The organism is Pedobacter fastidiosus, from assembly GCF_014306625.1.
In the GTDB taxonomy this organism is placed as follows: domain Bacteria; phylum Bacteroidota; class Bacteroidia; order Sphingobacteriales; family Sphingobacteriaceae; genus Pedobacter; species Pedobacter fastidiosus.
In genome coordinates this window covers 19,183-68,995 of sequence record NZ_JACRYL010000013.1, presented here as the reverse complement: position 1 = coordinate 68,995, position 49,813 = coordinate 19,183, and the positions used below count along the sequence as shown (strand labels likewise).

Below are 49,813 nucleotides of genomic sequence, written 5' to 3'. Positions count from 1 at the left end.
TCCATGATCTGCGGGAGAATAATAATTTGCTAGAAAAATATCTCCCGCTGATTTCGCAGATCGACGCAGATTTTACAACGCATAATTACAGGCCGTTAACTTTTCGATGAATCGAATCCTTGATATCAACGGTGTTAAAGTTAACGAGCAATCCTAATCTTAAACCCGAAAGCTTTAAATAAGTTAATACCTGTTTATGATGTACAGGTGCCAAAGTTTCAACAGATTTTATTTCAAGAATAACCAACTTATTTATCAATAAGTCTATCCTATAACCTGCATCGAGTTCAATATCATTAAAAATTATCGGCAGCAGGACTTGCCGTTCAACATTCAAACCACTATCTGTTAGCACATGTGCTAATACTGCTTCATAAGCAGACTCTAATAGTCCTGGGCCTAGTGCATTGTAAGTTGTAAAGATTGCACCCCTAATTTGATAAGAAAGATCGTTTTCATCCATTTGTTAAAATTATTAAAGTCTTATGAGGATGATTATTCCAATATAGGTAAAATGAATGGTAAGCGATTTACAGATTTACACATTCTATAATCTGCGAAAATCTCCATGATCTGCGGGAGAATAAAATGCTACTAACCGACATGAAGTTCCCGCTGATTTTCGCTGATCACGCAGATAAAAGGAGATACTACAAAACTCTAATGATTTTAGAAAAAAAATCTGCAAAAATCTCCTTGATCTCCAAGAAGTAACAAAAACAATCTGATTTTTACTATTTTTGATTAACCTAAACCAAACCTAATGAAGAAAATCCTTCTTTTCGCCACTTGCATTTCTGTATTGATGGCTTGTAAACAAAAAAGCAAATCCGAAAATAATGTAGAAAACAAAGCCTTCTCTGCACTTTGCGAAAAGTATTATCAAGACGGATTAAAGCTAAATCCACTTTCGGCGACGTACATTGGCGATGAACGTTATAACGACCAATTGGCGAATGATGGATCACAGGCGTTTATTAAAGAATATAGAAATTTCAATCAGCAGTATTTAGATAGCTTAGGTAATTACGATAGAGAAAGTCTTGATGCAAACGACAAACTATCATTTGATTACTTAAAGGATCAATTAAGTATGAACATTGAGGGTTTGAAATACCATTCAGAATACTTGCCATTTAACCAAATGTTTGCATTGCCTTTAACGATTGGTCAGCTAGGTTCGGGAACGGGAGCACAGCCTTTTAAAACGGTTAAAAACTACGAAGATTGGTTAAAGAGGGTTTCGGCATTTTCGATTTGGGCAGATACCGCGATTGCCAATTTTAAAAAAGGAGCAAGTTCGGGTATTGTTCTTCCAAAGGCATTGGTGGTTAAAATGATTCCACAAATGCAAAGTATGGTTGTGGCGTCGCCAGAAGAAAGTTTGTTTTATGGGCCAATAAAATTATTGCCAGCAAGTTTTTCTTCAGTAGATAAACAAAAGCTGACTGAAGAATATCGCAATGTGATTACAACGGTAATTATTCCAACGTATAAAAAATTGGGAGATTATTTGCAGAACGAATATCTGCCAAAAGCGAGAACCACGTCGGGTTATTCTGCAATGCCAGGAGGCTTGGAATGGTACACTTATTTAGTAAAACAGCAAACTACTACCAATAAAACACCAGAAGAAGTTTATCAAACAGGTTTAAAAGAAGTAGCTAGAATTAAAGGCGAGATGGATAGCATTAAAAATCTGGTTGGTTTTAAAGGAGACTTAAAAGCTTTCTTTGAGTACATGAAAACAGATAAAAAATTTATGCCTTACAAAAATCCGAAAGAAATTTTAGATGCTTTTGAAAATATTCATCAGCGGATGAAACCGAATTTGAAAAAGATGTTTGATCATGAACCCAAAACGCCATTTGAAATTCGCCAGACGGAAGCTTTTAGAGCAGCATCTGCAAGTGCAGAATACAATCAAGGTTCTGCAGATGGGAAACGTCCAGGAATATTTTATGTTCCAATTCTGGATGCCACTAAGTTTAACACCACTTCGGGTATGGAATCTCTTTTCTTGCACGAAGCAATTCCTGGTCACCATTACCAAATTTCCTTAACTCAAGAAAATACACGGCTTCCAAATTTTCGCCGTTTTGGTGGACATAACGCTTATGTAGAAGGTTGGGCTTTATATTGTGAATCTTTAGGTAAAGAACTTGGCTTATATCAAGATCCTTATCAGCACATGGGCGCACTGGGTGATGAAATGCACAGGGCCATTCGTTTAGTTGTTGATGTAGCCATCCATACCAAGAACATGAGTAGAGAAGAAGCTATAAAATATATGATGGACAATGAAGCCATAAGCACGGAAGGTGCGACGGCAGAAATTGAACGCTATATGGGCATTCCGGCACAGGCATTAGGCTATAAAACTGGTGCAATGAAAATAAGGGAGCTCAGAACCAAATATGAAAAAGAACTTGGAGCCAAGTTTAAATTAGCGGCTTTCCATACAGAAGTTTTAAAAGATGGGTCGTTGCCGTTATCTGTTTTTGAGGCAAAAATGGATGTTTGGGCAGAAAAGCAGAAATAATTTAAAAGAAAACACTTCACCAAAGTTTAATTAAAATTGGTGAAGTGTTTTGATAATTTTTATCGATTATAAATCAGTTTTGATTTTTAATTCTTTGAGTTGTTTATCATCAATTGTACTTGGACTATCAATCATTACATCTCTTCCCGAATTATTTTTAGGGAATGCAATTACATCACGGATTGAATCTAAACCTGCAAAAATTGAGGTTAAGCGGTCAAATCCAAATGCGATTCCACCATGTGGAGGTGCGCCAAATTCGAAGGCATCCATTAAGAAACCAAATTGTTTTTGAGCTTCTTCGGTGCTGAAACCTAAATGTTTAAACATTAAAGCCTGTAATGCTCTATCGTGAATCCGAATAGAACCGCCACCAATTTCAGTTCCGTTAACTACCATATCGTAGGCATTAGCACGAACGTTTTTAGGATCGGTATCTAGCATTGCAATATCTTCTGGTTTTGGAGAAGTAAATGGGTGGTGCATTGCATGGTAACGTTCCGTTTCTTCATCCCATTCTAAAAGTGGGAAATCCAATACCCAAAGGGCAGAAAATTTATTTTTATCGCGTAAGCCCAAACGGTTACCCATTTCTAAACGAAGTTCGTTTAATTGCTTACGAACCTTATCGGTTGAACCAGCCATGATTAAAAGCAAATCGCCTTTTTCGGTTTCAAAAGCCTCGCTCCATTGTTTTAAATCATCTTCGTTAAAGAATTTATCTACTGATGATTTGATTGTGCCATCATCATTATGGCGGGCATATATCAATCCTGTTGCACCAATTTGTGGTCGCTTTATGAAATCTGTTAACTCATCTAATTGTTTACGTGTATAACCTGCAGCACCTTTTGCATTGATGCCGATTACCAATTCTGCGTTATCAAAAACAGGGAAACCTTTGCCTTTTACTAAATCGTTAAGTTCTACAAATTGCATTTCAAAACGGGTATCTGGTTTATCAGAACCATATAAGCGCATTGCATCAGCATACTGCATTCTTGGTACTTCAGGTAAATCGTAATTGCGAACTTCTTTAAATAACGTACGAATTAAGCCTTCGAATGTATTTAAGATATCTTCTTGTTCGATGAATGACATTTCGCAATCTATCTGAGTAAATTCAGGTTGACGATCTGCTCTTAAATCTTCATCTCTAAAACATTTTACAATTTGAAAATATCTATCAAACCCAGAAACCATAAGCAATTGCTTAAAAGTTTGTGGCGATTGTGGTAAAGCATAAAACTCACCAGCGTTCATCCTGCTTGGCACTACGAAATCTCGAGCACCTTCTGGTGTAGATTTTATTAAAACAGGAGTTTCTACTTCTATAAAATCCAAAGCATCTAAATAACGGCGAACAGATTGTGCCATTTTATGACGAAGAACCAAGTTATTGCGAACGGGGTTCCGGCGTAAATCCAGGTAACGATATTTCATTCGCAACTCATCACCACCATCGGTTTCATCTTCAATCATGAATGGAGGTAGTTTTGCTACATTTAAAATTTCTAATGCAGAAACTTTAATTTCTACATCACCAGTAGACATTTTTGGGTTTTTGTTACTGCGTTCTACAACTGTACCTGTTGTTTTAATTACAAACTCGCGACCTAATATACGTGCTGCTTCGCAAAGTTGACGATTATCATCCATGTTAAAAACAAGCTGTGTAATACCATAACGATCGCGGATATCAATAAAAGTCATACCGCCCAAATCTCTTGATTTTTGTACCCAACCACACAGAGTTACACTTTCGCCTAAGTTACTGAGGGTAAGTGCACCACAAGTTACTGTTCTTAACATATTATATTGTAAACTAAATTAAGCGGCAAAAATACCGATTTTGTTTTAAAGTTAATGAAATACGCAAAGCTTTTTAAAGCGTTGCTATAAAACATTAAATGTTTGCATTTTGAAAACTTTTGTTATATTTGATTGATGAAAATTTTGGTAAAGAAAACCATATTGTACTATGTAAAAACATATCCATTGGCAGAAATACCACTATCGGTCTGGTTTAATGAATTTAGCAAAATACAGATTCATAACTTTAATCAGCTAAAAAGCTTTTATGGAAATGCCAGTATTGTAGCAAACAACAGAGTGGTTTTCAACATCAAAGGGAATGATTTTAGGTTAGTTGTTTCCATCAATTTTACACAACAAGCCTGTTATGTTATTTGGTTTGGAACACATCATGAATATGATAAAATAGATGTTGAAACAGTTGCATTCGACACTAAAATTTTAACAAGTAAAGAAGTATAATATGAACTGGAAAATATTAAAAACCGAATCAGATTATAATAAAGCATCAATGAGGTTAATGGAAATTTTTCATGCTGAACCCAATACGCCTGAGAATGATGAATTAGAATTGTTGATCGTTTTGATTAAGGATTTTGATGAAAAAAATTATCAATTGCCTGAGTTAGATGCTTTAGAAGTGATCAAATTTAAGATGAACGAAATGGGCGTTAAGGCAAAGGATTTAGAGTCCATTATTGGCAGTAAGGGCCATGTGTCAGCAGTTTTATCAGGCAAAAGAGATATCACTTTAAAAATGGCGCAGAAGCTAAAGAACTATTTTAGCATCCCTGCCGATGTGTTTCTTCACTCTGCTTAGCATTAATACTTTTCCTCTAAAACCACCTCAACCGCTATTACTTTCCATTCGCCTTTGATGTTTTTCCAATCGTAAATTTCTTCGGTTTGGATGGTTTGCTTTTTAGACAAAATCAATAAATTAGGCTTGATGATAATCGATTTACGAGCAATTTTTTCGGTAAAAATCTCCTCCTCAAAAGCTGATTTAATTCTATACTGACTTGTCTCGTAGCGCTTAACCGATTTGAAAAATTTGTTCAGATCGTAAATAAAATCTCTTTTGTTCAGCGTTTTTCCTTCTGCTGAGGTAAACTGCAAACCATCATCAAAGAACAAAGCATAAGTTGTAGCATCTTTATTTTCTAAGGCTTGGTTTGCTTTTGTATGTAGCTCGTTTATTACTGAAGTGATTAAATCGATTTCCATGGCATGAAGTTAATTGTTTGTTTCCTGTTTTCAAATTTATGATGAAGTGAGCGTAGGTTTTCCATAAGAACGGTTTTGCGATGGAAAGGTTTAGGTTTATAGCGATTGACCTCAGTTTAATAAACCCGATTGGTGTGGAAATACTTTTGATGTACATCCCTTAACAAAACCGATAACACTCACAAAAGATTGCAACGAAAGCGGGACTGAAATAGCCTTAATGCTTCTAAAGCTGCTTTTCTAACCCCCTAAATCCCCTAAAGGGGACTTTTAAAATCAACAGCCAATTATTCCGCAAGACATAAACGATAGAAAGGCAAAGTCCCCTTCAGGGGATTTAGGGGTTAATTTAAACTTTTTTTCTACCTTGATGCAACGTTTTAAAATCCCTGATGTCTTATAATCAGAATATTCGAAATTTTGGAAGCTGTTTACATCGATAAAAACCTAGAATTAGTAAAAGAGTGCATGCAGGGAAGCCGGGCTGCGCAGTTTGAATTGTACAAGCTGTATGCTAAGGCGATGTACAATGTTGCCTTGCGCATTCTAAATTACGAAGAAGAAGCTGAAGATGTTTTGCAAGAATCGTTTTTAGATGCCTTTACCAGAATTGTAGATTTTAGACAGGAAACCACTTTTGGATTATGGCTGAAGCAGATTGTTATTAATAAATCCATCAACTATCTGCGCAAACGTAAGTTCGAATTTGTGGGTACAGATGAGATTTCGGAAATACCTGATGAGGTTAGTGCAGATGATTATGAAGTAAAATTGCAGGCTGATGAAATTAGAAATGCAATTACGGAGTTACCCGATGGTTATAGAGTTGTGCTGAGTTTATATTTATTGGAAGGTTACGACCATGAAGAAATAGCGCACATTTTAAAAATAAGTGAAAACACAAGTCGCACGCAATATATGCGAGCCAAAAAGAAGTTAAAAAGTATTTTAGAACAGAAAGGGATGAGAGATGAATAATAGATTAGAAACCTTTGTTAAAGAAAACCGCAGATCTTTTGATGCTTTTGAGCCATCTGCAGGGCTTTGGGCAAAGATTGAACTTGAATTAGATAACAAAAAGAAAAAAAAGCCAATAAAGCTGTACTTATGGATGAGTGCAGCGGCAGCTATAGTTGTTGTTTTCGGTTTAGTTTGGCTGTACGCAGGAAGAATGCAAAACAGAGATTTAGAAATCGCTGATGTAAATTCAGCTTATGCTAAAAAGGAAGGCCATTACGCTGGTTTAATTACCGAAAAGAGAGATAGCTTAGCAATTTTTGCATCTGCAAATCCAGATTTGTATAAAAAGTTTACCTCTGATTTAAGAAAACTGGATGAAGATTACGAGCGCTTAAAAGCAGAGCTGCCAAATACGCCAAACCAACTTTATGTGGTAAAAGCAATGGTGAAAAATCGCGAAATCCAACTCCAATTATTGAAACAACAATTAATGATTATTAACCAAGTTGACGATTATAAAAGAGTTAATCAAATATAATTAAGCAGAAAGACTAAAGGGAAAAGACCAAAGCGCTTGAATCAAGCTATGCTGTCTTGATACCTTCTACTAGATCCAAAATTACGCTCACCACATTTAATCGCTAAAGCCGGTCGGCAGGTTTTTAGCAAAAAATGTTAACAATTAGCAAACATGAAAACAATAAAAATATTCTTGGCCATTATGGCTTTCATCGCCGTAAAAACCTCTGCCCAGCAGGTGGTAGTGATAAATAATCCATCAGAAAGTTACGCAGTAAATACTGTAGTATCTTCCTCTGTAAATGCATCCGTTAGTGTAACCTCAACGGTACAGACTGGTAGTGATGCCGAACGATCTAAATCTTTCAGTAAAAGTTTTAGTGTAGATAATAATGATAAGGTTAATTTGAACAATCAATACGGAGCCATTGTAATTAAAACTTGGGATAAGAAAGAGGTTCGCGTCGATATCGATATCAAAGCTTACAGTAATTCGGAAAACGATGCTCAAAAGTTAATTGATGATGTATCGATTGACGCCAATAAAACCGGCGATGTAGTTTCTATTAAAACAAATATGGGCGAAAAGAATGGCCGTTATGGTCGTGGGGTTAAAAATGGCGTAACTACTTGGAGAAGAGAAGTTAAGGTTATTTATACGTTATACATGCCTGCGATTAACCCATTAACCGTACAACAGCAATATGGAAATGTTGATATGGGCGATTTCTCTGGGCCGACATCTTTAAAAGTTCAATACGGAAACCTTACTGCGGGCAATCTAAGTAACGCCAATAATTATATTAATGTTCAATATGGTAAAACTACCGTTCAAGATTTAAATGCTGCAATTGTGAAGCACGAATATGGTGGCGGTGTAAATATTGGCTCGGTAGGTACAATAGAAATCTCTGCAGAATATGTTCCGGTAAACATTAATACCATTAGAAAATCGGCAGATATTAAAGTTGAATATGGATCGGGTTTAACTGTTGGCAATATTGGTGGCAACTTGTTGCTGCATACAGAATACGCAAAAATCAACATCAATAGTGTAAAAGGGAATACGGTAATTCAGCAGGGATATGGCAGTTTAACTATGGCAAATGTGGGCAAGCTGGCGCTGAAAACCGAATATACAAATGTGAGTTTAGGCAATTTAAATGGCGATGCAAATATAGATATGGATTACAATAGATTATCTGTTGCGGAGATTACGCCAGCCTGTAAAAACTTCACCTTTAATGGCGAATATGTTAGTGTTGGTTTAGGTTTTGCAAATAATTATAATGCTAATTTTAACCTTTCAACGTCTTATGCAGGGTTCAAATATGGCTCAAATGTTTCGTCTTCGCAAGTAAGTAAAGATGATGAAACGAAGAAATATTCTGGTAAAATTGGAAACGGAGGTTCTGCAAATGTTTCCATTAAAACAGAATACGGTTCAGTTACTTTTAAATAAAAATTTCCAAGCTAAATAACTAATGAAGTCTTGCCAGCATTTGGCAGGACTTTTTTTATCTTTAGCCTTCTCCATGAAAACTTATATAGTCACTTTCCTTCTATTAGCGACCTCATTTTTTGCCAAAGCACAGGATGCTCCAGTAAGATGGGCAACACAAGAAACATTTTTTGAAGACTTGGTTGGGAAAGATTTACCAGACTTTAAAGGACTAACTGTAAATAAAATCTCTTTTAAAAGAGAGGCATTAAAAAACGAGATTGTCCTTATTAATTTCTGGTTTGAAAAGTGCCCACCTTGTATAGCAGAAATGCCTGAGCTGAACAAACTTGTAGATAAATACGCTAAACAAAAAGTAAAATTTATTGCAATTACTTACAATTTGCCATCATCGGCCAAGCGTTTTCAAAATCGTAATGGTTACAAATATGAAGTTGTAAGTTTAACAAAAGAAGAGCTTCGAAAACTGAATATTAATCATGGTTTTCCATCAAATATTTTAGTTGGCAGGGATGGTAAAATCTTATATGCAACGGCAAATATCTCTTTTTCTGATCCTGATTTTAAAGCAAAATCTATTTTGCTGGAAGAAAAATTAAAAGCAGAGATCGAAAAATCGGGTCATTAGAATCATTTCTCAATTTGAACCTTTGAGATATTTGGTTCTAGCCTAAATGTAAACCTCCAAACTAATTAGAGCAAAAACTGTTCAATAAATCAGTTGCCTTTTATATCTTCGCCTTATCAGATAAAATAATTATGGATTTTTTAAGTACGCCAGAAGCCTGGATTTCTTTGCTAACGCTTACCGTTTTAGAAATTGTATTGGGCATAGACAATATTGTTTTCATCTCAATTCTTTCAGGAAAACTTCCAGAAAACCAGCAGAAAAAAGCCCGTCAGTTGGGTTTAGGTTTGGCAATGATTACCAGAGTGCTTCTATTATTATCTTTAAGCTGGGTAATGACCTTAACCTCTCCCTTATTTAACTTAGGCAGTTGGGTGGGAATAACGAGTGGCGACTGGTTCGAGAAATTGGCAATATCTGGTCGTGATTTAATTTTGATTGTTGGCGGATTGTTCTTAATCTATAAAAGCACTCACGAAATTCACAATAAATTGGAGGGTGAAGAAGATTCGGAAGGGAATAGGAAAGCGCATTCGTTTTGGCCAACCATTGTACAGATTTTAATTTTGGATGTTGTATTCTCTCTCGACTCGGTAATTACGGCCGTAGGGATGGCAGAGCACATCGAAATTATGATTGCAGCTGTGGTAATTGCTGTAATTATTATGATGATTTCTGCAGGCTCAATTAGCGGTTTTGTAAATAAACACCCAACTGTGAAAATGCTTGCACTTTCATTTTTGCTCCTAATTGGTGTTTCGCTTTTAGCAGAGGGCTTGGATCAACATATCCCTAAAGGTTACGTTTATTTCGCTATGGCTTTCTCTGTATTGGTAGAGATGTTAAACCTAAAAATGAAAAAGAATACCAAAAAACCAATTAAATTAAGAAATACACCTAATAGTTAGTTTACGCTATTAGCGTTTAATTTAATTTTGTTATATATATGCTTATCTTAGTTTTAGGTAAGCATATTTTTTTGTGCTTAAAGTTTCAATCATCCTCAATATCAATTTATGAATTCTTTAACCGGCAGAAAGGTATTTATTATGCTTGCAGCGCTAATTGCATGGTTCGCCATCAGCCTTCAGTTTAATGTAAGCCTAAAACTATTTAATGGTGATTACTCTGCAACGCTTAAATTATTCTTGTCTTACTTTACCGTAACCACCAATATAATTGTCGCACTGTGCTTTACAACTTTATGGCTTTTTGAGGAAAGTTCACTGGGTAAGTTCTTTGCAAAATCGACAACCCTAACTGCAATAACCGTTTATATTACAGTGGTTAGTTTAGTTTACAATGCGATTTTGCGTGGTTTAGTTTCTCCTGTAGGCTGGGCAAGAGTAGCTGATGAAATGTTGCATGTAGTTGATCCATTAATATTTATTGCCTTCTGGATTTTCTATGTAGACAAGACTAAACTGGAATACAAAGAGGCAAAAATTTGGATGATTTACCCTTTGCTTTATGTTGTTTTTGTGGTAATCCGAGGCGCTATAGTTGGACAATATCCTTACCCATTTATAAATGTAACTGATCTGGGCTATCCGAAGGCCACCATAAACGCAATCGTAGTTTTAATCATTTTCTATCTGCTATCTCTGTTTCTCATTTTTATTGGGAAGAAAGTTACGCACAAGGATTAAAGAATATATTCGTCATTTATAGGTTTAACAGGCTCCGGAATTTCATCTTCCTCAAGCATTTGTAAGAGATTAATTTCTATTGTACGGGTAATTTGATTAAGCGGAACACCTGCAGAATTATTTTCAAAGGGATCTACCAAACTCATCCCGTTTATTTGGGTTGATACAAATACAAAGCCGATTAACCAGCCTAAAAAGATGGAAGCGATACCTGCCGATTGGCTAATAACCAATGTAAAAGTAACCACAAATAGCCAGATAAAAACTTTGGTTAAGTAAGTATATGTTGTTGGGAAAATGGTATTTTTAATTCTTTCACTCATGCCCATCGAATCAGAAAAGCGGGTAAGCATCTCATTTATTTCGATAAATCGAAAACCATCAATTGCATTAGATTTTGATAATTTCTGCAAATCTCTAGATTGGATATTTAAGAGTGCGTTGTGCTTATTTTTATGTTTATCCATCTCTTTCATATCTTCCTCACTTAAATATTTGATGTAAATTTCATCTACAGTACCCCATAAATTTGCTTTCAAAGCATACAAGAAGGCAATGTGGCGATAAACCATTCGCTTAATTGCTTCATCATCCTTATCTACATAATTAATTAAGTTTCTGGCAAATGAACGGGAATCGTTTACCAAAGCACCCCATATTTTACGAGCTTCCCACCATCTATCGTAGGCTTGATTGTTATTGAAACCAATAAAAAAGGCTATGGCAGTTCCTAAAACCGTTGGAATGATGGATGGAATTTCGAAATGATGGGCAATTAAATATTCTCTTACTAAATATGCCACAGTGCAGGATGCAATCATAATTAAATCTACCTGCCAGGTGTTTCTTAAAATTCTACTCAGTCTAATATTCTGTATTAAAAGCATAAATTGGGATTAACAATTGAACATACAAAAGAAAAGCCGAAAAGTTTTATTTTGTAACAATTTAACTAAGCAAAAAACTGAGTTACCGTTTTGCACTACAAATGTTTATCTTAGAAAACCAAATATTCCTATTTTATGAGCGAAACCCTACCCAAGAATAATATTTTCAAAGTTATTGGAGCCTCCTCTCTGGGCACTTTAATAGAATGGTACGACTTTTATATTTTCGGGAGCCTTGCTGTAATTATCGGTCACCAATTGTTTCCGGAGGATGCAGGTGCTTCAGCACTAATTAACACACTTGCTATTTTTGCTGCTGGTTTTATTGTTCGCCCTTTTGGTGCATTAGTTTTTGGGAGATTGGGAGATTTGATTGGCCGGAAATATACTTTTCTATTAACGCTGGTTTTAATGGGAGGATCAACATTTTTAATAGGCTTAATTCCATCTTATAAAAGCATTGGTTATGCTGCTCCAATTCTGGTTTTAATTTTAAGGTTGATTCAAGGTCTTGCGCTTGGTGGAGAGTATGGTGGAGCGGCAACCTATGTAGCCGAACATGCTCCTAAAAACAGAAGAGGCTTTTTTACCAGCTGGATTCAAACTACTGCAACCTTAGGCTTGTTCCTTTCATTGGGTGTAATTGTTATTACCAAAAATATTTTAGGCGCTGAAACTTTTGGCGATTGGGGCTGGAGAATTCCATTTTTACTATCCATTGTGTTGGTAGTGGTTTCTATTTACATCCGCATGAAGATGCACGAATCGCCCATGTTTTCTAAGTTAAAGGCCGAAGGGAATATTTCTAAAAACCCACTTAAAGAAAGCTTTAACAATAAAGGAAACTTCAAAATGGTACTGCTCGCTTTGTTCGGTGCTACCATGGGGCAAGGTGTTATTTGGTACACAGGTCAGTTTTATGCACAGTCATTTTTGGAGAACACCTGTAAATTAGATTTTAACGATTCTAGATATATTCTACTTTGGGGAATCGCTTTTGCCACACCTTTCTTTGTGATTTTTGGTGCCTGGAGCGATAAGGTTGGTCGGAAATGGATTATGTTGACTGGAATGCTCTTGGGTATAATTTTTTATCGCCCAATTTATCAGATGTTTTTGGATGATACCGATTTCACTAAAATTGAAAAGGCCGATATTTTATCTTCATCACCTATAACGAAATCTGTTTTAATTGAAGGAACTCAAGACAGTTTAAAAACAGTAACCACTAAAGTTTTACTGAAAAACGGAGCTTCTTTTAATATCGTGCAAGCAGATACCATTTCCATTACAAAAGGACCTTTACCTGTTAAGGAAATTATGAGAGATAAAGTTCTCCCTACTCCAGTTTTCTGGAAATTTGTAGGCTTAATTTTCTTTCAAATTCTTTTGGTAACCATGGTTTATGGACCAATTGCAGCTTTCTTGGTTGAACTTTTTCCAACTAAAATTAGATACACATCCATGTCTTTACCTTACCATATTGGCAATGGGGTTTTTGGTGGCTTAGTACCCTTTATTGCAACACTTATTGCAAGTTTTGCCGGCGCAACTCCGCTATCAGGGTTGTGGTATCCCATTGGGATTGCAACACTAAGTTTGATTATTGGAACGGTTTATTTATCCAATAAAAGAGATGAAAACATTAACGATTAAATAGAAAATATGAACGCGTTAAAGAAATTTTTGGGTGTAATTTGGATGATTGCTGGTCCGCTGGCAATGGCATTTTTAATTGTACAGGCCATACAAAAAGTAGGCCTAACCCATACCGAAATAGAGCGAACGAATACCATTTTACAATGGGCAATTATTCTTTTTATTTTCTTCCCTATAAGTATTGGATTGGTGATTTTCGGATTTTATGCCGTGAAAGGTGAGTACGATCAGTTGCCAGAAAGCTCGGAGGAGGTTTAATCTTTATTTCTACATACAAAATTAGTTTGGTGACTATTACCACCTAAGACATTTAAGAAAATATAAGTAGAATATTGGCTAAGCTTAGAGGGACCTTAAAACCTTTGTTAAAAAGCTAAGCGTATTTGCTGGATAACAAATCCAGTTTTATCAGTAGTACGAGATGCGATTCGCTAACATCTCGAACAGCTAAAATTTTAGTTTGGTAATTATTTACCGCCTAAGACATTTAAGAAAATATAAGTAGAATATTGGCCAAGCTTAGAGGGGAGCTTAAAACCTTTGTTTAAAGCTAAGCACATTTGCTGGATTATAAATCTAGATTTACCCATATTACGAGTGCGCTTCGCTAACATCTCGAACAGCTAAAATTTTAGTTTGGTAATTATTTACCACCTAAGACATTTAAGAAAATATAAGTAGAATATTGGCTAAGCTTAAGAGGGAGCTTAAAACCTTTGTTTAAAAGCTGAGCGTATTTGCTGGATAACAAATCCAGTTTTATCCATATTACGAGTGCGCTTCGCTAACATCTCGAACAGCTAACCACTTGCCATATCCTTGCCGTTGGTTTCAACCAACGGAACAATTTATGAGCATCCAGGGCTTTAGCCAAAATTTACGATCTGCAACCACTATTAATGATAGTTGAAAGGCTAATAAAACCCATTAACCTGTTTTCTTGGAATGGGACAAACATTAAAATGAGCAATGCTCTTGCTTTCCACATAATTAAGAAAGCCCAATATTCTAGCAAGCGAAATTTAAAGCACTCTTAACAACAGCCCTTTTAAATATTCACCTTCAGGGAAAGAAATCCTTACCGGATGATCCTCAGGCTGGCAAAATTGCTTAATAATTTGAACTTCCTTGCCTGCATCTAAAGCAGCCCAAGCAATAATCTGTTTAAAAGTCTCAATGTCTACTGCGCCTGAACATGAAAATGTAGCCAGTAAACCGCCTTTTTCTAAAAGCAGCATTCCCAAACGATTCAGGTCTTTGTAAGCTCTCGCCGCCCGATCCAAAGCAGAACGCGATGGTGCATATTTTGGTGGATCTAAAACTATGATATCAAACTTTTCGCCAGCTTCTTTAAATGCCCGAAGTTGTTTGTTTACGTCAGATTGGATTGTAGTTACCTTAGTTTCATCATATTTGTTTAGCACAACATTTTGTTTCAAAGTTTCTACCGCAAGTGCAGAACTATCTACGCTTACAATGCTTTTTGCACCAGTGGCTAAACTATTTAGACTGAAACCGCCACTATAACTAAAGCAATCTAAAACTTTTTTACCCTTTGTATAACTCGCCAAAATTTTTCTGTTATCGCGTTGATCGCAATAAAATCCAGATTTTTGTCCTTCGGCGATATTGATGTTATAGATGATTCCGTTCTCTTTTATTTCTAATAATTCTGGCGGATTTTCGCCCCAAATCACCCCGTTTTCTATTGGCAAACCTTCATGAGTACGAGCAGTGGCATCACTTTTATCAAAAATTCCTTTTGGGTTAAGTTCTGCTTTTAGAATCTCCACGATTTCATTTTTAACCTTTTCAATCCCCGAGCTTAAAATTTGAAAAGAGAGAAAATCAGCATATTTATCTACTATTAATCCAGGCAAAAAATCGGCTTCGCTAAAAACAAGTCGGCAGGTATTGGTTTCTTCCGTTAAAATAAACTGGCGTGATGCAATGGCCTGTTTCAACCGGTTTTCGTACCAAGTTTTATCAATGATCTGCGTTTCATCCCATTCTAATAATCTAACGGCAACTCTAGAATTGCTGTTGAAGTATCCATAAGCTAGAAATTCGTTATCGAAGGCAAAAACCTTTACCACATCTCCATCTTCAGGTTTTCCCTTTACTTTCTCTAATGCTCCGGAAAATACCCATGGATGTCTTTGTAACGCCGCTTTTTCTTTGCCCTTTTTTAATACGATTTCTACCATGGCGCAAAGGTAATAATTACTTTGGAGTTAAGCGTTTTGAGTTTTGGAATGCCTGATAATCGCTTTGGATTATAAATATCTATTTCCTAAGTTTTTCTTCATTCTAACCAATTCAGTATCTAAAACTCTGGTTTCAAATTCGGTTATAGGTCTTTTGGCCTCAATCATAGAGATGAGCAATTCGGTAGCGACCTGTCCAATTTCAAAAGCGGGCTGTTTAACGGAGGTTAAGGAAGGGGAAAATAATTCGACTAAATTCGAATTGGTAAAACCAGCAATTGCAATTTTATGGGCAACCTCTGGATTGGTATTTTTCAGTGCCAAAATACAGCCTGTAGTCAATCTATCACTAGAAATAAATATACCATCAGGTTTTAAGGGCAAAAGTTCTTTAACTGCTTGCTCCAATTCGGCGCTGTGCATACCTCCATGTTGGCAATACTTTACCAATTCGGGTTTAAATTCGATATGATATTTACTCAAAGCAGCCTTATAACCTTCTAATCTTTCTTTCGTATTGGATAAGGTTTCAGAGTTGGTTAAGTGCGCAATCACTCTTTTTCCCGATAGGATTAAGTGTTCCGTGGCATCAAAAGAGCCTTTAAAATTATTGGCAATTACCTTGTGGGTTTCAAAATTTTCGGGTACCCGATCAAAGAAAACTATGGGTAATCCTTTGGAGTACAAATCTCTCAAGTAATCTATATCCTGCGTTTCCGAAGATAAGGCAATCAATAAGCCATCAATGGAGCGGGAAGCTAAATGCTCTACGTTGAGTTTTTCCTGTTTATACGACTCATGGCTTTGAGAAATAATTACGTGGTAATCTCTATCATATGCAATCGATTCTATCCCATTTATAACCTGCGAAAAGAAGTTGTTTGCAATTTCACTAACGATGATTCCGATAGAATAACTCCGGCGTTCTTTTAGGCTTCTTGCAATTGGGTTTGCACGATAGTTTACCTTCTCCGCATAGGCTAGAACAAGCTTTTTAGTTTCTTCACTAATTTCGTAACGGTCTCTTAAAGCCCTGGAAACTGTTGATGTAGAGAGCCCCAAAGCTTTAGCAATATCTTTTATAGTGGAAGTTTCAAATCTCATTTTTAGTACTTGCACCCAAGTTACGAAAAATATCTCTTTTGGGGTTCTAAACCTGCTCAATTAATAAACGTTAAAACAACGTTTTTGGGAACGTTTGCACACTTTTTTAGTTAAATGTGTTAGCAATCGGTTTTAAGTTTGTAAAATTGTTACATCAACGTAACCAAATATTAATAAACAATAACATTTCGAAATAGAATTATATTCTACATGCAAGCGATTGCATAGTCTCAGAAAAACCAAATCACTTTCAAATAAATAATAATTATGAGCAGAGTTTTACTCTTTTTTGCATTTCTCTCTTTTTTTGGATTATCCGTAGCTCAAGCGCAAAACAAGCAGCTTACCGGAACTGTAAAAGATAAAGTTGATGGCCAACCACTTGTGGGCGTTAGCGTTACCGTTAGAGATTCTAAAACTGGAGCCAATACCGATGCAAATGGTGTTTACAAAATTAGTATTCCAGCCAAAGGTGCAATCCTTACTTTTACCTACGTTGGTTATAAAACCAAAAGCGTAGGCGTAACCGATCAAACCAAGTTCGATGTGTCTTTAGAAGAAGATGCGAATACCTTACAAGAGGTTACGGTTAATATTGGTTATGGATCGGTTAGAAAAGAAGCTTTAACGGGTTCTGTTTCTTCCATCAAAGGAAAAGATATCGATCAATTTCCAGTGAGCACAATTGCGCAAGCCTTAGCAGGTAAAATGGCTGGGGTTTCTGTAGCATCTACCGAGGGTAGCCCTGGTGCAGAGGTTGTAATTAAAGTTCGTGGCGGTAGTTCGCTAACTGGCGATAACTCTCCACTTTATATTGTGGATGGAATTCAGGTTGAAAATGCTTTGTCGATTTTATCTCCGAATGAAATTGAGAGCATGGATTTACTAAAAGACGTAGCCTCAACCTCAATTTATGGTAGTCGTGGTGCAAATGGCGTTTTAATCATTACAACCAAAAGCGGTAAAAACGGACGTACAATCGTATCGTTTGATACTTATGCTGGAGCAAGACAAATTGTGAATAAGCTTGATGTAATGAACCCTTACGAGTTTGTAAAATATCAATATGAGCTTTATAACAACAATACCGCACAAGATGTAAAGGACACTTTTACCAAGAAATATGGCACTTTCGAAGATTTGGATATTTACAAAAACATTCAAAATATCGATTGGCAGGATAAAGTTTTCGGTCGCCAAGCTTGGAGCAATACGCAGATTTTAAATTTATCTGGAGGTACCGAGAAAACAACTTACAATTTCTCTATCAATAATACTGGAGAGGATGGAATTATGCTAAACTCAGGTTATAAAAGAACCTTTGCTTCGTTTCGTTTCGATCATAAAATTTCTGATAAATTAAGAATGGGTTTGAATGTTCGTTACAGTCGCCAGCGTATTGATGGGGTTGGAACCTCTTCAACCGGTTCTCAAGGTACTAACCGTTTAAGAAACTCCGTTCGTTACCAGCCATATTCTGGCGGAAGTGATTCTGGCGATTTATTCGATGCAGATTATTTAACAACTGGTTTAACCAATCCGATTACATTGGCTAACCAAGAGTTAAAATACGATTACAGAAATGATTTAATCAGTAGTGGATATTTGCAATATTCTATCCTTAAGAATTTAACTTTTAAGAGTACCATCGGGATGACTTTCTCTGATAGGAAAACAAACACCTTCAACGGGCCAGTAAGTAATGTTGCCAGAAACAATGCTGGTTTACCGGCCATTCAGTTAGATAATTCGACCACAAAAAGCATTTTGAATACCAATACACTAACCTACAAACCTAATTTGGGCAAAGAGCACACTTTGGATTTATTAGTGGGTGAGGAAACCAATATGATTGATGTGAATGCGGGAAGCTCTACTATTAAATGGTTTCCGGTAAACATTACGGCTGATGAAGCTTTCGGAAGTATCCAAAAAGCAGAACCACCAGCAGGATCTATTCAGGATAAACCAACATCATTAATCTCTGGAACCAGACAATTCTCTTTATTTGGAAGAGCATCTTATGGATTCATGAATAGGTATTTCGCAACCTTCAACTTTAGAACAGATGCTTCATCGTTATTTGCAGCGGGTAAACAATGGGGTTATTTCCCATCAGGACAGGTTGCTTGGCGTGCATCAGAAGAAAAATTCTTTAAAGATTTAGATTTAAACTGGCTCGATAACCTTAAGGTCCGTGTAAGTTATGGTGCTGCAGGAAATAACCGCATCGGTCAAGATTTATTTAGAACCTTATTTTATTCTAACTCAACTGCTGGTGGTTATGCAGTTAACGATGCAGGTGTTTCTACAGGTTTAATTTCTGGCTCGAGTACAGGAAACATCTTATCAAATCCCAATATCACTTGGGAAACCAATACCTCAACAAATGCTGGTTTAGATATCGATTTATTTAAAAATAAGCTAACGTTAAACATCGATTATTACGATAACAAAACTAAAAATTTGTTGTTAAATGCAAACGTTCCTCAAACCACAGGATATTCTACACAACAGCAAAATGTTGGTAAAACGCAGAATACAGGTTGGGAGTTTCAGTTAAATTATCAAGCGGTTAGAACGAAAGATTTTACCTACAACACAAGTTTTAACATCTCATTTAATAAAAACAAAATTGTGGCCTTACAAAGCGGTGTAAATTCTTACATCACGCAGTCTGGCTGGGTAAATAGTTTGGGCGATTTTAAAGTAGAGGTTGGTCAACCGGTTGGTCAATTCTACGGTTTTATATCTGATGGAAGGTATACGGTTGATGATTTCACGGCTGTTCAAAATACAAACGGAAGTTATAGCTATACTTTAAAATCTGGTATCCCGAATAGTTACGTATTACTAGGAAACAAAAATCCACAGCCTGGAGATATGAAAGTTCAAAAGCTTTCTTCATCATCGAGTATGATGATTGGCGATGATGATAGAACTGTTCTAGGAAATGCACAGCCGAAATTTACTGGTGGTTTAAACAATCAGTTCGCTTATAAAAACTTTGACTTAACGGTTTTCGTAAACTTTAGTTATGGCAGCAAGGTTTATAACGCAAACAAGTTAGAATTTACTTCACAATATAATGTTAAGGATAACAACTTGTTGGCGGTAATGAATGATCGTTGGCAAAACTTTGATGCCAATGGTGTTAAAGTAACCGATCCGGCATTATTAACAGCAATGAATGCGAACACAACCATGTGGACACCAACAACTGGTAATTATTCTCTAACATCTTACGCTATTGAAAATGGATCATTTTTGAGAATAAGCAATGTAACTTTAGGTTATACTTTACCACAAACCTTAATTAAAAAAACAGGGTTTATTTCTAAGTTAAGGGTTTATGGAACAGTTAATAATCTTTACACAATTACAGGTTATACGGGCTACGATCCAGAGGCAAATACACGGAGATCGAATCCACTAACACCAGGTGTAGATTATGCTGCTTATCCACGGAGCAGATATATTCTTGCAGGAATTAACATGGTATTTTAACATCAACATTAAAGAAAATGAACAATAAATTTATAAAATCGGCTTTAATGGTAATTGCTGTTGGAGCGTTGAGTATAACCACTTCCTGTAAAAAATATTTGGATGTAGAATCACCTTCATCATCCTCTCCAGAAGTGGTTTTTGAAAGTACTACGTATACAAATTCTGCAATTGTTGGTGTTTATAACCGTCTTTGCGGAGATAACGGTTATGGCAGTAGAATTTCTACTTTATTTGGATTAAGTGCCGATGATTTTAAAACATCTGGAAGCTACAGTTCTTCAGATAGACGCGGAATTAGCATGTACGGAGCAAGTTCGGACAATACGGATTTAACTAACCCCTTTTTACAATTATACCAAGGTGTAGAAAGGGCAAATATTTGTATTAAATACATTCCCGCTTCAAAACTTTACAGCAATGGATCTGCGGCAGATCAAATTTTAATGAAACGCTATTATGGTGAAGCATTGGCTTTAAGAGCGCAATTTTTATATGAACTGATTCGCAACTGGGGCGATGTTCCTGCATCATTTGTACCTGCTGCCGATGCAGAAACACTTTACGGTCCTAACGTAGACCATAACAAAACATACGATCAAATTTTGGCTGATTTAAAATTGGCAGAAGATTTAGTGCCATGGAGAAGTTCGATTGCTGAATACGGAAGTTTTCGCTTCACTAAAGGTGCTATTAAAGGTTTAAGGGCAAGAATTGCTTTGGCTCGTGGTGGTTATGCGCTAAAAGTAAATCAAATGGTTCGCAGTAGCGATTACCTAACCTTTTACAAAATAGCGTTCGATGAATGTTTGGACATCATGAATCATCCTGCAGATCATAAATTAAACCCTGTTTATGAAAACGTTTTCAAATCATTACACGGAACAAGAGCTGATGATGCACACGAATTGATGTTCGAGGTGGCGGCATTTGGAAGTAATGCATCAACCGATAGCAAATTGGGTTATTACAACGGAATTCGTTTCAATGCAGCTTCTACTTTTGGTACTGGCGGTGGCGGTATGAATGCCGTTCCAACTTATTTTTATGAATTTGATGTAACCAAAGATTCACGTAGAGATGTAACCATTGGTGTTTTTGAAATCACAGCTACATCGAAAAAAATTATTAATACATTATTTAACATGACAGATGGCAAATTCCGTAAATCATGGACAGCCTTTAACGGTTCATCTGCATCTCAAAATTTTGCGGTAAACTGGCCAATTCTACGTTATGCCGATGTTTTGCTGATGTACGCAGAAGCTGATAACGAAATAAATGGTTCGCCATCAGCTACAGCAATAAGTGCTTTGCAAGAAGTTCAAAAACGTGCTTATGTTGGGTTTGAAACTCAAATTCCAGTTACTCCAACGGATAAGGCTGGATTTTTTACTGCAATTGTTAAAGAACGTTTATTGGAATTTGGTGGAGAAGGAATTCGTAAATACGACTTAATCCGCTGGAATTTGTTGGGCAGTAAGTTTGATGAAACAAGAACGAAATTAAGAGCATTAATTGCCGGAACAGGTGCTTATGCTGGGGTGCCCGATTACATTTATGCCAAAGAGGGAACTTACCTTTTAGGTACAAGTGTAAACGAAGTAGCCACTTTAGATTTATATGGAGGTACACCAAACAACGTATTTGTTTCGCCAGGTTTAGGATCTTCTTCTGCTCCAACTGGATATACCACAAAAAACTGGAGGAAAGCAGTTACCGAAGAAAACGCAATTACAAGTACATCAACCGGTTTGGCATTTTATTTTGAAGCAAATAAAAAAGAACTTTTCCCTTATCCAAAAACAGCATTAATCGAGAATCCGAGTATTACTCAAAACTTTGGTTATTAACGTAATAATATCTTTAAGATGAAAAAAATTATATATCAATTGGGATTTAAGCTAATGCTATTATCGCTTTTAGCGATCGCAATTTCTTCTTGTAAAAAAGAAGATGAGGCACCAACAGATCCAGCCAGAATATTTAAACCAAGCGATGTAAAAATTGCTGCTGGTGAAACTACAGCTAAATTAACTTGGACATTGCCAATAATGTCGACAGGGAAAGCTTTAAAATACAGTATCGATTTCTCTACAGATTCTCTGTTTTCGACGATAAAATACACCACAACATCAGATACCGCTGGCGTAACCGTAACAGAAGAAAATCTTGCGGTTAGAACGAAATATTATGCAAGAGTTAAAGCTAATGCAACTGAAAGTCAGCCAGAATCTAAATACGTTCGCAGCAGTGCTTTCCAATTAACTGGGATTCAGCTGTTTTTAGCAATAAGAGATGCGGAGATCAAGGAAAATAATGTTGTTTTACGCTACACGCCAACTGTTGGATTGAGCTCTATCGTGCTAACTCCAACAACAGGTACTGCGATAACTTCTACTTTGAGTACAGCTGATGCGACGGCAGGATTAAAATCGGTTACAGGCTTAACCGCAGGCACAAAATATACGGCAGAGCTTTTTCAAGGAACCAAAAGCAAAGGCATTACAACCTTTACTACATTAGCGCCAACAACTTACACCGTAAAACTTAACCCAGGCGATGATTTAGCTGCAGCAATAACAGGTGCAACAAATGGTGCTGTTATCGGTTTAAATCCTGGAACTTATAACTTGACTGCATCTTCATTTATCACTCAAAAAACCATTACTATTAAATCTACTTCTGGAAATCCTAGCGATACCAAAGTAAATTATAAGGAAATAGACATTGAAGGAACTGGTGCTGGTATAACTTTATCGGGCATTGAGCTTGATGGAACACTTAATACTTCATCTTATTTTCTAAACCTTATTGGCTCGCAAGCTGTAAATGGTTCGGCAGCAACATTTACTAATATCGTTGTTGATAATTGCATTGTTCACGGATCTACAACTGCATTTTTACGTGGAGATAGAGGCACTGGAGCTAGAGATTTTAAAATTACAGGGATTACGGTTAACAATTCTGTAGTTTATGATATGGGTGCAAACGGAACTTCGACCTATTACACTTTCAACATTACCAAATTGCAATTTAGCACCATCACAGTTTCTAAATCTACTTTTTACAATTGCGGCCCAGGTTTGGTACTGGCTTCAACAATTGCTACTGGCGATCAAACTCCATCGGTATTAATTAGCAATTCTACTATAAATGGTTTTGGAGGAAGCGCAAAGTATGCGTTATTAGATGCGAATACTAATCCAATTAATTTCAGCATTCAAAATAGCATTTTTGCAAATACACCAAAATCTAGCACTGTAGTAGCTGCAGCAATTAGAGGAACAGGTGCAGGAAGTTCTATCGCCATTACGAATAGTAATTACTTCAACTTATCCACCGCTTTAACCGGCGGAACTGCATTAACCTTCGGGCCGGCAGTTTCAACCAGTACACAAACCATAAATTTAGGATGGACTGCAACTACAACCGATTTCACTTTACCAGCTGGCTCAGCACTGAGAACTGCAGGAAATACAGGAGGTGCAATTGGAGATCCACGGTGGACATTTTAATTAAATAATTCATTAATATATGGGCAGATAATTTTATCTGCCCTTTTTTATGCCGTAAATTAGTGTACCAGTTTCTTGATCATGAAAATTATTAAATCCCTTTTTGCAATCGCATCCATAGCATTACTTTCCTTCACATTTGTGCAGAAGAAAATCACAGTTTATATCATTGGAGATTCTACCGCTGCAAATAAAAAACCAGAAGCTTTTCCGGAAACGGGATGGGGAATGGAATTACAAGCCTTTTTTAAAAGTGATGTTGTGGTTGATAATCGAGCGTTAAACGGAAGAAGTACAAAATCCTTTCAAACTGAAAAACATTGGCAACCCATTCTGGATCAATTAGCTCCTGGCGATTATGTTTTTATTGAATTTGGCCACAACGATGAGAAGACAGATAAACCTGCAATCGGAACATCACTTGCAGAATTCAAGGCTAATCTGGTTAAATTTGTAAATGAAACCCGAAGCAAAAAAGCGTTTCCAGTTCTGCTAACGCCTATTTCGAGAAGGAGCTTTAAAAATGGTGTTTTAATTGATTCTCATGGAGATTATCCAAGCGTAACCAGGAAGGTTGCAGATTCGTTAAAAGTGCCCTTAATTGATATGCTGATTAAAACCGAGAGCCTTCTAAATCGTATGGGCGATCTTCCTTCCATAAAATTATTTAATCACGTAGATTCTGGAAATGTAAATTATCCGACAGGCAAAAAAGATGATACACATTTAAGTCCTGAAGGCGCAAAACAAGTTGCTGGTTTAGTAGTAAATGGAATTAAGGAACAGAAGTTGAACCTAGCTAAAAAATTGAAGTAAGTATGAAATTTGCGTTAAAAAACTTCAATAGAAAAACAAATCTTATTGCTTTTTCATTCGCATTATTATTGGCTTTATTTCACCATAATTGTGAGGCACAGTCTCCAACTTATCCTCAAGAAATCACCGTTTCGCAAGATGGATCTGGGAATTATAAAACCATTCAGGAAGCTGTAAATTCAATACGAGATTTAGGGGAGAAAGAAGTTAAAATTTTAATCAAAAAAGGAACTTACAGAGAAAAACTTATCATTCCTTCTTGGAAAACGAAGATCAAGTTAATCGGCGAAAGAAAAGAAAATACAATTATAACTTTTGGAGATTTCTCCGGCAAAGTAAATCCATTAGGAAAAGATGCCTTCGGCAAGGACAAATTTTCCACCTACACTTCTTACACATTTTTGGTTGAAGCAGATGATATTACCCTTGAAAATTTAACAATTGTAAACGATGCTGGAGCAGTTGGTCAAGCGGTTGCACTCCATGTAGAAGGTGATCGGTTTGTGGCGCAAAACTGCAATATTTTAGGTCATCAAGATACCTTATACGGCGCTACAGAAAGTAGCAGACAAATTTATATCGGTTGTAATATTGAAGGAACTACAGATTTTATTTTTGGAAAATCGACCATGGTATTTCAGCATTGTACGATCAAAAGTTTAAGCAATTCTTATGTAACCGCAGCTGCAACATCTCCACGACAAAAATATGGTTTAGTGTTTTTTGATTGTAAATTGATTGCAGATAGCGCAATTAATAAAGTTTACCTCGGCAGGCCGTGGCGACCTTTTGCCAAAACCGTTTTTATTAATTGTGAGCTCGGAAAGCATATAGTTGCTGAAGGTTGGAATCCGTGGAAAGGCGATGCAATGTTTCCTGATAAAGAAAAAACAGCTTATTACGCAGAGTACAAAAGCAAAGGGTTGGGGGCTTCTGCAAAGACTCGTGTTTCTTGGTCAAAACAACTAACCGCACAAGAAGTTAAAAGTTATACTGTTCAGAATGTTTTAAAAGGATTGGATAATTGGAATCCAGTTAATTGAAGTTTTTTTATAAAAAACTTCCGTGTATCAGTGTTTCCGTGGCAAAATTTTAGTTGTAATGAATGTTGTGGCTAGTAACTTATCAAATCTTTTTCTCAATCGCGAACGGCTCTTTTTGAAAGACGAATTTTATTCTATTTTTCTGTGATAAAACACTAGTCGTAGCGAAACGCTACGACTAGTGAGTTGAAAATTTTAAAAAATATACTTCGTACTTAAAAAGTTCGAATCATTATCGCTTACAATTTCATTTAGTAATTTCTTGTTGTTATCAGTAAGTTTCGTTGCAACCAAAGATCTTATGGAGAAGGATCGTAATGCATCTACAACAGAAAGTGTGCCTTCAGCACTATCTTTACGGCCAGTAAAAGGAAAAACATCCGGACCGCGTTGGCACTGGCAGTTAATGTTTACACGACTTACCTGATTAACCAAAGGATCAATTAGGGAAGAAATTACAGCAGCATTATTACTGAAAATACTAACTTGTTGTCCATGTGGTGAACCGATTAAATATTCGATTGGTTCTTCCAAATCATCAAAAGGAACAACAGGAATTACTGGGCCAAATTGTTCTTCGCGGTACAATTTCATGTTGCTCGTAACAGGGTAAACAATTGCAGGATAAACAAAAGTTTCTAAAGTTTGTCCGCCATTTTTATTAACCACTTTTGCGCCATGACTTACCGCATCATCAATACACTCTTTTAAATATTCTGGTTTATTAAGTTCTGGAAGCGGGGTTAAGTTTACACCTTTTTCCCACGGCATCCCAAATTTTAGTTTTTCAACTTCGGCAGATAATCGTTTTAAAAATTCTTGAGATAAACTACGGTGAACGTAAACGATTTTAATCGCAGTACAACGTTGCCCATTAAAGGAAAGCGATCCTAAAACAGTTTCAGAAACCGCTAAATCTAAATCAGCATCTTTGGTAATAATAGCTGCATTTTTAGCATCTAAACCTAAAATTGCCCTCAAGCGGTTAACTTTTGGATGTAATTTTTTAAGTTCGTTGGCAACCTTGCTCGATCCGATCAGCGTTAATACATTGATTTTGCCAGATTTCATCAATCCTGGAACGATTATATTTCCACGGCCGTAAATTGTATTTACAACACCTTTAGGAAAACTAGAACGGAAAGCTTCAAGCAATGGATAATGCAATAACGTTCCGTGTTTTGGTGGTTTGAATAAAAGCGTATTGCCCATAATCAAAGCGGGAATCAGCGTGGTAAATGTTTCGTTTAACGGATAATTAAACGGACCCATACAAAGTACAACTCCAAGTGGAGAACGACGAACCTGAGCCACAATTCCTTGCTCAATTTCAAAACGAGAAGATTGCCTGTCGATATCTTTTAACGCATCAATCGTTGCGTAAATGTATTCCACGGTACGATCAAATTCCTTTACAGAATCGGCATAAGATTTACCGATTTCCCACATAATTAATTTTGCAACAATTTCCTTTTGCTCAATCATTTTATGGGTAAAGTTTTCTACGCAAGAAATGCGATCTGCAACGCTCATGGTAGGCCATTGCCCACGACCATTATCGTAAGCGGCAACTGCTGCATCCAGAGCTTCAGTAGATTCCTTTTCTGTACAAACCGGAAAACTACCGATCCGTTTTCGTTTTAAGCCATCAGCAGTCTTTATACATACAGGAGAAAAAACCTCATTAAAAGGCCCGTTCCATGGTTTCATTTCTCCGTTGGAAAGAAACTCTCTCTGATTGATTTCTTCTTTGAGCCTAAATTCATCTGGAATCTGGCTTTCTTCAACGAAAATACTTTCGAGGTTTAAAGTTGTGCTCAATTTTGGTTTGTTTGTTAGGGTTTAATTTAATTCTCTAAACCTATAGTTTTAGTATAGATTAATATTGCTCTTCTTTTAGAAGAAGAAAATGAAGCTGTATCATAAATCAATTTTTCTGTAGATTTTTGTCACATTGAGCCTTTGGAGATGCCTTAAAAGCATTTTTATTAATCCTTCGATAAGCTCAAGATGACAATTTACGTTTATGACCCAGCCTGATTTTACTTAATTATTTTAGTTCTATAACCTTATATTTTGGAACAAGGGTTTTCATTACTGTCCAGCCGATTAAATAGCAAACAGCACATAAAGAAAATACGATGAAATATCCGGCTTCTTCGCCTTTAAAACCCATAAATACGATTTGATTTTCACCTGTATAATCGAATAATAAACCCGATCCTTTATTAATGAAAAAAGACCCTATACCGCCTGCCATTCCGCCAATACCTGTAATGGTTGCAATCGCTTTTTTAGGAAACATATCGCCAACGGTAGAGAAAATATTTGCAGACCAAGCCTGATGCGCTGCACCAGCGATACCGATAATTATAACGGGAATCCAATAGGTAATATGCCCTAACGGTTGCGCCAGTAAAGCAAGGAGTGGGAAAAACGCAAAAATTAACATCGCTCTCATTCTGCCTTCATAGGGATTCATACCCTTTTTCTCTACAAAATAAGTAGGTAACCAGCCACCAATAATGGAAAGTAAGGTAATCATATAAAGTACAAACAATGGAAATGCACTTTGCGTAGAATCCATTTTATAAACAGAACTTAAATAAGCGGGTGTCCAGAATAGAAAGAACCACCAAACTCCATCCGTCATAAATTTCCCGAAAGCAAACGCCCATGTTTGTTTGTATTTAAAGCAATCGATAAAAGAAACTTTATCTGTAGTTTCTTCCACATAATCAGCAAGTTTTCTATCCGCAATTATATCCTGTTGAATGTAAGCCAATTCTTCAGCATTAACTTTTGGATGTAATTCTGGTTTTTTATATACAAAAACCCAAAAGCCCATCCATACAAAACCTAAGGCACCGATAATAAGAAAAGCCATTTCCCAGCCATAAGCCTTCGCAATAAATGGAACTGTAATTGGTGCAGCTAATGCGCCGACTGTTGCGCCAGCGTTAAAAATACTGGTAGCAAATGCTCTATCTTTTTTAGGAAAATATTCTGCTGTTGCTTTTATTGCTGCAGGGAAATTTCCAGCTTCACCAACGGCTAAAACAAATCTTGCAAAAATAAACAAGGTAACGCTTACCGTAATAACTGTTCCTGTATTGCTTGCTAATTCTATAGAATCTTTTGCGCCTTCAAAACCTACCAACCAATGGCCGTTTAATATGCCTGCTGTCGCGATGCCACAAAATGCATGTAAACAAGCACCAAAAGACCAAACGCCAATTGCCCAAAGAAAGCCTTTTTTAGTATCGAGTTTATCAACCAACCGACCAGCAAAAAGCATCGATATTGCATAAAAAATTGAGAATAAAGCTGTTATGTTTCCGTAGTCGTTATTCGTCCAATGAAATTCTGGTGCAATAAAATCTTTCCAGGTTAGAGAAAGAACTTGCCTATCAAGATAGTTTATGGTGGTAGCAAAAAATAGAAGTGCACATATCGTCCATCTGTATTTGCTTGTTTTGGTTTGGATCATTTGGTTAGGTTGTGTGTGGTTTATTTATTCTGCTTAATTAAATCAAGCGCTAATTTTGTGTTTTCGGATAACTCTTCGTACAAACCTTTGCTCATAACGTCTTTACTAATCAGTTTACTGCCCATACCAACTGCACAAACGCCAGCCTTAAACCAAGTTTTCAAATTATCGGCATCAATTTCTACTCCGCCTGTTGGCATAAATAATTGACCGGCAAATAAATCTTTTATGGATGATATAAACTCAGGGCCTAAAATATTGGCTGGGAAAATCTTAATCAGCATGGCTTTGTGTTCTTGCGCAACACTAATTTCTGTCGGCGTCATACATCCAGGAATCCAAAGCATACCAATTTTGTTGGCAATTTCTGCAACTGCAGGATTCACAATTGGAGCGACTATAAAATCTGTTCCGGCATCAATAAAAGCATGCGCATCTGCAGGTGTTTTAATGGTGCCAATTCCTAAGTAAAGATCAGGCATTTCAGCATCGCGAATTTCCTTCAGTTTTTTAAAGTTTGGCAAAGCCGATTTTCCACGGTTTGTATATTCAAAAACGCGAACGCCTGCTTTATATAAAGTGCGGAGAATCTCTACACTTCCGGCTTCGCTATCCTGATAAAAAAGAGGTAGCATGCCTTGCTCTAAAATGGCATCTAAAATTTTATGCTTGTTGCTGATCATCTTATTATTCTTTTTTCTATATCGGCCACAGTACTGGTTGTGGCATCGCTTGGAATGTATAATTTATCGTAGGCTGCTGCAGTAGCAAAGTTTAGGGTTTCTTTAACAGATAAATGATTGTAAAAACCATAAATTAATCCCGCCATAAAACAATCGCCACTTCCAACTTTATCTAAAATTTCTTCTGAAACATACTCTTCAGAAACAGTTAGTTCATTATTGGCGTAAAGGGCTGTATAATATTTAATTCCTTTTCCATTATCAAATCGGAAGGTATTTGCAACTGCCTTACATGCCGAAAACAAACTTAATATTTCTTTGGATGTATCCGTTGCTTGTTGCAGTAACGTTTCCTTTGCATAACCTTCAGTTGGTGTTAAATCTTCGTGAAGCGCTGTACCTAGCATTTTGTTTGCCGCCCAAACATTACCCATAATTAAGGTGCAATATTTGGCTAATTCTGGGAGAATATTAATAGGTTCTTTACCATATTTCCAAAGTTTAGCCCGGTAGTTTAAATCTAAGGAAATGGTGATGTTTTTTGAGCTTGCTACTTTCAAAGCTTCCAAACAAACATCAGCAACAGCCTGATTAATCGCTGGGCAAATTGCGCTGAAATGGAACCAGGTTATGCCTTCAAAAACTTCATCCCAATTAATTTGGCCAACCTCTAATTGAGCATAAGCAGAATTTGCCCGATCGTAAATTACGCCTGCATTTTTTAAATCTTTTCCTTTGGGCAAATAATATAAACCCAAACGCTCGCCGTGGTAAACCATAGGCGATGTATCTATATTTTTGCTATCGAGATACTCTATAATTTCTTCTGTTACCGAATTTTTTGGCACAGCCGATAAGTAAGCTGAAGGTACATTCCAAAGGGCTAATGCAGTTGCCACATTAAGCTCTGCACCGCCAACGTAAAAGGGTAATTTATTTTCTTTTAACCACTGGCCATCCATATCGGGGCAAATGCGTAAAAGTATTTCGCCAAAGCTTAAAACTTTTTCTCCTTTTTTTGATGAAGCTAATATTTGGTCGCTCATTTTTATGTTTAATCGGCGTATTTCATGCTGTTTTCTTCAACGGTATGAAAAAGAAAGGAAAACGATTGAAATGATTTGATTCAAACGAATTCCACTCAAAAAGCCTGATTTTGGTTAAAATTTAAAGTAATTTTTTGCGTTAAAATACGAAATATCCTGCACAATTTTGCCAACCCACTCTAAGTCGTTTGGCAATTCTCCGTTCTCAATATCCTCTCCAAATAGGTTACAAACAATTCTTCTGAAGTATTCGTGACGAGGAAAAGAAAGGAAACTACGAGAATCTGTAAGCATCCCAACCATGCGACTTAAAAGCCCCATATTGGAAAGTGCATTAAGTTGTTTAATCATGCCATCTTTCTGATCTAAAAACCACCAAGCCGAACCAAATTGAACTTTACCTGCAATTGATCCATCATTGAAATTTCCAATCATCGTTGCAATAAGTTCGTTATCTGCTGGGTTAAGATTATAGATAATCGTTTTCGCCAATTTATCCTGCGTATCTAAGCGGTTTAAAAATTTAGAAAGCATTCTTGCTTGACTAAAATCTCCGATAGAATCCCAACCAGTATCTGGGCCCAATTTGCTGAGCATTCTTGCGTTATTATTGCGCAAAGCACCTAAATGATATTGTTGAACCCAACCTTTTTCATGATCCAATTCTGCAAAATAAACCAGCATTGCCGATTTAAATTTTAGGTTTTCCTGATAGCTGATTTCTTGTTTACCACGAATTTTATCGAAGATCGATTTGATTTCAATTTCTGTATAATCTTCAGCATAAATCTGCTCTAAACCATGATCTGAAACCGAACAGCCATGATCTGCAAAGTAATCATGGCGACTTTTTAAAGCATCAATATAATCCTGAAAACTGCTAATGGTTTTATTAACCACCGATTCCAATTTATCGATATATTCATTTAAGCCTTCAACATCATCACTATTCATTGCCTTATCAGGGCGGAAAGCTGGTAACATTTTTAAGTTTGCACCTTCTCTAACCAATTGCTGATGAAAGTTTAAACTATCCAAAGGATCATCGGTAGTACAAACAGCCTCAACATTCATTTTCGCTAATAAACCACGAACAGAATATTCTGGAGTTTGCAATTTGGCAGAACAATCATCGTAAATTTTTTGGGCTGTTTTACCAGAAAGCAAATCAGTAATTCCAAAATAACGTTGCAGTTCTAAATGTGTCCAATGGTATAAAGGATTGCGTAAAGTATAGGGAACGGTTTCAGCCCATTTTTCAAACTTTTCGTAATCTGATGCCACACCGGTAATGTATTTTTCATCAACACCGTTGGCCCGCATGGCTCTCCATTTGTAATGGTCGCCTGCTAGCCAAACTTGACTGATATTTGAGAATTGCGTATTGTTCGCAATTTGCTCTGGGATTAAGTGATTATGGTAATCGATAATCGGCAATGATTTTGCAAAATTGTGATAAAGCTTTTCAGCTGTTTTGTTTTGCAAAAGAAAATTTTCGTCTAAAAAAGGTTTCATTTGAATGAGATTTGAGACATTAGATAGGAGATTTTAGATTTTTCAAAACACCTATCTTTTATATCATATTTTTAATTGTGGTTTGTGAGGACACAGACCACGGATTTATTATTTTATGGTTGGTGCGCAACCAACCTTTGGGCTTAGGTTACTTTACGAATGAGATTGCTCCGTGCCTCGCAATGACGGTTTAGTGCCTAGACTCAAGACTACAAACTCACGCCGCGTTTCCAAGGAATAAAATCATCTTGATTAAGCAAAACTGCTTTCGGAATTACTTCGCCACTAGCTGCTTTGATACAATATTCCAAAATGTCTTCGCCCATTTGTTCGATGGTTTTTTCGCCTTCTATTACTGGCCCACAGTTAATATCGATAATATCGCTCATGCGTTTTGTAAGCGCATTATTTGTAGAAACTTTAATAGTTGGACAAACCGGATTTCCGGTAGGTGTGCCCAAACCCGTTGTAAACAGAATTAAGGTTGCTCCAGATGCGGCTTTCCCTGTAGTTGCTTCCACATCGTTTCCGGGGGTACAAACTAAGTTTAAACCTGCTTTAGTTACCGGTTCAGTATAATCCAAAACATCTTCAACTGGCGATGTTCCGCCTTTTTTAGCTGCGCCTGTACTTTTAATCGCATCGGTAATTAATCCATCCTTAATGTTTCCCGGAGATGGATTCATGAAAAATCCAGAACCCACATTTTCTGCAGATTGGTTATAGGCCGTCATTAACTGAATAAATTTTCGAGCGGCCGTTTCGTCTTTGGTACGGTCAATCAATTGTTGTTCTGCGCCACAAAGTTCGGGGAATTCGGCCAATAAAACCGTTCCGCCCAAAGCCACTAATAAATCTGAAGTATAACCAACCGCAGGGTTTGCGCTGATGCCACTAAAGCCATCGCTTCCACCACATTTCACGCCTAAAACAAGTTTACTTATGGGTGCTGGTTGACGTTCTGTTTTGTTAATTTCAGTTAAGCCGATAAAAGTTTTTCTGATTGCTTCTTTAACCAATTGCTCTTCGCTTTGCGATTGCTGTTGCTCGAAAACAAATAAAGGTTTATCAAAATTCGGACTACGGTGTTTCAAATCATCCATAAAATCCTGTACCTGTAAGTTTTGGCAACCTAAGCTTAAAACGGTTACTCCGGCTACGTTTGGATGATCTGCATAAGCCGCTAAAAGTTTGCTTAAAACTGCAGCATCCTGACGAGTGCCACCGCAACCGCCTTGATGATTTAGAAACTTAATGCCATCAACATTTTTAAAAACACGGTTAGCAACGGGATTAGCCAGGCCTATAGAACTAGGATCAGCTTCTTCTAAAATTTCGCCATTTTTATAAGCCTCCACTAAATGGTGCGCATAAGATTTGTATTTATCGGTTACGGCATAACCCAATTCGTTGTGCAAGGCCTCGCGGATTACATCTAAATTTCTATTCTCGCAGAAAACAGTCGGGATAAACAACCAATAATTAGCCGTTCCAACTCTGCCATCGCTGCGGATATAACCATTAAAAGTTCTGCCTTCAAATTTAGAAACATCTGGCGCATGCCACTCGTAGTGATACGGTCTAAACTCAAAAGGATCGGAAGCATGTTTGGTGTTTTCAGTATCCATTAATCCGCCTTTTGGAATGAAATGCTGAGCCTTTCCAACCAAAACACCATACATCATAATCGGGTCTCCAACGTTCATATCCTGCATAAAAAATTTATGCTTTGCGTTGATATCATCCGTTAAATTATATTCGTGTCCATCATGAATAACGGTTTCGCCTTTTGCCAAATTTTGAAGGGCAACCAGCACATTATCATTGGGATGGATTTTTAAAATTCTCGTAACCATTTTAAATTGTTCTTTCTGAATGCAAGTTACTTAAAGTTTCTTTTGCACCTTTATTCTGTATTAATTCTACGTATGATTTTACCGCTGCTGTAAAACCAGGATAATTGTTTAAATTTTTATCCCACAAACGTCTATCGCCCAAAGTATTCTCTACAACGGTTTCTGGATTTTTCCAATAGTTGAATAAGATTTCGGCGAATTCATCCTGAATTGGATATGTTTTTCCATTTGCGTTTGCGGTGTAGGTTTCGCCATCTTTATCCACGTTCATAAAAACGATATAGGCCGCAAAACCGAAAGCGGTAAGTTGAGGAACTTCGTTGTTTAAGGCATAATATTTTCTAATTAAAGGAATATTACGCATTTGCATTTTAGAGGTATAATTTAAAGTTATGGCCTGCCATTGATGGTCTAAAAACGGGTTGCTGAAACGATCGATTACACTTTTAGCAAATTTTACCGCTTCATCGTAAGTAATGTCTTCGTTCTCTACAACTGGCGCAATCTCATCTTTCATTAGTTTTAAAACATGATCAGAAAACTCTTCATCTGCCATGGCTTCTTTTACGGTATTAAAGCCCGCCAAAATTGCCAGTCCGCAGCTTATAGTGTGCGTACCATTAAGCAAACGAAGTTTTAACTCTTTGAATTTATCAATTGATGGAACAATAAAAATGCCTTTATCTGCTTTAGCGAAAGACAAAATTTCTTTAACTCTTTCGTTTGATGACTCGATAGCCCAAAGTCTGAAAGGTTCTGCCATAATCATTAAATCATCGCTGTAACCCAGTTCTGTTTCAATTTCTTTCTGCGCTTCTGCAGGTAATTTGCCAGGAACAATTCTATCTACCAAAGTTTTACAGAATTGGTTAGCTGTTTTTAACCACTGCTGAAAATCCCAGCTCAGTTTATTTTGAATCGCTAAATCCAATAGAATTTGCTTCAGTTTATCGGCATTATCGCTAATCAATTCCGTTGGTACGATTACCATTCCGCTCTCTGCAGAACCATTAAAAGCAGTATATCTTTCGTGCAAAAAAGCTAGGAGTTTCCCTGGGTAAGATTGCGGTGGCTGATCGGTAATCAGATCTTCACTTTTAACAATCCCAACTTCGGTGGTGTTTGAAATTACAATTTGCATTTCTGGTTGATGCGCAGCTTTTAATATTTCTGTCCAATCTTTCGATGCCGACAAAACACGACTGATGGAAGAATTGATCATGTTTTCTTCAACATTCACCCCATCTTCTATTCCCTTGACGCAAAGTGTATAAAGATTATCTTGTTTGGAAAAAGCATCAGCCCCACCTTTGGAAGTTGATTTAACGATCAAAATCCGACCATTAAAAATGCGATTCTGATTTGCCTTATCGATAAAATAATCTGGCAAGCCACGTAATAAAACGCCAGTTCCAAATTGGATTACTCTTTCTGGCAATTCAAGAATTTCTGCGGTTGGTTTTGTAACCTTTTCTCCGTCGATGTTTTTTAAATTTTCTTTGCTTAAAATCATTTCCTTGCTTTTTTCCGTATTGCTGATGGCAATTACGAGTTATACCTTATTTTGTTCCGTTAGCGGTTAACCACTTAGGATATTCCTTTTCGATTAATTTTTGCGCCCAACTGCCATACCAAGCATAGCCATTTCTGCGCTCTGGAATTAGTTCTTCCAACTTCAGTTTTATTGAATTGTCTCGGTCTCCAAAAATTGGGATGTTCTTATCAAGATCGTAAAAGCGAGCCCAAGCCATAGAGGTGTTATCGGCAACTAAAGCGGCAGTTTTAATTTTCGTTTTCGGATCTGTTGCTCTGTCAAATCGATAGCCCGAAATTTTATTCGCATCGAACCATTTTACAGCATCGGCTATAGCGCTTTTTATTTGAGGTGATGGATTAATGATTCGCATTAAAAAACGAACGATTCCGACAGATTCGCTTGTACTTAATGATGCAGGCTCGAAGTTTCTAGCTTTCGCGGGCAACATCGAATCCTTATCATACTGAGCTGCCCAAATGGTTAAATTTCCATTCTGTTTTACCTGAGTTTTTAAAATGCAATCAACCCCTTTAGCAACGGCCTTTTCTGCTTTTTTAATGTATGCTGGATCAACGACTTCGAAATCATTTTTCTTAGTAGCGATGTCTTGGAGAATATTCAAGACATTAATCATCGCATCATCGTTATAAGTAATTTCCGAACGGTACAAGGCCTTATCTGGATAATATTGTGGCCAACCACCATTGGCATATTGGGCCATCAAAATATAATCAATCCCCTTTTCTGCTGCTTTTAAATAGGCTTTGTTTTGAGATTTTTTAAATGCTTTAATTAAATAAACCACTTCTCTGCTGGTTGCCTTATTATCAAAAGTTGCATGTAAATCTTTCGTCGATTTTATTTTTTCTAGTAATTCTGGCGTTAACGGAAGGGCGTAATCCACCACACTTTTATCTTCCAGTTGCTTTGGCCAACCACCATTGCCCAACTGGTAAACCAGCATTTTATCTGCGGTAGAATCTGTAGGCAATTGCGCATAACAAGACATTAGCAATGTGCTGCAGGCAATGGTTAAGAGTATTTTAATTCTCATCATATTTAATTTTTTTCTATGGCTAATTCATTTTCACTTTCGTTCGTGGAGAGACGAACCGAGGCGAGTAAATTCGATTAGCTATGATTCGCATCTCCACGTACCATTTATCTTTTTTTCCCAGAGTCATGGATTAACAAGGAACACTTTTCCTTTCATTGCGTGGCTAGCTTTTACTTCACTTCCGCAAAATTAACCAAATCGTTAACTCTTTTTATCTGTGTTTATCCTGTTCATCTGTGGTTAATTCCTATTTAGCCGGAACTTGCTTAATCAACCAGTTGACCAAATCATTAGTCGACTTAAAATTTTCAAATTCAGCAGGTAATTTTCTACCATCGATATACTCATTATAAAACCAAGGATCACCAACGGCAAACACAGTTCCCTTCCCATATTTTGCTGTCGCGATAATTACATCTCCTTTATCTGTTAAAGCAGAAACAGCAGGAGCTTTAGCAACGATTGTAGAAATCTCTTTGATGTAAACTTTCTTTGCGGTTTTGAAAATTGTGTTTCCTGCAGGAATATTTATTGCGCCTTGTTCAAAGTTTAAACCCTGAACTTTGTTGCGACTATCTTCGTTGAAATGGATTCCAAAAGTTTCTGGAAGCACATTGAATTTAGTGATTTCACAATTGCCCACATCGTTCAACAGCATCACCAAAACGCCACCACTTTTTACCCATTCGCTAATCTGCTTGGCGTGTTGAGCGTTCATGTAATTTGGATTGGCGGTTTCCTTTTCAGTATCTGGATCAACAATAATGTAAATATTGCTTCCTTTTAAATTAGCCAATGTTGGCGCAGAAGAAAGTGTAGAGGTTTTAACTCCAGCATTATTAAATATGCTTCCGAATAAAGAGAAGCCATTATTATCATCTTCATCCCATAAGTAATGGAAAGGAATTTTTACACCAGCAGGACCATCCTTAAATTCATTGTTAAAAAAATTATCAACGGTTACTGTTAATCCTTTTCCGGGTTTTGGTAAAGCGGCGATTTCCATTTCTGCGGCGGCACAAATAAATGCGCCCATACCTTTTGGGTCGTTTGTAATTACTTTTTCACTCATGTAATATTCAAAACTTCCATCACGATATTTTGGCTTTCCACCTAAACCAGAAACAGAAACCGTTCCGTTTAAGTTTACGCGTTCAGCGCCAGCAGGCGAGATAAATTCTTTCATTAAACCTGCATAACCTTTGTTTGCAGCAGCCATAAAAGTTTGAGGTAAATATCCTTTACGAACACCCTTGGCTAAGCCATAAACAAACATACTCGATGCGGAAGCTTCAAGATAATTTCCTTTTTTGGTCGGCAAATCCATAATATCAAACCAAACACCAGATTTTGCATCCTGATATTTTACTGTTGCGGTTGCAGTACGATTTAAAATGGCGATTAACTCTGCTCTTTTGGGATGATTTTTCGGGAAATTATCCAACACATCTACCAAGGCCATAATATACCAGCCCATTGCTCTACCCCAAACATTTGGCGATTTACCAGTTGTTTTATTTGCCCATTGTTCAGTTTTACTTTCATCGTAACCATGATAAAGCAAGCCTGTTTTTGCATCGCGAGCATATTTTTCCATTAAAATAAACTGATTTGCAACATCATCAAATGCAGCATCTTTGTTCATCAATGCAGCGTATTCTGCGTAAAATGGTTCGCCCATGTATAAACCATCCAACCACATTTGGTTTGGATAAATTTTCTTGTGCCAAAAACCACCATCTTTTGTACGTGGTTGTTTTTGCAATTGATCATATAGTAGTGTGGCTGCCGTTAAATATTTCTGCTGACCAGTAACTTTATACAAAAGCAAAAGCGCACGACCGTTTTTCACGTTATCGATGTTAAAATCTTCACCTTTGTAAGTTCTAATGTTTCCGGCTTTATCCACATAAGCATCCATTGAACTTTGAATGTATTTGAAATAATCTCCGTTACCGGTATTGCGCCAAACCGAAGCTGCACCTTCTAAAATAACGCCCATATCGTAGCTCCATTTTGTGCCTTTGGCATCTTTTAAAACTGTAGAATCTTGAAACAAGGTTTCCATAGCTGTAAGCGTTAACTGTTCAGATAGCTTTTTTTGTCCAAATCCCTGTTGCGATAAAAGCGTTAAGCTTACTAAAACAGATGAAATATATAGAATAGGTTTTCTCATTTTTCTTCGATTATTTTGAAATCTCAAGTACAGCTTTATTTACTTCATCACCAAAGGTGGATGTCTTTTTCGCTTTCGAAACATCTGTTCCGCTAACCTTTACACCTTTAGATTTTTCTCCAGTGATGTTGAACAAAAGTTCACTTCCACTTTTATATTGCAAACCATTAATATTGATGTTGTTGCTATTTTGAACATGAACAATTGGATTCGTATCTTCAGTAATAACGTTTACATTCTTTAAGAAAATGCCCGAAGCTTCAATTATTTCGATGCCCTTTTTAGATTGAATGGTTACGTTTTCCAAATGCACATCTTTAATGTTCATTTCAGGCAAACCTCTAAAAAAGATGGCTTTTTCGGCGCCATTAGCTACAATATCCTTAATGTAAAAGTTTCTAAATTGAGGTGTAGCTTCAGTAACCGGAACCACAACGGTTTTAATCGCTTCGCGTTTTTCGCCAGCCAAAGGAACTGGATCTACCGCCGCGTAATACATATCAAATAAGATTGCTTCACCAGGAATATCAATCATATTAATGCGATTGATGTAAATATTTTCGACAATTCCACCTCTTCCACGAGTGGTTTTAAAGCGCAAACCAATATCAGTTCCAATGAAAGAACAATCGTAAACCCAAATATTTTTGGCACCACCGCTCATCTCACTGCCAATTACAAAACCGCCATGTGCATGGTAAACAATGTTGTTTCTAATGATTACATTTTCAGTTGGAACCCCGCGTTTGCGACCAGCCTCATCTCTACCAGATTTAATACAAATTCCATCATCGCCAACATCGAAAGTGCTGCCTTCTATCAAAACATTTTTGCAAGATTCTATATCTACGCCATCACCGTTTTGCGCATACCATGGGTTTTTAACCTGAAGATTTCTAAGTGTTAAATCTTGGCAAAGCAAAGGATGCAAATTCCATGCAGGAGAATTTTGAAAGGTAACGCCTTCTAAAAGTATCTTTTTACAGTTGGTTAAAACCACTAAGTTTGGGCGTAAAAAATCTTTAATATCTTGATAATCCGCAGCGGTTTTGCCTGCTTCAACAACGCCTGCATTTTTTGTTTTAGAACCTTTAACTACTTTATCTGAAGGATACCAAGTTTTACCATCTTCGCTAATCGAACCGCCAGTTGATGTTAATTTTTTCCATTGAGATTCTGTTAACTTATCTTTCTTAACCATTCTCCACGATCCACCGTTTCCATCAATAATTCCCGATCCTGTAATGGCAATATTTTCCAAGTTGGTTCCAGAAATTGGGCTTTGATTGCGCCAAGCTGGCTGTCCTTCCCAATTTCCCTCTACAAGTTTATATTGATTAAAATCATCGGTAAACAATAAAATGGCATCTCGTTTTAAGTGAAGATTTACATTGCTTTTCAGTTCGATTGGTCCTGTTAGCCATAAGCCCGAAGGGACTAAAACAACGCCACCACCTTTTTGACTCGAAGTTGTAATTGCTTTATTTATGCTTTGTGTATTCAAGGAAACGCCATCGCCTTTGGCGCCGAAACTAATGATGCTTGTGGTATCTTTTTTAAATTTAACCTGTTGAATAACGGGAAGCGTTTGGCTTTGTGCCATTGCCGAACTTGCATATAGAATTATGCAAGCTAGAACCGCTTTTAAACGGGATAAATGACCTGAAAAATGTTTCATTAGTTGTGCTGTTAAATTATACTTGGTTATTCGTATAACAAGTGTACGTTGTTTGAGGCTAAAACAGAAGAGAAATCTATGCAAACGTTGCCGGAAAATAACCTAAAAAAGCACCTAAAAATAGGTGCTTATACTTTGATTATCATTGAGTTATAACGATTATTTAGCCTCCGGATTCCATCCATGGAAAACGTTTTCCAAAATATAGGTTTTGTATGTATATTCTGTTTAGTTACTAGATTTGTGTAAATTTTTTTTCGTTTTAGACTAATCCAGTGTTTTATTAAATCTAATAAAGTTGGTAACTTAATTAAGCACTTTTGATGAAAAATTTAGTAATTTGAAAATCTAAATTCGCAAATAACATGGCACATGGAGATTGGACAAGGGAGCAAACAATAATAGCTTTTAATGTCTACTGCAAGATACAATTCAAGAAAAGTAGTAAAACTAATCCATTTATAATAAAGTACGCCAACATAATTGGACGATCACCATCAGCTTTAAATATGAAAGTTGGCAATTTTGGACGATTAGATCCTGAATTAGAAAAACAAGGAATAGTTGGTCTTGCACATGGGGCAAAGCTAGAAAAAGATATTTGGGCAGAATTCAATAATAATTGGGAGGCATTGGCGTATGAGAGTGAGCTTTTAATAGCTAAATTTCAAAACAAGAGGATTGAAGAAATTATTGATAATGATGATTTTGAATTTCCCGTTGGGAGAGATAAAGAAGCAACCGTAAAACTAAGAGTTAACCAAAGCTTTTTTCGCTCAACGATTCTTTCGTCATATAATCTAAAATGTTGCATCACTGGATTATCAATTCCTGATTTATTAGTTTCAAGCCATATAATTCCATGGGCTAAAGACATAAATAATCGATTAAATCCGAGAAATGGTTTGTGCTTAAACTCTCTACATGACAAAGCTTTTGACAAGGGATATTTAACTATAACGCCTGATTACAGAGTAAAAACTTCAAAGTTTTTCGGAGATTTCGGTGACGGAAAAGCTGTCAGTGAAATGTTTATTAAATATGAAAATCAACTCATTTCCTTACCCGATAAATTTCTACCATCAAAAGAATTTTTGGATTACCATTACAGTGAAATATTTAAGAAATAGCTATGAGAAATACTAAACATCTAATGTTTGATTCTAGTGGATTGAGAAACGTTCAAAGTTCTACAATCCCAGAATACTATAATACATTCGACCAAACTATTCTTCTTGACTTAGAATCGATTGTCTTGAAATTAGAAGGGCAAAACTTTGTTGATTTAAGTCTACTTGATTATGATAAGAATATTTTAAAACAGATTAAAAATCTTGGGTTAAAAATGTCTTTTGTGAAAATGGAATCTCTCGAAACTGAGGCAAAATTGAAATTGATTGAATCCAGGATGCCAGAGATTTTATCATTCATAGCTTGTTTTGCTCAAAGGGCAGGCTCAAGCTCTTTCAAAGAATCCATTATAGAGTTGAAATTAAACAACCCACTAAAATATGATCTTTCACAAGGACATCCTTTTTATGAGTATAAATTGAAAAAATTATTACTTTCGCTTTGCCTTATTGATTGGTCTAAAGGAACAAATAATTACATAAATGGAATTTCCTTTATAAATGAAGATGGCGAATTAATATGTTGTCATGTAAATGACGAAAGAAGTTTTCAAGAATTTTTAATAGAAAATACTCTGATTGTAACTAAATCTGCTATCAATAGGGTTTACGAAGAAAACGGAGAGCTATTTATAAAGTTAAATCTTCAAATCCGCTTTAAATAAAACTATTTTCCCTCCGGATTCCATCCATGGAAAACGTTTTCCAAAATATAGGTTTTGTACTCTTCGTCGGTTAATTGATGCGACCAACTGGCTCTTTTATCTGGTTGAGCACCTTTTCCTGAGCTTTTGTACTCTGCATAATAGGCTGTTTTCTCGTTGCTTTCTTTTCCCCAATTGTTCCAACCTTCCTGTCTAATAAATTCTGGCAGTTCGCAATTTAGATAAGCAACTTTAGCGTACGGGCGCCATGGCCTGCCCAAGTAAAAACTATTAAGTGGAGCATCTCCCATTATTTTGCATTTGTTTAACACGTAACCAAATTTGGTGGTGTCGGCGGTTGATGCTGCTGTAATATAACCTGCCTTTTTGCAGAAAAGGGTACAAGACTCAAACCAAGCAGTAGATGCGCCAAATATAAAATCGACCGTTCCTTCGATGTAACAGTTTTTATAATACTGACGATTGTTTCCGCCGTAAGTGTAAAGCGTATCCTGAAAGCCTAAAAATCTACAGTTATTAAAAACCAATTTGTCGCCACCTGCCCAAACGGCTACCGCTTGTCCCACCGGACCAGAAGAATTCTCGAAGGTGATATTTTCTGCAGAAAAACCTTCACCATAAATATAAAAGCTAGATGAACCTGATGTTCCTTTTTCTTCGCCAAAAGTGTTTTTCTTTTGGGCAAAATCATCATAAGTTAAAATGGTTTTGTCTCTATCCTCGCCGATAAATTTTACATTCTTTTTAGATGCAGCTAAAACCAATTTTTCTTTATATGTTCCTTTTTTGATAAAAATTATTGTGGTTTTATTTCTAAAATCAGGCACGGCGTGAATGGCTTCCTGAACGGTTTTAAAATTTCCACTTCCATCCGCAGCAACCACAAAATCGGGTTTAACATCAATGGCATTTGCAGATAGACAAATGGCAAGCAAAAACAATAAGCAGAATGATTTCATAAAATGATTTGGTTAGCTATAAAATTAAAATAGGCCACGTAAAGCCAAAAACCTAAAACGCAGCCCTATTCTAATAAATATATGATGAACAATTTTAAATAATTATTTTCAACGGAAAGAATATTTATCGGGATTAAACGTCGCAAACGATAACGGGAACGATTGCATAAATTGGTGTTGGATAAAATTAAAAAATGGCTTAACCTTGTTTACACCAGATATAACGACGTAGTTTGACTTCAAGCTTGTCTATAAAGAAATGAGATACCTAATCAACACCCTTTTTATTTGTTCAATTGGTTTGTCCGTAATGGCTCAACAATCGCCCAAAACAACCTTTGTTTCTAAAATTTGGGTTTCCGATCAAGGCAATGGGACTTACAAAAACCCGATTTTAAATGCAGATTATTCAGATCCTGATGCCATTCGTGTTGGTGATGATTTTTATCTGATTGTTTCGAGTTTTGATGCCATTCCGGGTTTGCCAATACTGCATTCAAAAGATTTAGTGAACTGGAAAATTATTGGTCATGCTTTAAAACGCCAACCTCCTTTTGATCATTTTGAGAAAACACAACATGGCAATGGCGTTTGGGCACCATCTATTCGGTATAGAAATGGAGAATTTTATATCTATTATCCAGATCCCGATTTCGGAATTTATTTAACCAAAGCAAAAACAATTACGGGAGATTGGTCTGCACCCGAATTAGTGGTTTCGGGCAAAGGACTTATAGACCCTTGTCCGCTTTGGGATGATGACAATAAAGCTTATTTAGCTTACGCCTACGCAGGAAGTAGAGCTGGAATTAAAAGTGTTTTGGCGGTGATGCCGTTAAATTCAGAGGGAACAAAAGCAATCGGAACAGGCACAATTGTTTACGATGGCCATGAGCTTGATCCAACAATTGAAGGCCCGAAGTTTTACAAACGTAATGGTTATTATTATTTGTTTGCACCGGCTGGAGGGGTTTCAACAGGTTGGCAATTGGTGCTTAGAAGCAAAAATATTTATGGCCCTTATGAACGTAAAGTAGTGATGGATCAGGGCAAATCAAATGTTAACGGACCGCATCAAGGCGCTTGGGTAAATACACAAACTGGCGAAGATTGGTTTTTACATTTTCAAGATAAAGATGCTTACGGGCGAGTGGTGCATTTGCAACCGATGAAATGGATTAATAATTGGCCGGTTATTGGTACTGATAAAGATAATGATGGAAAGGGTGAGCCTGTTTCGGTTTTTAAAAAACCCAATGTCGGCAAGATTTATCCAATAGAAACACCAATAGAAAGCGACGAGTTTAATGAGCAGAAATTGGGTTTACAGTGGCAGTGGCAAGCAAATCCTCAAGCTACTTGGTTATTTACTGATGCTGTAAACGGTAAGCTGAAGCTTTATACTGCTAAAACGCCAGATGATGCAAAAAACCTCTGGGATGTTCCTAATTTATTGATGCAGAAATTCCCAGCGGAAGAATTTATGGTCACTACTAAAGTTAATTTTAAACCAAATCCTAAGTTGGAAAACGAGAAAACAGGATTAGTGATTATGGGAAGAAGTTATGCTAATATCAGCATCAAAAGCAAAAAGGATGGGCTTTATTTAGTTTATGGACTTTGCCAAAATGCAGACAAGGGAAAAGTGGAGAATGAAAAGGAAGTTGTAAAGTTAAAATCAGCAAATGCCTATTTAAGAGTTAGGGTTTCGTTGGGCGCAAAATGCCAGTTCAGTTATAGTGAAGATGGAGTATCGTTTACAAATGTAGGCGATGAATTTCAGGCAACTGCCGGACAATGGATTGGTGCAAAAATAGGTTTGTTTGCCATTAGAGATACGCAGATTAATGATTCTGGCGTTGCTGAATATGATTGGTTTAGAGTTGAAAAGTAAACGGTTGGTTTGTAAGTCATCGACTTAGACTTAGGACGTGGAACGGCCATCTCGTCATTGCGAGGCACGAAGCAATCTTACTACTCTAGGTTTCTAGCAAACGCACGAAAATTGCTTCATTTCTGGCGATGACTGCCATTCTTGGATGACAGTGAACCAGATTTTAGCATTTACATTAAGAATAGTTTCTGTGGGTGCACAGACATGGACTTTAACAAAAAATTATTATGAAAAAATACAAATTTCTTATCTCAACAATCGTTCTTGGGATTTTATTGATGTCGTTTATTGTAAAACCAAAGCCTATTAAAGTTTATCTAATTGGCGATTCTACGGTTGCCGATTATACTTTGGAAAACGATTATATGCAAAAAAAATACCCAATTACAGGTTGGGGCCAAGTTTTTCAGCAGTTTTTAAATCGCGACAGCCTTAAAGAGTTAAACCATTTAATTAAAAGCGACAGCGCACTAGTTATTGATAAAGCCAAAGGTGGCAGAAGTACAAGAACATTTTTTGAAGAAGGAAGATGGAAAGAGGTTTTAACCACTTTAGAAAAAGGTGATTTAGTGCTGATTCAATTTGGCCACAACGATGCCGCAAAAGATAAACCCGAGCGCTATGTTGATATTCCTGGCTATAAGGATTTTTTAAGGATGTATGTTAAAGAGACGAGAGCAAAAGGAGCAACGCCGATTTTAATCACTCCGGTAACCAGAAACTATCCTTGGAAAGATAATAAATTGGGAAGTGCACATGGAGAATATCCACAGGCGGTTAAAGATGTGGCAAAAGAATTAAAAGTGGCACTAATAGATTTGACAACGCTTTCTGCGGAATCTTTCACCCAAAAAGGTAAGGATTTCGTGAGCGAAAAATATTTTATGCATCTAGATTCTGGCAAATATGAAGCTTATCCAAAAGGGCAGAATGATAATACCCATTTTCAACCTGCTGGTGCTACAGAAGTTGCCCGATTAGTTTATGTTGAGCTTAAAAAAATCAATCATTCACATTAAAATAAAACCTTAAAGGCATTAGACCTATTCTTAATGCCTTTAAGGTAAAAATACTATCCAACCATAACTTTCGCGGTAATTGCAAGTCTATTCCAAGCGTTAATGGTTACAATGGCCATAATAATTTGTGATAGTTCCTGCTCATTAAAAAAGCTTGCTGCTTTGTTGTAAGTATCGTCAGAAACATGGTTTGTAATTAGGGTCACTTCTTCTGTTAAGGCTAAAACGGCTTTCTCTTCCTCCGTAAATAGTGTAGTTTCTCTCCAGGCATTTAAAAGGTATAGGCGTTGTTCTGTCTCTCCCATTTTACGTGCATCAGTTGAATGCATATTTAAGCAAAAAGCACATCCATTAATCTGCGATGCTCGCATTTTAATGAGCTCTAAAAGGATTGGATTTACTTTGCTAGTTGAAAGGTATTTTTCTAAACCATACATAGCCTGATACGCTGCTGGCTCTACTTTTTGAATGTTAATTCTACTTTCCATTTTATCGTTTTTTGATTACAATGTAAAGGTCGGGATACGATGGATCAAAAAACTTAATGTAGATTAAGAAATGGAAAGTTGTTTATTCTTTACGTCATCATTGCGAAATCATTCTCCGATTTTTCATCGGCAATGATTGTGGCAATCTCCTAAATATAGAGCTGAAATAGTCGTGAAGTGAGATTGCCACAGCCAATGAACATTGGCTTCGCAATGACGGCCGAACTTAGCGTTTCTTTGCGCTTTTACTTCTTTGTGTCCTTTGCGGTTAAGCCTATTTCTTCGCCCTAATCTTGCTTAAAAACTCTGGTGTAAAACCTAGATAAGACGCCAACATATATTGCGGAACGCGTTGCACAAATCTGGAAATAAACCATTAAAATGGCGATACCTTTCTTCTGCAGTGAAGCTGTATAAAAACATAATTCTCCGTTGGGAAGCCTGATGGTTTTTTTGCAAAATCAACCTGAAGTATCTTTCCATTTTTGGGAGCTTATCAAACATTTCATCATAATGATGCTGTTCTATGGCAATAACCTCTGTGTTTTCTGCAGCTTGGATATAGAATTCAGATGGCTTTTGAAATAAGAAGCTAGTAAGATCGGTAATCCACCAATTTTCGATGGCAAACTGGGTAGTCTGTTCAACACCTTTAATATCTATAAAGTAAAGTCTTAAACAGCCCCTAACAACAAAATAATTAGCTCGGCATATTTCACCTTGCTCCAGTAAAAATGCTTTCTTTTTAAACGAAAAAGACTTGAGTAATGAGGCAAGAATTTCTTGTTCATCCGTACTCAAGTCTACAAATCTATTAATATGGCTGTAAAGTGCGCTACACATATTCTATTTATAAATCCACCTGATTAGGCGTAAATATAATCGAATAGCTTAACTAAAGTGAAAAAGCCTTGAGTTGAGGATTGGCATATTCACCCCAATCTTTCATTGCGCCGAGCAAAATCACATTTAAGGCTTTATTATCAACTGGTTTTCCTTTGGTTGGTGGCGTTAAATCTTTTTCTGGAACAGCAATCTCTGTTACTTTAGTTGCAAACCAAGTAATGTTTTCATGTGGCATGGCCAGGCCTAAAATCATTCCGGGTAAGCCTGTAAAAGATTCTGGTCCGCCAGAAACTGCAATTTCATTGGTGTAATAGGCCACTACGTAAATAGAATCCATAATAAGTGCGTTCGCTCTTCTGCATTCATAACCCGCAATTTCTCTCGTTTCATCGGTAATTTTCCAGTTAATTTTTCTAATACTGTCCTTTACCAAATAGGTTGCTTCGTAAATACTTTTTTGCGTGGTACTGCTTTGCGTATCAAAATTGGTGGCAATTGTATTTTTTAAATCTGCCAGTGGATCTCTACTAATCCAGTTATTGTTTACAGGATCCGTAGTTTCATTCCACTTGTACATGCTTCTATCCTTATTAAAACTTAAAGTGCTTTTCTCTGCTCTGAATTGAGGATTATTCTTTTTATACTGATCAAATGCCTGTGTGTACCAAGTTTCATTATCCTTATTTATTTTCTTTTTAATAATGGTGTACATGTTCGATCGCTTCTCAAATTCGATTATTCCGTTTTGTACAAAGTGAACATTTTGTGCGTACAGATTGGTGCTGATGAAAGTAACAGCAAATAGGATGATATATTTTAAAGTCGTTTTCATAATTCTAATTTTGTTTTTTAACGCCACCACCCATTTTGCTGAAATCCCAAGATACGTTGAACATAAAATATCTTTGAATTGTAGTATAACTGCTCTGAGTAATGTTACCATTACTTGCCGAGCGACTAAAGCCAACATTTTGGTTAAGCAAATCGTTCCCAGAGATAGAAAGTTTTAAGTTATCCTTAAATAGTTTCTTCACTACTGATGCATTCCAAATAAAACGCTCAAAGGTTTCGTTAAAGGTTTGGGTTTTTCCGTTAAACGTGTATTCGCCATCACTGTTAATTTCGATTTTTCCTGGCAACTGGATGTTAAAGTTGGCATAACCTCTCCATCCCCAACCATCGCTATTTCCCGATTCTCTAATCGTTGTTCTTGCAATGTTATATGTTGGGCCAAAATTTCCATAGAAACTATATTTCTTCTCTTTATATTTCTGAATATTGATTCCTCCACCGTAGGTATAGTTTTTGGTTTTGTTCAACACATCGTTTATAAAGTTGTATGAAGTATTACCATTAGCATTGAAATTTAAACCCGTACTCACGCCTAAAATTTTTCTGCTTAAACTTCCGTAGAAATAATAATTAGCGGGCATTTTATCCGATAAGTTAACCGATTTATAAATGCTTTGCCCTCCGGTACTTGTGGTTACATCACTAATGATCGGATTTGCGGTGAAATTATACGATCCACTAACCCAGATAGATTGATCACTCAGAACCTTGTAGGAATTATAACTTGCACTTAAGTTGCTTCGGAAAGAAGGTTTCAAATCTGGATTTCCAACAGTTAAATTCAGCTGATCCAAGTTGCTTCTAACTGGCTGAATCTGATCTATAGAAGGTTGGTTTGTATTTCCGTTATAATTAAATCTAAACGATTTTTGCTGAGAGAATCGGTATTGATAAGATGCCTGTGGCATGTAGTTTACAAAATTTCTGTTGTACGATTTGTTGTTGTAAACATTGTATTGCTTAAAATTAACGCCACTAAATTTAGAACCAAAATTGATAATTGTTTTTCCCTTTTTATAATTGAAAATTGCGCCACCTTGGTTAACAACCTGATCCAATTGGTAATCATTACTGTATATCGGATCGAGAATATCGTAATTACCACTTCCAGATTGGTTGAAAGATTTACGATCTGATTGGCCATTAATTAAACTTAAACCATAATTCACAATTACAGTAAGTGATTTGCTCAAGGGCTCTGTATAAGCTAAATTAGACTTGAATATACTATTCTTAATGTCGTTGGTTTTATACTGATTTACGGTTTGCGTACTATCTAAAACTGCTTGCTCGTTATAAAACTTATTCACTGAATTTAAATAACCATCACTATTACTATCGTTTATAGATTGATTTAAGTTTAAGGATAATGTTCTGCC

The 49,813-nt window shown here is 36.5% G+C and carries 41 protein-coding genes; 20 read left to right on the top strand and 21 right to left on the bottom strand.

From position 1 onward, the window contains the following. Positions 1–85: 85 nt before the first annotated feature. Entirely contained in the window at positions 86–463 is a 378-nt protein-coding gene (locus H7U22_RS15225; protein ID WP_187072197.1) for a GxxExxY protein, read from the bottom strand. 300 nt (positions 464–763) lie between these two features. Here H7U22_RS15225 and H7U22_RS15220 point away from each other — a divergent pair, with 300 nt between their 5' ends. Next, positions 764–2,542 (top strand): DUF885 domain-containing protein, encoded by a 1,779-nt coding sequence (locus H7U22_RS15220; RefSeq protein WP_187072196.1) that lies wholly within the window; start codon positions 764–766, stop codon positions 2,540–2,542. Positions 2,543–2,608: 66 nt separating this feature from the next. On the opposite strand, the gene aspS is transcribed toward H7U22_RS15220, so the two are convergent. Next, entirely contained in the window at positions 2,609–4,354 is a 1,746-nt protein-coding gene (gene aspS, locus H7U22_RS15215; protein ID WP_187072195.1) for an aspartate--tRNA ligase, read from the bottom strand. A gap of 135 nt (positions 4,355–4,489) precedes the next feature. Here aspS and H7U22_RS15210 point away from each other — a divergent pair, with 135 nt between their 5' ends. Beyond that, complete coding sequence (locus tag H7U22_RS15210; protein WP_187072194.1) at positions 4,490–4,819, top strand: type II toxin-antitoxin system HigB family toxin; 330 nt, start codon at positions 4,490–4,492, stop codon at positions 4,817–4,819. A 1-nt stretch (position 4,820) separates the two neighbouring features. Then, a complete protein-coding gene (locus tag H7U22_RS15205) occupies positions 4,821–5,177 on the top strand; it encodes a helix-turn-helix domain-containing protein (RefSeq protein WP_187072193.1) in 357 nt (118 codons plus the stop codon). A gap of 2 nt (positions 5,178–5,179) precedes the next feature. Here the strand turns inward: H7U22_RS15205 and H7U22_RS15200 are convergent, their stop codons facing one another. Then, positions 5,180–5,584 carry a hypothetical protein gene (locus tag H7U22_RS15200; protein ID WP_187072192.1) on the bottom strand — a complete coding sequence of 135 codons (405 nt, stop codon included), beginning with the start codon at positions 5,582–5,584 and terminating at the stop codon, positions 5,180–5,182. 468 nt (positions 5,585–6,052) lie between these two features. Here H7U22_RS15200 and H7U22_RS15195 point away from each other — a divergent pair, with 468 nt between their 5' ends. The 6 genes from H7U22_RS15195 (at position 6,053) to H7U22_RS15170 (ending at position 10,802) form a co-directional block, all read left to right on the top strand. Next, on the top strand, positions 6,053–6,562 hold the full coding sequence (locus H7U22_RS15195; RefSeq protein WP_379017624.1) for an RNA polymerase sigma factor: 510 nt from the start codon (positions 6,053–6,055) through the stop codon (positions 6,560–6,562). After that, positions 6,555–7,082 (top strand): hypothetical protein, encoded by a 528-nt coding sequence (locus tag H7U22_RS15190; protein ID WP_248284766.1) that lies wholly within the window; start codon positions 6,555–6,557, stop codon positions 7,080–7,082. Before H7U22_RS15195 ends, H7U22_RS15190 begins: the two co-directional genes overlap by 8 nt. A gap of 153 nt (positions 7,083–7,235) precedes the next feature. Further along, positions 7,236–8,525 (top strand): hypothetical protein, encoded by a 1,290-nt coding sequence (locus H7U22_RS15185; RefSeq protein ID WP_248284765.1) that lies wholly within the window; start codon positions 7,236–7,238, stop codon positions 8,523–8,525. A 73-nt stretch (positions 8,526–8,598) separates the two neighbouring features. Then, positions 8,599–9,153 carry a TlpA family protein disulfide reductase gene (locus H7U22_RS15180; protein ID WP_187072190.1) on the top strand — a complete coding sequence of 185 codons (555 nt, stop codon included), beginning with the start codon at positions 8,599–8,601 and terminating at the stop codon, positions 9,151–9,153. A gap of 131 nt (positions 9,154–9,284) precedes the next feature. Further along, positions 9,285–10,061, top strand: coding sequence for a TerC family protein (locus H7U22_RS15175; RefSeq protein WP_187072189.1), 777 nt, complete (start codon positions 9,285–9,287; stop codon positions 10,059–10,061). A gap of 108 nt (positions 10,062–10,169) precedes the next feature. Continuing rightward, on the top strand, positions 10,170–10,802 hold the full coding sequence (locus H7U22_RS15170) for a Pr6Pr family membrane protein (RefSeq protein ID WP_187072188.1): 633 nt from the start codon (positions 10,170–10,172) through the stop codon (positions 10,800–10,802). On the opposite strand, the gene H7U22_RS15165 is transcribed toward H7U22_RS15170, so the two are convergent. Then, positions 10,799–11,689, bottom strand: a complete 891-nt coding sequence (locus tag H7U22_RS15165; RefSeq protein ID WP_187072187.1) for a bestrophin family protein — start codon at positions 11,687–11,689, stop codon at positions 10,799–10,801. The genes H7U22_RS15170 and H7U22_RS15165 overlap by 4 nt on opposite strands. 135 nt (positions 11,690–11,824) lie before the next feature. On the opposite strand from H7U22_RS15165, the gene H7U22_RS15160 reads away from it, so the two are divergent. After that, positions 11,825–13,345, top strand: coding sequence for an MFS transporter (locus tag H7U22_RS15160; protein ID WP_187072186.1), 1,521 nt, complete (start codon positions 11,825–11,827; stop codon positions 13,343–13,345). Positions 13,346–13,354: 9 nt separating this feature from the next. Next, positions 13,355–13,606 (top strand): DUF6814 family protein, encoded by a 252-nt coding sequence (locus H7U22_RS15155; RefSeq protein ID WP_187072185.1) that lies wholly within the window; start codon positions 13,355–13,357, stop codon positions 13,604–13,606. Between the two features lie 764 nt (positions 13,607–14,370). Here the strand turns inward: H7U22_RS15155 and H7U22_RS15150 are convergent. Further along, positions 14,371–15,555, bottom strand: a complete 1,185-nt coding sequence (locus H7U22_RS15150; protein WP_187072184.1) for a class I SAM-dependent rRNA methyltransferase — start codon at positions 15,553–15,555, stop codon at positions 14,371–14,373. Positions 15,556–15,624: 69 nt separating this feature from the next. Beyond that, on the bottom strand, positions 15,625–16,659 hold the full coding sequence (locus H7U22_RS15145) for a LacI family DNA-binding transcriptional regulator (protein ID WP_187072183.1): 1,035 nt from the start codon (positions 16,657–16,659) through the stop codon (positions 15,625–15,627). Between the two features lie 267 nt (positions 16,660–16,926). On the opposite strand from H7U22_RS15145, the gene H7U22_RS15140 reads away from it, so the two are divergent. The 5 genes from H7U22_RS15140 to H7U22_RS15120 all read left to right on the top strand — a co-directional run bounded on the left by H7U22_RS15140 (position 16,927) and on the right by H7U22_RS15120 (position 25,543). Then, positions 16,927–20,166, top strand: coding sequence for a SusC/RagA family TonB-linked outer membrane protein (locus H7U22_RS15140; protein ID WP_187072182.1), 3,240 nt, complete (start codon positions 16,927–16,929; stop codon positions 20,164–20,166). Between the two features lie 17 nt (positions 20,167–20,183). Then, positions 20,184–22,019 (top strand): RagB/SusD family nutrient uptake outer membrane protein, encoded by a 1,836-nt coding sequence (locus H7U22_RS15135; RefSeq protein WP_187072181.1) that lies wholly within the window; start codon positions 20,184–20,186, stop codon positions 22,017–22,019. 18 nt (positions 22,020–22,037) lie between these two features. Further along, on the top strand, positions 22,038–23,684 hold the full coding sequence (locus H7U22_RS15130) for a fibronectin type III domain-containing protein (protein WP_187072180.1): 1,647 nt from the start codon (positions 22,038–22,040) through the stop codon (positions 23,682–23,684). Between the two features lie 81 nt (positions 23,685–23,765). Next, positions 23,766–24,500, top strand: a complete 735-nt coding sequence (locus tag H7U22_RS15125; RefSeq protein WP_187072179.1) for a rhamnogalacturonan acetylesterase — start codon at positions 23,766–23,768, stop codon at positions 24,498–24,500. Positions 24,501–24,502: 2 nt separating this feature from the next. Beyond that, a complete protein-coding gene (locus tag H7U22_RS15120) occupies positions 24,503–25,543 on the top strand; it encodes a pectinesterase family protein (protein ID WP_187072178.1) in 1,041 nt (346 codons plus the stop codon). Positions 25,544–25,738: 195 nt separating this feature from the next. On the opposite strand, the gene H7U22_RS15115 is transcribed toward H7U22_RS15120, so the two are convergent. The 10 genes from H7U22_RS15115 to H7U22_RS15070 form a co-directional block, all read right to left on the bottom strand. Then, on the bottom strand, positions 25,739–27,364 hold the full coding sequence (locus tag H7U22_RS15115) for an NADP-dependent glyceraldehyde-3-phosphate dehydrogenase (RefSeq protein WP_187072177.1): 1,626 nt from the start codon (positions 27,362–27,364) through the stop codon (positions 25,739–25,741). A gap of 229 nt (positions 27,365–27,593) precedes the next feature. Continuing rightward, the gene (locus H7U22_RS15110; RefSeq protein ID WP_187072176.1) at positions 27,594–29,033 is read right to left on the bottom strand and encodes an MFS transporter; all 1,440 of its coding nucleotides are present in this window, start codon (positions 29,031–29,033) and stop codon (positions 27,594–27,596) included. A 20-nt stretch (positions 29,034–29,053) separates the two neighbouring features. Next, a complete protein-coding gene (locus tag H7U22_RS15105) occupies positions 29,054–29,716 on the bottom strand; it encodes a bifunctional 4-hydroxy-2-oxoglutarate aldolase/2-dehydro-3-deoxy-phosphogluconate aldolase (protein WP_187072175.1) in 663 nt (220 codons plus the stop codon). Further along, entirely contained in the window at positions 29,713–30,762 is a 1,050-nt protein-coding gene (locus tag H7U22_RS15100) for a sugar kinase (RefSeq protein ID WP_187072174.1), read from the bottom strand. Before H7U22_RS15100 ends, H7U22_RS15105 begins: the two co-directional genes overlap by 4 nt. Before the next feature lie 114 nt (positions 30,763–30,876). Further along, positions 30,877–32,277, bottom strand: a complete 1,401-nt coding sequence (gene uxaC, locus H7U22_RS15095) for a glucuronate isomerase (RefSeq protein ID WP_187072173.1) — start codon at positions 32,275–32,277, stop codon at positions 30,877–30,879. A gap of 209 nt (positions 32,278–32,486) precedes the next feature. Continuing rightward, a complete protein-coding gene (locus tag H7U22_RS15090; protein ID WP_187072172.1) occupies positions 32,487–34,133 on the bottom strand; it encodes a UxaA family hydrolase in 1,647 nt (548 codons plus the stop codon). A gap of 1 nt (position 34,134) precedes the next feature. Then, on the bottom strand, positions 34,135–35,646 hold the full coding sequence (locus H7U22_RS15085; protein ID WP_187072171.1) for a tagaturonate reductase: 1,512 nt from the start codon (positions 35,644–35,646) through the stop codon (positions 34,135–34,137). Between the two features lie 46 nt (positions 35,647–35,692). Further along, positions 35,693–36,727 carry a pectate lyase gene (gene pelA / locus H7U22_RS15080; protein WP_187072170.1) on the bottom strand — a complete coding sequence of 345 codons (1,035 nt, stop codon included), beginning with the start codon at positions 36,725–36,727 and terminating at the stop codon, positions 35,693–35,695. A gap of 247 nt (positions 36,728–36,974) precedes the next feature. Then, a complete protein-coding gene (locus tag H7U22_RS15075) occupies positions 36,975–38,903 on the bottom strand; it encodes a glycoside hydrolase family 88 protein (protein WP_187072169.1) in 1,929 nt (642 codons plus the stop codon). Positions 38,904–38,913: 10 nt separating this feature from the next. Then, complete coding sequence (locus H7U22_RS15070) at positions 38,914–40,581, bottom strand: glycoside hydrolase family 28 protein (protein WP_187072168.1); 1,668 nt, start codon at positions 40,579–40,581, stop codon at positions 38,914–38,916. A gap of 365 nt (positions 40,582–40,946) precedes the next feature. Between H7U22_RS15070 and H7U22_RS15065 the strand changes: the two genes are divergently transcribed. Further along, positions 40,947–41,711, top strand: a complete 765-nt coding sequence (locus H7U22_RS15065) for an HNH endonuclease (RefSeq protein ID WP_187072167.1) — start codon at positions 40,947–40,949, stop codon at positions 41,709–41,711. Positions 41,712–41,713: 2 nt separating this feature from the next. Further along, positions 41,714–42,376, top strand: coding sequence for an HpaII family restriction endonuclease (locus H7U22_RS15060; RefSeq protein WP_187072166.1), 663 nt, complete (start codon positions 41,714–41,716; stop codon positions 42,374–42,376). Positions 42,377–42,378: 2 nt separating this feature from the next. Here H7U22_RS15060 and H7U22_RS15055 read toward each other — a convergent pair whose 3' ends face one another. Beyond that, complete coding sequence (locus tag H7U22_RS15055; protein WP_187072165.1) at positions 42,379–43,335, bottom strand: pectinesterase family protein; 957 nt, start codon at positions 43,333–43,335, stop codon at positions 42,379–42,381. 259 nt (positions 43,336–43,594) lie between these two features. On the opposite strand from H7U22_RS15055, the gene H7U22_RS15050 reads away from it, so the two are divergent. After that, entirely contained in the window at positions 43,595–45,229 is a 1,635-nt protein-coding gene (locus H7U22_RS15050; RefSeq protein WP_187072164.1) for a glycoside hydrolase family 43 protein, read from the top strand. A gap of 227 nt (positions 45,230–45,456) precedes the next feature. Beyond that, complete coding sequence (locus H7U22_RS15045) at positions 45,457–46,248, top strand: rhamnogalacturonan acetylesterase (protein ID WP_187072163.1); 792 nt, start codon at positions 45,457–45,459, stop codon at positions 46,246–46,248. A gap of 53 nt (positions 46,249–46,301) precedes the next feature. Here H7U22_RS15045 and H7U22_RS15040 read toward each other — a convergent pair whose 3' ends face one another. The 4 genes from H7U22_RS15040 to H7U22_RS23125 form a co-directional block, all read right to left on the bottom strand. Next, positions 46,302–46,736: a carboxymuconolactone decarboxylase family protein gene (locus H7U22_RS15040; protein WP_187072162.1), complete on the bottom strand. Its 435-nt coding sequence runs from the start codon at positions 46,734–46,736 to the stop codon at positions 46,302–46,304. Positions 46,737–47,054: 318 nt separating this feature from the next. Further along, entirely contained in the window at positions 47,055–47,537 is a 483-nt protein-coding gene (locus H7U22_RS15035; protein WP_248284764.1) for a Crp/Fnr family transcriptional regulator, read from the bottom strand. Between the two features lie 94 nt (positions 47,538–47,631). Then, entirely contained in the window at positions 47,632–48,414 is a 783-nt protein-coding gene (locus H7U22_RS15030; RefSeq protein WP_187072161.1) for a GLPGLI family protein, read from the bottom strand. Positions 48,415–48,418: 4 nt separating this feature from the next. Next, a partial coding sequence (locus H7U22_RS23125) for an outer membrane beta-barrel protein (protein ID WP_248284763.1) occupies positions 48,419–49,813 on the bottom strand: 1,395 nt, incomplete at its 5' end.

Excerpts from the sequence above, each read along its gene's own strand:
- H7U22_RS15225 (WP_187072197.1), bottom strand. The coding sequence starts at position 463 with ATGGATGAAAACGATCTTTCTTATCAAATTAGGGGTGCAATCTTTACA.
- H7U22_RS15220 (WP_187072196.1), top strand. The coding sequence starts at position 764 with ATGAAGAAAATCCTTCTTTTCGCCACTTGCATTTCTGTATTGATGGCT.
- aspS (WP_187072195.1), bottom strand. The coding sequence starts at position 4,354 with ATGTTAAGAACAGTAACTTGTGGTGCACTTACCCTCAGTAACTTAGGC.
- H7U22_RS15210 (WP_187072194.1), top strand. The coding sequence starts at position 4,490 with ATGAAAATTTTGGTAAAGAAAACCATATTGTACTATGTAAAAACATAT.
- H7U22_RS15205 (WP_187072193.1), top strand. The coding sequence starts at position 4,821 with ATGAACTGGAAAATATTAAAAACCGAATCAGATTATAATAAAGCATCA.
- H7U22_RS15200 (WP_187072192.1), bottom strand. The coding sequence starts at position 5,584 with ATGGAAATCGATTTAATCACTTCAGTAATAAACGAGCTACATACAAAA.
- H7U22_RS15195 (WP_379017624.1), top strand. The coding sequence starts at position 6,053 with ATGCAGGGAAGCCGGGCTGCGCAGTTTGAATTGTACAAGCTGTATGCT.
- H7U22_RS15190 (WP_248284766.1), top strand. The coding sequence starts at position 6,555 with ATGAATAATAGATTAGAAACCTTTGTTAAAGAAAACCGCAGATCTTTT.
- H7U22_RS15185 (WP_248284765.1), top strand. The coding sequence starts at position 7,236 with ATGAAAACAATAAAAATATTCTTGGCCATTATGGCTTTCATCGCCGTA.
- H7U22_RS15180 (WP_187072190.1), top strand. The coding sequence starts at position 8,599 with ATGAAAACTTATATAGTCACTTTCCTTCTATTAGCGACCTCATTTTTT.
- H7U22_RS15175 (WP_187072189.1), top strand. The coding sequence starts at position 9,285 with ATGGATTTTTTAAGTACGCCAGAAGCCTGGATTTCTTTGCTAACGCTT.
- H7U22_RS15170 (WP_187072188.1), top strand. The coding sequence starts at position 10,170 with ATGAATTCTTTAACCGGCAGAAAGGTATTTATTATGCTTGCAGCGCTA.
- H7U22_RS15165 (WP_187072187.1), bottom strand. The coding sequence starts at position 11,689 with ATGCTTTTAATACAGAATATTAGACTGAGTAGAATTTTAAGAAACACC.
- H7U22_RS15160 (WP_187072186.1), top strand. The coding sequence starts at position 11,825 with ATGAGCGAAACCCTACCCAAGAATAATATTTTCAAAGTTATTGGAGCC.
- H7U22_RS15155 (WP_187072185.1), top strand. The coding sequence starts at position 13,355 with ATGAACGCGTTAAAGAAATTTTTGGGTGTAATTTGGATGATTGCTGGT.
- H7U22_RS15150 (WP_187072184.1), bottom strand. The coding sequence starts at position 15,555 with ATGGTAGAAATCGTATTAAAAAAGGGCAAAGAAAAAGCGGCGTTACAA.
- H7U22_RS15145 (WP_187072183.1), bottom strand. The coding sequence starts at position 16,659 with ATGAGATTTGAAACTTCCACTATAAAAGATATTGCTAAAGCTTTGGGG.
- H7U22_RS15140 (WP_187072182.1), top strand. The coding sequence starts at position 16,927 with ATGAGCAGAGTTTTACTCTTTTTTGCATTTCTCTCTTTTTTTGGATTA.
- H7U22_RS15135 (WP_187072181.1), top strand. The coding sequence starts at position 20,184 with ATGAACAATAAATTTATAAAATCGGCTTTAATGGTAATTGCTGTTGGA.
- H7U22_RS15130 (WP_187072180.1), top strand. The coding sequence starts at position 22,038 with ATGAAAAAAATTATATATCAATTGGGATTTAAGCTAATGCTATTATCG.
- H7U22_RS15125 (WP_187072179.1), top strand. The coding sequence starts at position 23,766 with ATGAAAATTATTAAATCCCTTTTTGCAATCGCATCCATAGCATTACTT.
- H7U22_RS15120 (WP_187072178.1), top strand. The coding sequence starts at position 24,503 with ATGAAATTTGCGTTAAAAAACTTCAATAGAAAAACAAATCTTATTGCT.
- H7U22_RS15110 (WP_187072176.1), bottom strand. The coding sequence starts at position 29,033 with ATGATCCAAACCAAAACAAGCAAATACAGATGGACGATATGTGCACTT.
- H7U22_RS15105 (WP_187072175.1), bottom strand. The coding sequence starts at position 29,716 with ATGATCAGCAACAAGCATAAAATTTTAGATGCCATTTTAGAGCAAGGC.
- H7U22_RS15100 (WP_187072174.1), bottom strand. The coding sequence starts at position 30,762 with ATGAGCGACCAAATATTAGCTTCATCAAAAAAAGGAGAAAAAGTTTTA.
- uxaC (WP_187072173.1), bottom strand. The coding sequence starts at position 32,277 with ATGAAACCTTTTTTAGACGAAAATTTTCTTTTGCAAAACAAAACAGCT.
- H7U22_RS15090 (WP_187072172.1), bottom strand. The coding sequence starts at position 34,133 with ATGGTTACGAGAATTTTAAAAATCCATCCCAATGATAATGTGCTGGTT.
- H7U22_RS15085 (WP_187072171.1), bottom strand. The coding sequence starts at position 35,646 with ATGATTTTAAGCAAAGAAAATTTAAAAAACATCGACGGAGAAAAGGTT.
- pelA (WP_187072170.1), bottom strand. The coding sequence starts at position 36,727 with ATGATGAGAATTAAAATACTCTTAACCATTGCCTGCAGCACATTGCTA.
- H7U22_RS15075 (WP_187072169.1), bottom strand. The coding sequence starts at position 38,903 with ATGAGAAAACCTATTCTATATATTTCATCTGTTTTAGTAAGCTTAACG.
- H7U22_RS15070 (WP_187072168.1), bottom strand. The coding sequence starts at position 40,581 with ATGAAACATTTTTCAGGTCATTTATCCCGTTTAAAAGCGGTTCTAGCT.
- H7U22_RS15065 (WP_187072167.1), top strand. The coding sequence starts at position 40,947 with ATGGCACATGGAGATTGGACAAGGGAGCAAACAATAATAGCTTTTAAT.
- H7U22_RS15060 (WP_187072166.1), top strand. The coding sequence starts at position 41,714 with ATGAGAAATACTAAACATCTAATGTTTGATTCTAGTGGATTGAGAAAC.
- H7U22_RS15055 (WP_187072165.1), bottom strand. The coding sequence starts at position 43,335 with ATGAAATCATTCTGCTTATTGTTTTTGCTTGCCATTTGTCTATCTGCA.
- H7U22_RS15050 (WP_187072164.1), top strand. The coding sequence starts at position 43,595 with ATGAGATACCTAATCAACACCCTTTTTATTTGTTCAATTGGTTTGTCC.
- H7U22_RS15045 (WP_187072163.1), top strand. The coding sequence starts at position 45,457 with ATGAAAAAATACAAATTTCTTATCTCAACAATCGTTCTTGGGATTTTA.
- H7U22_RS15040 (WP_187072162.1), bottom strand. The coding sequence starts at position 46,736 with ATGGAAAGTAGAATTAACATTCAAAAAGTAGAGCCAGCAGCGTATCAG.
- H7U22_RS15030 (WP_187072161.1), bottom strand. The coding sequence starts at position 48,414 with ATGAAAACGACTTTAAAATATATCATCCTATTTGCTGTTACTTTCATC.